The organism is Mycolicibacter hiberniae (assembly GCF_010729485.1).
In the GTDB taxonomy this organism is placed as follows: Bacteria; Actinomycetota; Actinomycetes; order Mycobacteriales; family Mycobacteriaceae; genus Mycobacterium; species Mycobacterium hiberniae.
In genome coordinates, this window is the sequence record NZ_AP022609.1 from 3,769,800 (window position 1) to 3,827,470 (window position 57,671).

The following is a 57,671-nucleotide window of genomic DNA, read 5'->3' on the forward strand; positions in this document are numbered from 1 at the left end:
GGCTCTTGGTAATTCAGCGGAACTTTCAGTCGTCCACACTCGATGGTCGGCGCCAGGGCAAAGACAGCGCGCTCGATGGAGGTATTGGTGTAGGTTTCGCAGGACTCCCAGGTGATCCGTTGCGAGTAGAACCGGTCCAGGCGCGATGACGACTGAACGGTCGGTGCGTCTGGCGTGCAGGCCGCCACGGCGATCGCCGCTGTGAGAATCAGAAGCTCCCAGGTCTTTGATCCCCCGCGCTCCTTCGGACGCAGGGACCCTCTCGCAGAAGTCAGAATTGGCTGCTCCCGCCGTCGACGTAGATCTCTGATCCGGTCATGTAGGTGCTGCCGTCGGAAGCCAAGAACGCGATCACACTGCCGATCTCGTCTGGGCGTGCCCGGCGCCTCATCGGCACCGTGGCAGTCAAGTCCTCCAGCGCACCACCGGCTCCCTCGAAAAGGTCGGCCAACCCCGGAGTCTCGGTAAGTCCTGGGGCGACAACATTGACGCGGATCCTGCGCTCGAGAAGTTCGGCGGCCCAGCTTCGGGCGAGTGATCGGACCGCGGTCTTGGACGCGGCGTAGACACTGGTGCCCGGCGAGGCCTTCGCGTCACCGGCGGAACCACACAGGATGACCGATGCGCCGTCGTTGAGCAACGGAAGGACGGCCTGGATGGTGAAGATGATCCCGCCGACGTTGGTGTTGAATGTCCGCGCGTAATGCTGCCAGGTGATATCCCCCAACGGCGCAACCTCGGCAATACCTGCGTTGGCGAAGACGATGTCGAGCCCGCTCCCCCTGGCCTCGATGGTGGTCGCGACCCGGGCGAGGTCGGCCTGCTCGGTCACGTCGGCGCGAATGGCACCGACGTGAACGGCGCCGATGCCGGCGACGGCTTGTTCGAGTGCGTCTTGGCGGCGCCCGACGAGGAACACGTGAGCGCCCTCCGCGGCGAGCGCCCGCGCCCCGGCGAGACCGATGCCCGATGCCGCCCCGGTGACGAGGGCTGTCCTACCTGCCAGTGATGACATGTGCATCTCCCATTCTTGTGCCGCGCGGCTTCGCCGAGCATCGCCGTAGGGACTAGACCAGCTGCCTGGAGGCGAGGCTTAGCGGCGAGAGGAGCCGCCACCCCGGACGATTCACCCAACGGTACGGTGCGTCTCGTCTCGTGTCAAGACGGTACGTCTCGTGTTGTCTTGGCGTGGGCGGATCGCTAGTGTTCTGGCATGCCGCCTGACCCCAGCCGACGCAACGAGCATTCACGGCGGGCGATTCTTGAGGCTTGCCTGGCCCTGATCGGTGAACTCGGCTACGACAACGTCTCTATCGAGGCAATCGCCAAACGCGCGGGCTGCGGCAAACAGACCATCTATCGCTGGTGGCCGTCGAAGGGGGCGGTGGTGCTCGACGCCGCTACCGAAAGCCTCAACCCCGTCGTCGTATTCCCCGACACCGGTGACATCGTCACCGACCTACGGGCGCAGTTGATGGGAATCCTGGACCTGATCGCGTCCACCAGTTTCGGTGCGGCCTACCGGGGTGTGATCGCCGCAGGCCAGTCCGACCCCAGCCTGTTACGTGCCGTCTTCGACCGGATCATCGAACCCAACATCACCGGGTTCAGCGAGCGAGCAGCCCTGGCCCAACAGCGCGGCGAGATGCGCCCCGACGCCGACGTGGCAACGCTGCGCGATGTGCTCTACGGAGTCATCGAATACCGGCTGTTCCACGCGATGGCGATCGAACCCCAGCACATCGACGCACTGCTGAAGCTCACATTCGACGGAGTGCGCTGATGGCCTCCGGCGCTGACGCCGGCAACATCGGTGGGTCAGGTGCCTGGACATCCTCGGTGTTGAACCCTGTTCGCGCGGTGAAGCACTCCGCCGGCAGCCGTAGCCAGCCGCCGGGAGGTTCTTGACGCAGATGGCATCTGTCGACCGGCCGTCCGGGAACGTCGCGACCCATAACCACGATGAGGTACACCGAGATGACTGAGTCGATGACGGCCATGGTGCTCGCCCGTTTCGGCGGGGCCGAGGCTTTCGAGCTGCACGAGGTCCCGGTGCCGCGCGTCGAGCCCCGCCAGGTACGCGTGCGCGTCCACGCCACCTCCGTCAACCCGCTCGACTATCAGATCCGTCGCGGTGACTACGCGGATCAGGTGCCGCTGCCGGCGATCATCGGGCATGACATCTCCGGCGTGGTCGAGGAAGTCGGATCCCACGTGACCGAGTTCCGCGTCGGCGATGCGGTGTACTACACGCCGCGAATCTTCGGCGGCCCCGGCTCCTACGCCGAACAGCACGTCGCCGACGTGGACCTGGTGGGCCGGAAACCGGAGAACCTCAGTCACCTGGAGGCGGCGAGCCTGACTCTCGTCGGCGGAACGGTCTGGGAGTCCCTGGTGACGCGGGCTCAACTCACCGTGGGTGAGACCGTCCTCATCCACGGCGGCGCGGGCGGTGTCGGCACCATCGCGATCCAGGTCGCGACGGCGATCGGCGCACGGGTGGTCACCACCGCGAAAGCCGGCGACCACGAGTTCGTCCGCTCTCTTGGGGCCGACGCGGCGATCGACTTCACGGCGACGGACTACGTCGATGCCGTCTACGAGATGACGCGAGGTAGGGGTGTGGATGTCGTCTTCGACACGATCGGTGGTGACGCGCTCACACGAAGCCCGTTGGTGCTCACCGACTCCGGCCGCGTCGTCAGCATCGTCGACATCGCGCAGCCGCAGAACCTCATCGAGGCGTGGGGTAAGAACGCCTCCTACCACTTCGTCTTCACGCGCCAGAACCGGGGAAAGCTGGACGCGCTCACCACGTTGGTTGAGCGCGGTCTCGTGAAGCCGGTGATCGGCGCGACTCTTCCGTTGGCTCGAATGGGCGAGGCTCATGAGCTCTTGGAGAACAGGCGCTCCTATGCACTGCACGGCAAGGTGGCTATCGACGTGGCGGGCGACACCGTTGCGCTGCCCCGACGCACGTCGTAACGGGACCGCGCACTCGGGCGGTTCCAACCCTGTTGACCGGCCGACGTCTAGTTGTGTACGCAACTATAATGGGAGCCGTTCACGCGCGCAGTTTTCCCAAACAGGCAGTCGCTGCACATTATGACTGCTAGCCTGGCGGCGATGACCCGTATCGCATTAGTTGCGCCAACAATCGCTTTGCCGGGCGACGGCCACCTGCTGGGCTGCCCCGACTGACCGCTAGGAGTGGCCATGACGACGACATCGAAACCGACTGCCGGCATAAGGCTGGCTTCCCTGGTCGAACTGCCCGACAACGCTCCCTTCCCGGTCACAACAGCAGGTGTGGACCTGGTACTCATCCGCCGTGGCGACGACGTCTCCGCGCTGTACGGGCGTTGCGCGCATCGTGGCGCCCTGCTGGCTGACGGGCATGTCGAAGACGGTGCTGTTGTGTGCGATGTACACGGCTGGCGCTACAACGTCGAGACCGGCATCTCGCCGATCAACCCGTCGGTGGCTTTGGCAACGTTTCCGGCTTGGGTCTCCAACGGGGCCGTGTACATCGATCAGACCGCAGTTGCCGAGTTCGCCCTGAACAATCCGCAGTCCTACGGCGACGACGGCTATCAGGGCAGGTGGGCCCAACCCGCCGACACGAAAGAAGAGCCCTTCAACACCGGAATCCATGAACTGGCCAGACACGGGCTGAGCAAGGTCGGAGAACACGGAACCACAGCTGCAATGGGTGTTCCGCGCACCGAATTGCCGTCCTGGGATTCGATTCAGCTGCTCACCGCGCAGTTGGCACGACTGCCGCTGCTCGACGATGAGCCGGTCAGTACCGAAACCGTCATCGGACCGGACGCCAACCGCCCGCTGGTCCTCGACATCCCGCTGTTCATCAGCGACATGAGCTTCGGCGCGTTGTCCCAGGAGGCTAAGACGGCCCTTGCGGCCGGCGCAGAACGTGCCGGGACCGGGATCTGCTCGGGCGAAGGAGGCATGCTCCCCGAAGAGCAACAGGAGAATTCGAAGTACCTCTACGAGCTGGCCTCGGCCCGCTTCGGATGGAGCTTCGAGCATCTGCAGAAGGTTCAGGCGTTTCATTTCAAGGGCGGGCAGGGCGCCAAAACCGGAACGGGAGGGCACCTTCCCGGGACCAAGGTGGTGGGAAAGATCGCCGAGGTACGTGGCCTACCTGCGGGCACAGCCGCGATCTCTCCGGCACGGTTTCCGGACTGGAACTCGCTGGAGGACTTCAAAGACTTCGCCGCACAAGTCCGCGAGGTCTCCGGCGGAATCCCGGTCGGCTACAAACTCAGCGCCCAACACATCGAACGCGACCTCGACGCCGCACTCGAGATCGGCGTCGACTACATCATTCTCGACGGCCGGGGCGGCGGAACCGGCGCCGCACCAACAATTTTCCGCGACAACATCTCGGTACCCACCATTCCTGCGCTGGCCCGGGCCCGCCGGCACCTGGACCGCAGCCAAAGCCGGGTGACGTTGGCCATCACCGGCGGCATCCGCACCCCCGCCGACATGGTCAAAGCGCTGGCCTTGGGGGCCGACGCGATCGGACTGGCCAACAGCGCGCTTCAGGCCATCGGCTGCGTCGGTATGCGCGCCTGCCACACCAACACATGCCCGGTCGGCATCGCCACCCAGGACCCTCGCCTGCGCGCCCGGCTGCCGGTGCGGCAGGCCGCCGAACGCCTGGACCGCTACCTGCGTGCTTCGGTGGACCTGATGGTGGTGCTCGCCCGGGCCTGCGGGCACCGACGTCTCGCTGATTTCACCCTCGACGACCTGACGACGTTCGACCGTGACTTCGCTTACCTCAGCGGAGTTCCCTACGCAGGAGTGACGGCACTATGACCGTGCAGGACGGCACCGGAGAAATCGGCCAAGAACTGGAATGGCACAAGGCTGCCGAGCCCGGCGAACTCAGCGAGGGCCAGGTATCGGCCTGCCCGGCCGGACTCAAGACCGTCGCGTTGACCAAGCTGAACGGACGCTACGGCGCCATCGACAATCGCTGCCCGCATCAAGGCGGGCCGCTCGGCCAGGGAACCCTGGAGAACGACAAGATCCGTTGTCCCTGGCACGGCTTCGACTTCGACCCGTTCACCGGCCAGGCTGCCGGCGGTCCGGATTTCGATGTCCCTATCTACCCGGTGCAAGTCCGCGACGACGGCATCTACGTCGGCACCCCACCGCCGGCTGCTGCCCGACGAACCGTCAGCGATGTCCTGGTCGAGACGATGACCAACTGGGGTGTCGACACCATCTTCGGGATGGTCGGCCATTCCAATCTCGGTATCGCCGAGGCCCTGCATCGGGCCGAAACCGAAGGGAAGATGCGGTATTTCGGTATCCGTCACGAGGGGGCCGCGGCCTTTGCGGCGTCGGCCTACGGAAAGCTCACCGGCCGGCCGGCAGCCTGTTTCGGTATCGCCGGACCGGGTTCGACCAATCTGCTGACCGGGCTCTACGACGCCAAGGCAGACCGGGCGCCGGTACTGGCCCTGTCCGGCAATGTCGATTCCGCGGTGGCCGGCAAAGGGGCGTTTCAAGATATCGATCTACTGGCGGCGTTCGCCGATGTCGCCGTGTACTCCGAGATGGTGCGTGCCGGCTCCGAGCATGCCGAGTTGATGACCCTGGCGCTCAAACACGCCATCCTCGATCGCGGCGTCGCCCACCTGGTGGTACCGGATGAAGTGCAGATCATCGAAGCCCCGGATCAACGCGCTTCCGGGCCCGAAGGCCGGATGCCTGATCTGCGGGTAGCGCCGCCCTCGGCTCCGCTGGAGCAGGCGATCGACCGCATCGCCGCCGCAACCCGGCCGGTGATCGTCGTCGGCGCCGGCGCGAAATTCGACATGCCGGCTGTTGTCGCGCTCGCCGAGCGCCTGCAGGCCCCGGTACTGACCACCTTCAAAGCCAAAGGTCAGATCCCCGACGAGCACCCGCTCGCCTGTGGCACCTTGGGCCGCTCGGGCACGCCGGTCGCGTCCTGGATGATGAACAAGGCCGACCTGCTGGTGGTGTTCGGCGCGTCGTTTTCCAATCACACCGGCATTTCGCCGTACAAGCCGATCATCCAGGTCGACACCGACCCACTGGCCCTGGGCCGATTCGCCCCGGTGGCCGTCCCGCTGCTCGGCGATGTCGGGGTGACGGCGGCAGCTCTGCTGCAAGGTCTGCGCACCCACCCGGGCCTGGTCGACCAGCGCCCGGAAATCGCCGACCGCTGGTCGGTGTGGCGGACGGAGAAGGCCCGCCGTACCACGGCATGCCCCAGCGGGCGGGTCGCTGCCGCCGCGGTCTTTGCCGAACTCAGCCATCTCACTCCGGCGAACGCCGTCCTCACTGTCGACGTGGGCAACCATGCCTACTCGTTCGGGCGATACTTCGAGACCAAAGGCCAACAGGCGGTGTTGATGTCGGGCTACCTGGGCTCCATCGGCTTCGGATTCCCCGCCGCAATGGGGGCATGGGCCGCCGCGCCGGACCGTCCCATCATCGCCGTCACCGGCGACGGCGGATTCGGCCAGTACCTTGCCGATTTCACCACGGCGGTCAAGTACGGCATGGACATCACCCACATCCTGCTCAACAACGGCGAACTGGGCAAGATCAGCCAGGAGCAACGCAGTTCGGAGTATGAGGTGTGGCAGACGTCGCTGCACAACCCGGATTTCGCCTCGTTTGCGCAGAACTGCGGGGCATACGGCAGACAAGTCAGCAACCCGGCAGACCTGAGATCTGCTATCGCAGAAGCGCTTTCCCACCCCGGTCCGGCGCTGGTGGAGATCGTGACCGATGCGCGGTCGAATTGAGGCCGACCGGATCCCGCCGCGGCGGGAGGCCGGCCTGATCCAGCGTCCGAATGCGGCAGGTCAGGACGAGCCGTCACCTGGTCTTGGCGCCACTCGGGCCACAGGCTGACCCGTCACCGGGTTGACAACCGCGCCGGTGACCCCGGGAAATCCGCTATTCCGCCGGGCGGAAGAACGGTTCGACCGTGCCGCTGAGCTTGACGATCATCGGGTTTCCGCGGCGATCCTTCGCGGTGGGGATTTCGACACGGACCCAGCCCTCGGCCACGTTGTATTCGTAAACATTGGTTCTCTCGACGCCGTTGAAGCGAATACCTACGTCGCGGCGAAGCACCTCTTCGTCATAGAAGGCGCTGCTCGGATCGACGGAGAGGTGATTCGGTGGAACGTCTGCGCTGTGGTCTTCGGGCATGCCGGCTCTCGTTGAATGCTGCGTCAGGTGCTTGGGTTTGATTGCAGAAGAATCTACGTGACTCAGCAGTGGGGAGTGCGCGTAGGTCCGGGTGGCCAGACCAGCGGCCCTACTCCGCCATAGCCCCCCTGTAGCCGGCCAGCTTCGAGTGCGCTTACGCACACCCCGCTCCGTATGACACGAGTCGAGACACATGGCAGCGAGATGACGTCGCTCGACCTGTGGCTATGAGGGTCTTCGGCACGGGTCCGTTCCGCAGGAAACGAGCCCGCCGACCAGATCAGCCCGCAGTCATCACTGTGCGGACACCGTGGCCGGGTATTCGATCCGTCCGTCGCCGAATTTGGCGAAGCGGGGGGGCGTGAGCTCGTAGACAGGAGCGCTGTCCGGCCACGGCCACCCGCCGAACTGATCGCTAATTCATGCGTATTTACGCATATAACCGTAGCCCTCCGCAGCGCATTCCTCGTCGAGCCGCCTAACGCACGAGGAGCACCTGCTCTCGGTGAATCTGGGGAGGCTCTGTTTTCAGCGCACTGATTCAGCGGCCGGGCGACCGCGGCACCGGCGTGGGATGGCCCGGCTTTCAGGTGCAGCAGTTCGGGTCCAATGCGGTGCACAGTGCCTGCAGGGCCTCCGGGCGGACCCGGTGGAACACATTCATCCCGCGTCGCTCCGACACCACCAGGCCCGCCTTGCGCAGCTGGGTCAGGTGGTGACTGACCGTGGACTCGCTCAGACCCAGCACCGCGGCCAGCTCACCGGAAATCTCCTCACCGGCGGTCGAGCTGAACAGATGCGACACGATCTTGACCCGCACCGGATCGGCTAACGCCTTGAGCCGCAGCGCGATCTGGAGCGCATCGGCATCGCTCATCGGCCCCGAGGCCACCGGGGCGCAACACACCGGCGCGGACATGTCGATCACCGGCAACGCTTTGGGCATGCTGCCATTCTGCCAGAATGCATTGACATATGTCGAAAAGGTGGCATGCTGGGCGGCATCCACTAGTTCGACATATGTCTCACAAGCCGGAGGTGTACCCCATGTCCCGGATTCAGCTCGCCCTCAACGTCGATGACCTCGATGCCGCGATTGCGTTCTACTCCACGCTGTTCGGTGCCGAGCCGGCCAAGGTCAAGCCCGGCTACGCCAACTTCGCGATCGCCGACCCGCCGCTCAAGCTGGTGCTGCTGGAAAACCCCGGCCAGGGCGGCACCCTCAACCACCTGGGTGTGGAGGTGGCCTCCAGCGAGATTGTGCACGCCGAAATTGCCCGGTTGAGTGCAGCGGGCCTGTTCACCGCGGAGGAGATCGGCACCACCTGTTGCTTCGCCACCCAGGACAAGGTCTGGGTGACCGGCCCCGGTAACGAGCGCTGGGAGGTCTACACCAAACTCGCCGACACCGAGACCTTCGGCACCAGCCCGCAACACCCCGACAGTGACGGCGATGGTCCGCAGGTGTGCTGCAGCAGCACCGCCACCGCGCCCGACGAATCCGCGGCCGCCCCGGCCACGTGCTGCTGACCGGCGAACAGACCCCGCAGGCGGTGATGGATGACTGACAGCGCAACCGCGATCCACCCGGCGGCGGCACGGCTGTCCACCCTGGACAGGCTGCTGCCGCTCTGGATCGGGCTGGCCATGGCCGCGGGCCTGACATTGGGCCGCATCATCCCCGGCCTGGGCAATGCGCTCAGCGCCGTCCAGCTCGACGGGATCTCCCTGCCGATCGCGGCCGGACTGCTGATCATGATGTATCCGGTGCTGGCCAAGGTCCGCTACGACCGCCTCGACACCGTCACCTCCGATCGACGACTATTGGTCAGTTCCCTGGTGCTCAACTGGGTGCTGGGCCCGGCGGTGATGTTCGCGCTGGCCTGGCTGCTGCTGGCCGATCTGCCCGAATACCGCACCGGCCTGATCGTGGTCGGGTTGGCTCGCTGTATCGCCATGGTCATCATCTGGAACGACCTGGCCTGCGGGGACCGCGAAGCCGCCGCCGTGCTGGTCGCACTGAACTCGATCTTTCAAGTCGTGATGTTCGCCGCGCTCGGCTGGTTCTACCTGGCGGTATTGCCCGGTTGGCTCGGGTTGCCGCAAGCCAGCATCGAGGTGTCCCCGGGGCAGATCGCGAGGTCAGTGGTGATTTTCCTGGGCATCCCACTGGCGGCCGGATACCTGTCTCGGCGGATCGGCGAACGCACGAAAGGCCGTGACTGGTATGAGACCCGATTCCTGCCGCGCATCGGGCCGTGGGCGCTCTATGGGCTGCTGTTCACCATCGTGATCCTCTTTGCGCTGCAAGGTGATCAGATCACCCACCAGCCCCTGGACGTGGTCCGTATCGCCGTCCCCCTGTTGGCCTACTTCGCGATCATGTGGGGCGGCGGCTACCTCCTGGGCGCGGCACTGGGCTTGGGCTACGCCCGCACCACCACCCTGGCGTTCACCGCGGCCGGAAACAACTTCGAACTGGCCATCGCCGTGGCGATCGCCACCTGGGGTGCCACCAGCGGCCAAGCCCTCGCCGGAGTGGTCGGCCCCCTGATCGAAGTGCCCGTCCTGGTCGGCCTGGTCTACGCCTCCTTGGCCCTGCGGTCCAGCTTCACCCGGCCCAGCACCGCGGCCACGTGATGCCCTCGATACCCAGCGTGCTGTTCGTCTGCGTGCACAACGCCGGCCGCTCCCAAATGGCCGCCGCCCTCTTGACCCACCTGGCCGGTGACCGCGTTGAAGTCCGTTCGGCCGGGACCGAACCCGCCGACCAGATCAACCCCACCGCCATCACCGCCATGGCCGAAGTCGGCATCGACATCACCACCAACACGCCCAAAATCCTTACCGCCGACACCGTCCAAACCAGCGATGTCGTGATCACCATGGGCTGCGGCGACACCTGCCCCTACTACCCGGGCGTGAGCTACCGCGACTGGCAACTGCCCGATCCTGCCGGCCAACCGCTGGCCACCGTGCGCACCATCCGCGACGACATCACCCAACGCGTCAAAGACCTCCTCGCCGAACTCCTGCCAGCCTTATAGCACCCCACACACCCAGCCCGCATGCAGAAGCCACCAGAGACCACCCTGCAGGTAAGAGTCCTGACTTACGCCAAGCTCAAAACCGCCGTCGGAAATAATCAGCTTGATGTGGCACGCACGAAGGCATGACGGGTGCGGGTAGTGCGACGAGTGCTGGGCTCACCGCTGGCGCCCGGTCTGGTGTTGCTGTTGGCGACGGCGGCCGCGATGGTCTGGGCCAACTTCACCGCAGACACTTACAGCAGCTTTTGGGGCATGCAGTTCGGGTGGCCACGCGTGGGGCTGCACATGGATGGGCGGCATTGGGTCAATGACGCGCTGATGACGGTGTTCTTTTTCGTCATCGGCCTAGAACTCAAGCAGGAACTGACGCAGGGGTCGCTCTCTCATCCGCGCCGCGCACTGGTCCCGGTCATCGCGGCGGTCGGCGGGGCGGTGGTACCGGCAGGCATGTTCTTGGCGATGACCTGGGGAGCGGCTTCCGCGTCAGGCTGGGGTGTGCCGATGGCCACCGATCCTGCGTTCGCGGTCGGAGTGTTGGCGTTGGTCGCCCCCCACGCACCAGCCGGGTTGCGGGCCATGCTGCTGGCGATCGCCACGGTCGACGACGTGGTGGCCGTGTTGGTGATCGCCTTCGGCTACGCGCAGGGCCTCGCCTGGGGCTGGCTGGCAGCGGCGGTGGCCGGATGCGTGCTCGTGGTGATCATGCGCCGTACCGGCGTGACCGCCATCTGGCCGTATCTGCTCGTCGGAGTGCTGGTGTGGTTCGCCACCTTGCACAGCGGCATCCACGCCACCATCGCCGGCGTGGCGCTCGCCCTGCTGACCCCGGCCGGTCAGGTAGCAGGCCGACCGATCCTCACCGACCTGCTGCGGGTGGCAGGACCGGTGAGCGCGTTCGTGGCGGTGCCCATCTTTGCCCTCGCCAACACGGTCTACCACTTGGTATCTCGGCGCTACGCCACGGCGCCCACGCACCGGTGTTCTGGGCAGTCCTGGTGGCGCTGCTGGCCGGAAAACTTCTCGGCGTAGCCGGTGCCATCGCGGTCACCGTCGGCTGCAAGCTCGGCCACCTGCCCGCCGAGGTCCGCCCGGCACACGTGCTCGGACTAGGATGCATCGCAGGACTCGGATTCACCGTGGCGTTGCTTGTCACCGACCTCGCCTTCACCGACACCGACATGATCCAGCACACCAAGATAGGCATATTCGCAGCATCGCTGCTGGCAGCGCTCGCCGCCGCAACCACCCTCGCCACCATCGACCGGCAGAATCGCTCCACCACATCAACAAGCGTTCAGCGCTAACAAGCCGCGGCCCCCTGCCGCCGAACGGGTCTACCTTTCGGGTCGACGATCAGCGCTGGAGCGCAGCAAGGGGAGCCGGACACCCCTAGGCAGCAGCACACCATGCGGCGCCCGCATGCTTGACACGTTCGTGGGACACATGACAAGGACATGACACCGCCGCTGAGAATATGACACGCGGGCTGAGACCCTACAACACGGAGACCGTCAGTGCGCCATGTTCGTAAACCGCGACAAATGCAGTTGGTGCGCAACGGTAATCGTCTTCGTCGGTCCGTTACGGTGCTTAGCCAGGATCAGGTCCGCCTCACCGCCGCGCGGGTCGTCACGCTCGAACGCATCCGGTCGGTGCAGCAGGATCACCATGTCGGCGTCCTGCTCGATGGCACCGGATTCACGCAGGTCGGCCAGCATCGGCTTCTTGTCGGTGCGCTGCTCCGGGCCACGGTTGAGCTGACTCATCGCGATCACCGGAACCTCGAGCTCTTTAGCCAAAAGCTTGAGGTTACGCGAGAATTCGGAGACTTCCTGCTGACGTGACTCGACCCGCTTACCCGACGTCATCAGCTGTAGGTAGTCGATGACCACCAACCGCAGGTCGGCCTTTTGTTTGAGCCGGCGTGCTTTGGCGCGGATCTCCATCATGGTCAGGTTCGGTGAGTCGTCGATATACAGTGGCGCCTCGCTGATTTCGCTCATCCGGCGCGCCAACCGCGTCCAGTCGTCATCGCTCATCCGACCCGAGCGCATGTCGGCGAGTTTGATCTTGGCCTCCGCCGACAGCAACCGCATCACGATCTCGGTCTTGCTCATTTCCAGCGAGAAGATGACGCTGGCCATCCGATTCTTGATCGAGCAAGACCGCATAAAATCTAGTCCCAGAGTCGATTTCCCCATACCCGGCCTCGCCGCCACCACGATCATCTGGCCCGGGTGCAGCCCGTTCGTCACCTCGTCGAGGTCGGTGAAGCCGGTCGGCACACCCCGGGCGACCCCGCCGTGCGAGGCGATCGCGTCGATCTCGTCCATGGTGGGTTGCAGCAGGTCTTCCAGAGGCACGAAGTCCTCGGAGAGGCGGCGGTCAGCCACCTCATAGATCTCGGCCTGGGCGCGGTCGACGATCTCGGCCACATCGGCGCCCTCGGCGCCCGCGTAGCCGTACTGCACCACCCGGGTCCCGGCCTCAACGAGCCGGCGCAGCAGCGCCTTCTCCGAGACGATCGTGGCGTAGTAGCCGGCGTTGGCCGCCGTGGGCACCGTGGAGATCAGGGTGTGCAGATACGGGGCGCCGCCCACCCGGCGCAGCAGGCCGCGGCGGTCGAGCTCGGCGGCCACGGTCACCGCGTCGGCCGGCTCACCGCGCCCGTAGAGGTCCAGAATGGCGTCGTAGATGTTCTGGTGCACCGGGCGGTAGAAGTCGCTGGGCCGCAGCCGCTCCAGCACGTCGGCGATGGCGTCCTTGCTCAGCAGCATGCCGCCGAGCACCGACTGCTCTGCGGCAAGATCCTGGGGCGGCTGACGGCCGACGTCCTCGCGTGGTGGCTCCTCAAGCTCAGAATGACCACGGTCGTCGACTACCGCCATGCGCCGCACCTCCTCCACTGGCACGATCGAACGCCGATTCGACGTTGACGCCCCGAAAGTATCCGTGGGCACCGACACCCCCGATGTCCCCTGCCGCGTTGACGGTAGGCGTTGCTGGCGGCCCTACCAAACGAGGTTGTTCACAAAGGTGTGGATCAAGTGTGCACACCCGTGCGCCATTTGTTTGGGATGGTGGGGAAGACTTGTGGATGGCGGTTGTAATGTCGGTTATCTCCGCAGGTGGAAACGGTAAGGGCGGGCGTGTTGCTTGTGGAAGACAATCTCTCCGGCGTGTCGCCGTAGGTTGCCGCCTTGGGCGTGTTGCATTGCCGGCAGGTAGACGCGATTCCACAACAATGTAAGCGGCCCTGCTGGGCTGGCGCGGCGAAAAGTTAGCCAGAACTAACGGCGTGGACCGGTTTTGGACACAGCGAAGCCCCGGCTGCGCCGCTGGGTGGCGCTGCCGGGGCTGCTGCGTTGATGCCTCTTAGTCCGCCGCGGAGACGTCCAGGGTGAGGTCGACATCGACCTCGGAGTGCAGGTGCACCGACACCGCGTGGCTGCCGACCGCCTTGATGTGCGCCTTGGGCAACCGGACGATGCGCCGGTCGAGGTTCGGCCCACCGGCCTTCTTGATCGCGGCCACCACGTCGCCGGAGGTCACCGAGCCGAACAGCTTGCCCGAGTCGCCGGCGGTCTTGGCGGGCAGGTTGATCGTGCCCAGCGCCTGCAGCTCTTCCTTGAGCTCCTTGGCGTGGTCCAGGTCGCGCACCTGCTTGGTCTCGCGGGCCCGCCGGATGTCGTCGGCCTGCTTCTGCGCGCCACGCGTGGCGACAATGGCCAGCCCGCGCGGGAGCAGGTAGTTGCGGCCATATCCGTCCTTGACTTCGACGGTGTCTCCGGCCGCCCCGAGGTGATCCACCTCAGCGGTCAAAATCAGCTTCATCGTTTCGTACTTCCTCGGATTTGGCCGGCTACCGCGCCGACGACGTGAAGGGCAGCAACGCGACCTCGCGGGCGTTCTTGACCGCCAGCGCGACGTCGCGCTGGTGCTGAACGCAGTTGCCGGTCACCCGGCGGGCGCGGATCTTGCCCCGCTCACTGATGTAGGTGCGCAGCAGCGAGGTGTCCTTGTAGTCGATCACCTGCTTCTTGTTCGAGCAGAATGCGCACTTGCGGGTCTTGATCGGCTTCTCGGGCGCCGGACGCCGCTTGTTGGTTTTGGCCATCTACCTATCTCTTTCGTGCTGTGGTTCGTTTGTCTAGAAGGGCGGCTCGTCGTCGGCGCCACCGAAGGAGCCGGACGCCGGAGCACTGCCCCACGGGTCTTCCGCGGGCGGGCCGGACGGACCGGCCGCGGCAGCCATGCCGCCGCCCGCGCCGAAGCCGCCCCCGCCGCCGCCGCGGCTGACCTTGTTGATCTTGGCGGTGGCGTACCGCAACGAGGGGCCGACTTCATCGACCTCGACCTCGTAGACGGTGCGCTTCTCGCCCTCGCGGGTCTCGAAGGACCGCTGCCGCAACCGCCCGGTGACGATCACCCGCGAACCGCGGGTGAGGCTCTCAGCCACGTTCTCAGCAGCCTCGCGCCAGATGTTGCACCGCAGGAACAGCGCGTCGCCGTCCTTCCACTCACCGCTCTGCCGGTCAAAGACCCGCGGTGTGGACGCCACCGTGAAGTTGGCGACGGCCGCCCCCGAAGGGGTGAACCGCAGATCCGGGTCCGCGGTCAGGTTTCCGACGACGGTGATCGTGGTGTCACCTACAGCCACGGGGCCCTCCTAGGATCGGTGTCAGCGCTGGATGATGCTGTATTCGCAGCATGAGCCTACGCAACGGCTGCGACAGTCGCCTACGACTTGTCGGTGCGCATCACCTTGGTGCGAAGCACCGACTCGTTCAGGCTGAGCTGACGGTCGAGCTCGGACACCGTGGCCGGCGCGGCCTTGACGTCGATGACCGCGTAGATGCCCTCGGCATGCTTGGCGATTTCGTAGGCCAGGCGGCGCTTGCCCCAGATGTCGACCTTGTCGACCGTTCCGCCGTCCTTGCGGATCACGTTCAAGAACGTTTCCAGGGACGGGGCAACGGTGCGCTCGTCGAGAGTGGGGTCAAGGATGACCATGATTTCGTATGGACGCATGGGAACCTCATCACCTCCTATGGTCGTAGTGCGGCCGTGGATGTGACCACGGCAGGAGGGTCGCCTGCGTCGGCAACCCGGCTAGGTTACCGGACTACCCGCGCTGCGGCGAAATTCCGGTTCCGGGACCGCCCGGCCACCGATACCCGGCACATGTCGCACTGTGACGGTAGCCTCACCGCCATGTCTGATGTGTCGCTATTAACTTTGTTGCGCGAGCGCGCATTCCTCTCCCCCGATGACCCCGCTTACACCTACACCGATTACGAGCAGGACTGGGAAGGGATCGCGGAGACGCTGTCCTGGTCACAGATCTATCGGCGTGCCCTCAATGTGGCCCGCGAACTCAAGCAGCACGGCTCTGCCGGGGACCGGGCCGTCATCCTCGCCCCCCAGGGCCTGGGCTACGTCGCGGCCTTCCTCGGCGCCATCCAGGCGGGATTCATCGCGGTGCCCCTGCCGGTGCCGCATCCCGGCGCACATGATGAGCGGGTCAGCGCCGTGCTCACCGACACCGCGCCGGCCGTCGTCCTGACCACGTCCGGGGCCGAAGATCTGGTCGCCGAGTATGTGCGCGAATCCGGGGCTGAAGCCACGGCAACCGTCGTCGCTGTCGACGCGTTGGACCTGGACGCCGGCGTGGCCATGGGTGATCCACCTGTGGACTCCGGCGGTGTGGCGTATCTGCAGTACACCTCGGGCTCGACGCGGCTTCCTGCCGGCGTGATGGTTACGCACCGCAACCTTCAGGTGAACTTCCGGCAGTTCATGGCGGGCTACTTCCCGGAGTTCAACGGGGTGGCGCCGCCCGACACCACGATCGTGTCGTGGCTGCCCTTCTACCACGATCTGGGCTTGATCCTGGGCATCATCGCACCGGTCCTCGGTGGCTACCGTTGCGAGCTGACCAGCCCCGTGGCATTCCTGCAGCGTCCAGCGCGCTGGATCCAAGCAATGGCCAGTCACCCCCGGGCATTTTCGGCGGCGCCGAACTTCGCCTTCGAACTGGCGGTGCGAAAGACCACTGAAGAGGACCTGGCCGGCCGCGACCTGGGTGACGTGCTGGGCATCGTCAGCGGCAGCGAACGCGTCCACCCCGCGACTTTGGAGCGCTTCCTCAACCGATTCGCCCCCTATAACTTCCGTGCCCGGGCTCTGCACCCCGCGTACGGGCTGGCCGAGGCCACGTTGTACGTCGCCACCCTCGACGTGGAGAGCCCGCCGCAGACGGTCTACTTCGAGTCGGAGAAGTTGACGCGCGGCAGTGCGCAGCGGTCGGACACAGAAGAGGGCACGCCGCTGCTCACCTACGGTGTCCCGAAGTCGCCGGCGGTGCGCATCGTGAACCCCGACACGTGCACCGAATGCGCGGTGGGAACTGTCGGTGAGATCTGGACCGCCGGTGCCAATGTCGCTGCCGGCTACTGGAACAAACCGGAACAGACCCAGGAGGTGTTCGCGGCGACACTGATCCGGGCGTCCGAAGGCACCCCGAACGGCCCGTGGCTCAGAACCGGCGACCTCGGATTCATCTCCGAGGGTGAGCTGTTCATCGTCGGCCGCATGAAAGATCTGCTGATCATCCGCGGGCGCAACCACTACCCCGAGGACATCGAAGCCACCCTTCAAGAGATCAGCGGGGGTCGCGTCGCGGCCATCGCGGTTCCGGTCAACGAGGACGAGGCCCTGGTCACCATCATCGAAGTGCGGGATCGAGGCGAATCCCCCGAGGACACCGCGAAGCGGCTCGCAGTCCTGAAAGACGATGTGCAGGCGGCGATCTCCCAGGCCCACGGGGTGGCCGTCGCTGACGTTGTGCTGGTGGGGCCGGGATCGATTCCCATCACCACCAGCGGCAAAGTTCGCCGGGCGGCCTGCGTCGAGCAGTACCAGAGCCAGGAGTTCACCCGGATTGACCGCTGAGCAGGCCGCGGCCCCGCGCGACGACGTCGCCGCATGTGGATAGCCCTGCTGGTGATGGCGGCTGCCACCAGCGTTGAGCCGGTTCGCATCGGTTTGACGCTGCTGATGCTGAACCGGCCCAGGCCGGTACTGCAGCTGATGGCGTTCCTGTGCGGCGGCTTCGTCATGGGGACAACCGGCGGTCTGGTGGTGTTGTTCGTCCTGTCGCCCTCGGTGACGGAGTCGTCTGGGCTGACCTTGCCGCGGGTTCAGATCGTCATCGGCGCGCTGGCGCTGCTGACAGCCGCGGTTCTGCTCGCCAGAGTGTTGGCCGGCCGACCGCGCGAGATGCGGCCGGTTCGTTCCGATGCTGCCCCGGTCGGATTCTCCGCTCGGGCACAGCGATTGCTCAAAGGTCGGTCGCTGTGGGTGGCGGGAGCAGCCGGTTTGGGTATCGCGCTGCCGTCGGTGGACTATCTGGCCGCGTTGGCGATCATCGTCGCCTCGGGTGCCGCCACCGGCACGAAGATCGCCGCGCTGCTGACGTTCAATGTGTTGGCGTTTGCGCTCGTGGAGATTCCGCTGCTGGCCTACCTGGTGGCTCCGGACGCCACCCGCGGGTTCATGGCGGCGCTGCACAGGTGGGGTCGGCAACGTCGGCCAGGTCAGGTGGCCGCGCTGCTGGCCGCCGTGGGTGGTGTCTTATGCACTGCCGGTGTTCTAGGTCTGTGAGAAGGTGGACGTCGGGTCTGTCAGAGGGCCTGCACGGCTGAAGGGGTTAGCGATGAAACGACTGGTCGCCGGAGCGCTCGCCGTGTGGCTTGCCGGTTCGGCTGGTGGGTTGGGCTGCGGTGTCGCGACCGCGGCACCGGACCTGCCCACCGACACCCCGTGGACAGCGCCGACTCCGACGCCGCCACCGGTGGGCGATGCGTCGAATGTCGACGTCGTCTACGCCGTCGGCGGTGCCCGGCCGCCCGGCATACCGTGGGCGGACTACACCCGGCGCGCCGGTTCCGGCTATTTCCCGAACAAGAAGCGGGAAATCATCGACTACCCCGCGGGTGCCATGTTCCGGTGGGTGCCCACCATGTTCGCTCCCGACGCCAAGCGCGACAACATGACCGTAGCCGCCGCGGTCGACGCCGCCACCGACAGCCTTCACGCCGTGATTCGCCGTGGGTCCGAGCCGGCCAGTGTCATCGGTTTGTCGCAGGGCACCATGGCGCTGGATAAGGAACAGGTCCGACTGGCCAATGACCCCGCAGCGCCGCCGCCCCACATGTTGCAGTTCACGACAATCGGCTCACCCATGGGAAAGCACGCCTTCGGGGCGAGCTTTCTTTCCGGTCTCTTCCCGCCGGGTAGCCGCCTGCCCCTTGACGACTACGTCATGCCCCCCGAGGTCGACAGCCAATACGACACCAATCGCATAGTCGCCGCTTACGACGGCATGGCCGACTTCCCCGACCGGCCGGACAATCTATGGTCGGTCACCAACGCCCTTCTCGGAGCGGCGATCGTGCACACACCGTCCGCATTCACCACTCCCGCGGATGTGCCGCCCCAGAACATCCGGTCCACCATCAATTCCCGCGGCGCCACAACAACGACGTACCTGATCCCCATCAATCACCTGCCGTTGACGCTGCCGCTGCGCTTCCTGGGTATGCCCGACGACGTGGTGGATCAGCTCGACGCCTTCCTGCAGCCACAGATCGACGCGGGGTATTCCCGCAACGACAACCCTGCCACCAGGCCGATTTCCGTCTCCCCGGCCGGCATGGATGTGGTGGAGGTGCTGGGACCGGAGACCAGCAGCGCCATCGATGACACCGTCGGCAAACTTCGCAACTTCTTCGGGTTCGCCGGCTGACCCATCGGGTCAGTCGTCGGTGACCGTCTCGATCGCCCGGCCGCCGGCGGCTGCGCGTTTCGGAGCGTCGGGCCGGGGCTGCAGCCACGGACGCGCGGGCCACCAATTGGCCCGGCCCAGCAGCGCGGCCGCGGCGGGCACGGTGATACTGCGCACCACAAAGGTGTCGACCAGGATGCCGGCGCCGATCACGAAGCCGCCCTGCACCACAGCCCCCACACTGGCGAACAGCAGTCCGAACATGGCGGAGGCGAAGATGAGGCCCGCTGCGGTGATCACCGCACCGGTGGACCCGACCGTGCGGATAACGCTGGTTCGCACGCCCAGCGGCGATTCTTCGCGCAATCGAGATGCCAGCAACATGTTGTAGTCGGCGCCTACCGCCACCAGCACCACAAATGCCAAACCCGGCACGCTCCAATGCAACTGCTGACCCAGCATGACCTGGAAGACCAGGACGCCGAGCCCGATCGCCGACAGGTACGAGATGATCACCGAACCCACCAGGTAGATCGGGGCGACAACCGCTCGCAGCAGGGCGGTCAGGATCAGCAGCACCACCAGGGTCGTCAGGACGACGATGAGCCGAATGTCCCGCTCGTAGTAGTCGCGGATGTCCCGCAGCGTGACCGGGTATCCGGAGATCGATATCGAGGCGTCGGCGAGGATGGTGTTGGGCTGCGCCGCTTGGGCGGTGGCAAGGATGGCGTTGACCTGGTCCATGGCTTTGGTGCTGAATGGATCTTCATCGGTTTGGATGAAGTACCGCACCGAATGGCCGTCGGCCGAGACGAAGGTGTGCGCCAGCTTCTTGAAATCCTCGGTGGCCAGAACCTGTTGTGGCACATTGAACCCCGCCATCGACGGCTGGGACGCGTCGTGGCCCATCGTCATGAGAAACGCCGACGCGGTGTCTAGTCCCAGGCCCAATTCCTTGGTCTGGTCGACGAGGAGTTGCACCCCGTCGGCCACCTGGCGCCCAGCGACAGCGAGGTCGTTGGTGCCGTTCTGCATCTCAATGATCTTCCGTTGCACCCTGCGCGGATTGTCGAATCCCAGCGCATGCAGGGACTGCGCGGCCGACTGCAGGGAGCGGCTCAGCCCGTTGACCGCCGACGACACCGTCTGCGAGGGCTGCGCCGATTGCAACTGCCGAAACAGCGACGAGATTTCATCAAGGGTGCCTGCGGCACGGGCGTTTTGCAACTTGTGGAACTCGGCCCGCGCAGTCCCGCAGATCGGGTTGGCATCGCACGTCGGGCTGGCGTCGAGGGACTCGGTGACGGGATCGACCCAGTCGAAGCTGGACGCGAGTCCGCCGAAGCTCATCTGCAGAGCATCGCCGAGCGCGCGGATGCTGTTGACCAGCCTTGCGGCCTGGTCGATTTCACCGAAGGTCTTGTTTCCACCGAACTGATTCTGCAGGTACGCCAATGCGTCGACCAGACTGCGCACGCTGGCTATGGACTGGCTGACTTGAGCGTGTAGATCTCCGAGGCCGTTTGCCAGCTTCCGGGCACCGGTGGACAGCCGGTTGAGGTCAGCATCGCGGCCGGCGATCAGGCCGGCTGCGTCGCCCAACTGATCGCCGACTTCGCCGGCTTGGTAGGTCGCTCGGGCCTCCTCGAGTGACTCACCTCGGGGCCGGGTGACACCGCGGACCGCGGCGATACCGGGGATCTGGCTGATCCGATATGCCATCTGCTCCATGTCGGCAAGCGCCCACGGAGTGCGTAAGTCGTGGGGAGACTGCACCAGCAGGTATTCGGGGATCGTTTGGTTGACCGGGAAGTGCCGGTCCAAAGCGGCGTACCCCACCGAGCTGTCGACGGAATCCGGCAGTTGTTTGCGGTCGTCGTAGTTGAACCGAATCAGCCCTGCGCCGCCGGCCAGAGCCAGCAACAGGGCCAGACTCCCGGTCAGATACGCCTTGGGCCGCCGAACGATTCGCACCCCGGTCCGGCGCCAGAGTCGCGCGGCGCGTTCGGGGCGCGGCGCCACCCATCCGCGCGGCCCAGCCACCACCAGGATGGCAGGCAGCAGGGTGATGGCCGCAAGGAAAGCCACCGCGATCCCGATCGCCAGGACCGGGCCGGTGGTGGCGAACACCCCCAGTTTGGCGAAGCCCATTCCCAGTAGGGTGACGGCCACAGTCGCTGCGGACGCGGCGATCACCTTGCCGATCGACGTCAGGGCCCGCCGCACCGCCTGCTGATTGTCTTCGGCCGTGCCCACCCCCATCCGGACGTAGTCGTGATAGCGGCTGACCAGGAAGACGACGTAATCGGTTCCCACGCCGGCGATCAACGCACTGAGTAGCACGATGGCCTGGTTTGAGACGGCCATTCCGGTACCCAGTGAGACCGCGGCGACCACCGCCTGCGCGGTCACCAACGACGCACCGATGGTGATCAGCGGCAGCACCATGGTGACCGGATTGCGGTAGATGACCGCCAGAATGATCAGCAGCAAGACCGCGATCGCGGACTCGATCGCCAGGCGATCCCGCGCCCCGGCATCGGTCAGGTCGGCGACGGTGGCCGCCGGGCCGGTGACGTCAGCGGTCAGGGTCGATCCGGCAACGGTCTGCTTGACGATGTCGGCGACTCGTAGGTATGCCGCGTAGGACTCGGGCGTGCCCAAGTCGCCGGCCAGCCCGACCGGCAGGATCCATGCTTGGCCGTCGCTGCTGGCGAGCACCTCCCGCAGCGCCGGAGTGGTGTGCAGGTCCTGCAGCATCACCACGTGTTCGGTGTCCAGACGCAGCCGGTCCACCAGCGTGCGGTAGACCTCTTCATCGGCGGGACTCAGGCCCTGCTCGTCGCTGAGCAGCACCGTCAGCACATTTTCCGAGCCGTCCTCATCGAAGGCGGCGGAGATCTCCGCCGAGGCCGAGACGGACGGGGCGTCGGCGGGCAGCACCGCGACAGGATGACGCTGCGCCATATCGGTCAGCGACGGCGCGAACAGCGGCAGCAGCACGACCAACAGCGCCCAGAAGCCGATCACCGGCCACGGACGCCGCACCACGAAGTCGCCTAGCCGGCTGAAGATGTGTTCACCTCCGGCTGCTGGGCGTGCATGTCACAGCGGATGGGGCTGGGCTCATGCGACCTGTTCCCCGTGGCCCTGATCGGCAACCCGCTCGAACACCGACGTCAACAACGCCAGGTAGCGCGCCACCGATTCGTGGGCCTCCGGGTTGTCGGGGAAAACCGCGGTGACCGCAGTCTCCTCCCCCACCCGGATCACGTAGAGCGACATCTGATATGAGTACCGGCCGTCGCTGTAGACCCCGATGTTCAGGTCGTCCAGTCCCGCGGCGATCAGCGCCGACAACGGGGCGGCCCCGGCGTCGAGGAAATTGATGACGGGAAAATTCGGTGGTGGTTTGCCCAAGCTGGGTACCAACTCGCGCACCCGCTGGTAGGGCACGTCTGCCAGGGTTCTGCCCGAATCGAAGGAGATCTGCGCGGCATTGGCGGCGTCGGCGAATGAGGACTCGCCGATGGGAACCGTGATCGGGATCAGGCCGGTGAACCAGCCCAGCGTGAGGTCATCCTCCGGGGACCTGCGGGTGTCGCGCGGGGTGAGTCCGTAGAAGGTGGCCTCCCCGGTCAATTCGCGATGAGCCAGGGCGCAGCACGCCAGGACCCCACCGATGAAGCGGGTGTTCGCGTCGGTGCAGGCGGACTCGAAATCGATGGTCTGCTGTTCATCGAGCATGGTGACGGTGACCATGGCCGCGTCGCACGGCTGTGCGGGGTCGCCGAGCGGCAACGGGAAACCCGGCAGGCTGTGGTCGTTGTGCTCGGCGAAGGTGCGCCAGGCCCGGATCTCGGGCGACTCCTGGGTGAGCGCAGAGGTGAACTGGTGCTGACGGATGCAGAACTCGCTGTAATTTCCCGCAGGGGGCAGCTCGAGCGGCGCTCCGCCGACCACCAGCGCGTTGTACATGAAGTAGAGCTCCATCAACGTCACCCCGGCGACCGCGGCGTCCACATGCACGTGATCGATGCTGGCGAAGAACGTGAAGTGGCTCTTGCCCTGAATGATCCCGAACCGGAAGCAGTCCCACTGTAAGGGATCCGGCGTCTCCGTCAACAGCGCGCGTACCTGCGGCAACGCCAGTTCGCCGTGATCGACCGGGACGAACTCGATATCGGACGGGTCGTCCATGACGTGACGAATGAGGCGTCCGTCCTCGGCATGCTCGAACCAGCTGCGGTAGGTCTCGTGCCGCCGTACATGTGCATTGATGATGTAGCCGATGGCCCGTCGATCGCAGCGGCCCGCCATGTCACAGCTGAGCACCATCAGGCGCGAGTAGTCGAGTCCGACGGCAGTCTGGTCGATGTAGCCGCGAATGTGTTGTTCCTGCATGTAACTGGCCGGCACGGCGTTCACCGGCGCCCGTCGCGCTGCGGCCAGCGCAGCAGCCGACGGCTGCCACACCACGGTGGGACCGGCCTCGGGTTCCCAGTCCGCCAACGTCCCCAACGCCAATGGCCCTACCCGCAACGTCTGCTCCTCTTCTCGGGCGAACAACACTCCGGCCGGCAGCTCGAGACAGCTGCCGGCCGACTCAAACTACCCACCACCGGGCGAGTCCGCAGGTTCTACCCGAGCGGCCAGTTGGTCGCACACATGCTGGGACACGCCGCGCACCGTGGTGAGCTGGGCAGGACCGACCCGGACCCCGGTCTCCGTTTCGATCCGGGTACGAAACTCCAAGCTGGCCAACGAATCCAGGCCATATTCGGGCAGCGGCCGGTCCGGGTCAACGGTACGGCGCAGCAGCAGACTGATCTGGTCGGAGATCAGGCGCAGGATGGTGCCCAACCACTCCTCGCGCGGGATCTCCTTCAGTTCGGCGAGGAACCTCTGCGCGTCGGGACTGCTTCGGCGCACCGGCCGGAACGCTTCGGCAAACGGGCTGCGGTGCGCCAGCGCCGCCAACCACGGGGCACGGGTGATCGGGGCGTAGCCGGCATAGGCGCGGCCATAGCTCAGTACCGCGTCGAAGGCGCGGGCGGCTTCGGGGCAAGTGATCGCAGCGTGCACGCCGTCGTCGGAGTCGGCGCAGCTGCCGGTGTCGGTGTCGGCCCACGGCCCCCAGCCGATCACGGTGGCCGGCAAGCCCTGGGCCTGGCGCCAGCGTCCGAACGCGTCCAACCAACTGTCGGCTGCCGCGGCGGCGCCCTGGCCCGGCGACCCGATCAGCGCCGAAGTCGAGGAGAACGCGCAGAACCAGTCCAACGGTTGCGCGGCTTCCTGCAACGACTGGTGCAGGTTCCACGCGCCGTGGACCTTCGGCGACCAGCTGTGGTCAACGAGGTGATCGGTGATCTCGGTCAACGGCGCTTCGCCCACTGCGGCGACTGCATGCAGTACGCCGCGCACCGGTAGACCGGACGCCGTCGCCGCCGCCACCAGCCGGTCCGCCGTCTGCGGCTCCGCGATGTCACCGCATTCCACCTGAATATCGGCGCCCAGTGCGCGCAACCGATCGATAGCCTGTTGCGCTTGGCTGTCCGGTGCAGACTCGCCGTTGAGCACGATGCGGCCACAACCCGCTGCGGCCATCTCAGCAGCCAAGTACAACCCGGGTCCGCCGGTGCCACCGGTGACGATGTAGGAGCCATCGGCCCGGTAAAGCCGGGCCTGCGCCGGTGGTATCACCGCCACGGTGCTGCCGGCCGGCGGCGCGTCCAGCAAAACTGTTGCCGCGCAGTCGTCCCCGTCAGCCAGGCGCAGGACTTCGGCCGCATCCAGCAAGGGGTGGTGCGTGGTCTGCGGCTGCGGCAGTCTGCCGTCGGCCGCATTCCGGTAGACGGTGCACAGCAATCGCTGGACCGTTTCGGGATGGCTGTGCGCCAGCAGCGCCATGTCGACCACGTGCAACGACAGGTTGCGGCGGAAGGGGAACAGGCCAAGCCGGGTGTCGCCGTAGACGTCGCGCCTGCCCAGCTCGATGAACCGGCCGCCGAAGCTCAGCAGTTCGATTCCGGCGCGTTGCGCCACGCCGGACAGGGAGTTGAGCACCACGTCGACACCGTAGCCATCCGTGTCGTGGCGTATCCGATCGGCGAACTCCAGATTGCTGGAGTCATATACGTGTTCGATACCCATGTCGCGCAACAGTTCTCGTCGCTGCGGGCTGTCTGCGGTGGCGAAGACCTGGCACCCTGCCGCTCGTGCGATTGCGATTGCGGCCCGACCGACGCCGCTGGTTGCGCGATGGATCAGCACCTTGTCGTCTGATGTGACGCGCGCCAGGTGGTGCAGCCCGTACCAGGCGGTGGCGTATGCGGTCGGCCAGGCGGCGGCTTCAGTCAGCGGCAGTTCCGCCGGCAGGGTGGCCACCAGCCGGGCATCGCAGGTGATGAACGTTGCCCAGCAGCCGTCGGGAGAAATCCCGGCGACATGGTCGCCCACGCGGTGGCCGGTGACATCAGGGCCGACTGCCGTCACCACGCCCGCGAAGTCCGGGCCCAGTTGCTGCAGGCCCGGCTCGACGGGAGACGCCTGCGCCCAATCGACTCCGGCGACCCTCACCGCGACCTCGATCTGACCGCTGCCCGGCGCAATCCGCGGATGGGCCACCGGTTCCCACGTTTCGGGCTCGGTCGAGTCGCTGCGCTGCAGGCGCAGGCAGTCGTGGCCGTGTTCGACCACGGTCGTCCGCCGATCGGCTGGGCCAAGCGGGCCGGGACGCAGCCGCGCGGTGTACCAGTCGCCGTCGCGCCAAGCGGTCTCGTCCTCCTCTGACCCGCTGCGAAGTTGCGCCGCGAGGTGGGCGGCCAATGCCCCGTCCTGCTCGGCGGCGCTGCCGTCTACGTCGATCTGGGTGACCTTCAGGTGCGGATACTCCGAGTCGACAACCCGGATCAGTCCACGCAGGCCGGCCTGTTCCAGGTTGGGCCGATCCCCCGGTCGCACCGCGGCGGCGTCTCTGGTGACCACATACAGCCGCGGTGACTCGCCGGGCAGCGCCACCATCTGCCTCACGACGTCCAGCAGGTAAGCCACGAGGTCCCGGCCGCGCTGCGGGGGGTGGGAACCGTTGAGCGCCGGCGGGGTGACCACAACGACTCCGGTTCGGCCATTGAGCACCTCGTCGATGCCGTCTGCCCCATGCCCGCGACCCATCGGCGTCGACACGGTGACGGATTGCGTCCCTTCGCCGTTGAGCACCCTGCCGAGGCGACCGGTCAGGGCATCTGGGGCATCGGCCGTGCTCAACAACAGCCAGCTTCCCGCGTCGGTCGACGCTGCAACCGGTTGATCGCGGCGCTCCCACTCGATGGTCAGCAGGCGCTCGTCAAGGGTGCGCTGCGCGGACTCGCTCTGCGAGCGGCCGGCCGCGAATTGCAGACCTTCGACGGTGAGCAACACATTGCCCGAACCGTCCATCAATTCCAGATCGGCCTCGCAGGCATCGGCTCGCACAGCCGTCACTGTGCTCAGGCAGTACCGCACCTCGCGGATCAGATGATGGCGACGGAGCCGGTGCACGCCAACCGGCCGCAGCAGTCCCCCATCGCCGGCGCGCGGGATATCGGGCCGCATGGCAGCAGCCATGATGCACGCTTCGAGGAGGGCCGGATGAATTTCATAGAGCCCCTGCTGAGAGCGGGTCGGCCCCGGCAGCGCGACCTCGGCCAACGCCGTGGCACCGATGGTGTGCCGGCTGTCGCCGACATGAACCACGGCCAGACCTGCGAATGCCGGGCCGTATTGAATTCCGTCGCGGTCGGCGGCTTTTCGCAGATCATCGCCGTCGAGGCGGGTCTGGTGTGCGGCCAGCAACGCGGCGATGTCGCGGACCGACGGTTGCGGGACATCCGGTGGAGCCGCCAACACCGCCGTCGCACAGTCAACGCGGTCGCGCCCCTGATGGGTGTGCACCCCGAAGTCGAGGACCCCGGGCGCCACCACCGCGGCCCCCGAGGACACCGATGTCCAGTCGTCGAGGGACAGCATCTGCTCGAATCGCAGGTCACGAACCTCGGCTGATTCGCCCAGGCTGGTTCGGGCGGCGGCCAAAGCCATCTCGCAGTAGGCGGCCCCGGGCAGGACGGCCATGTTGTGAACCCGGTGATCGTCGAGCCACGGGTGCCCCACAAGCCCGACGTCGCCCTGCCAGACGTGGCGTTCGGGTTCCTCCAATAGGTGTACGTGCGCTCCCAACAACGGGTGTACAGCCCTGATCGCGGCACCGCGCGGAGCGGTGTCGGCGTCCTCCCGGCTGAATATCAGCTCGCGGTGGTTCCAGCTCGGCAGCGGCGCTTCCACCAGCTTCCCCGACGGGTAATGCGCAGCGAAGTCCACTGCGGCTCCGGCGCTGTGCAGGTCGGCGACGAACCCACGCAATCCGTTGCAGGACTGGCGCTCTGGTGGGATGGCAACCAGCGCGGCGATCGCGACGTCGAGGCTGCCGGCATTCTGCTCGAGAACCGCGGCCAGCCTCGGGTGCGACGCCAGCTCTCCGAACACCCGGTAGCCGTCCTTGATCGCCGCCTGCGCGGCTGCTGCGAATCGCGCCATGTAACGCAGGTTGTCCGCCCAGTACTGGCCGTCGAATGCCGGCCGGTCCCGTGGCGACCACAGTGTTGCGGAGTAGTAAGGGATCTCGGGCTCTGTCGGCTTCACGTCGGCGAGGGCTTGAGCCAGCTCATCGAGGACCGGTTCGACCTGTGACGTGTGCGCGGCGACCGCGACGGCCACCTCGCGCGCCGGAACTCCCTGTTGCTGCCAGGCGGCCACCAGCTCGCGAACGGTCTGCCCGTCCCCGCCGATGGTTGTCGACACCGGCGACTCCACCACGGCGAGCACCGCGTCGGAGATGTCACGAATGGAGAGCTCCGACAGTACTTGCTGCGCAGGCAGTTCCACGTTGGCCATGGCGCCGCTGCCCACGATCCGCGCCAGCAACCGGGACCGGCGACAGGCGACGCGGAGCCCGTCCTCCAGGGTCAGCCCGCCGGCTACGACGGCCGCCGCCGTCTCCCCGAGCGAATGCCCGATGACGGCGCCCGGCCGAACCCCATGGGCCTTCATGGCTTCGGCCAGGGCGACCTGGATGGCGAAGTTCGTCGGCTGCACTCGTTCGACTTCGGTCGGCGGCACCGCGGCAGCGATGGTCTCGGCCAGTGAGAAGCCGGACTCTTCGGCGACGACCGGCTCCATCTTCGCGATCGCGGCGGCGAACGCCGGTTCTTCGGCGAGCAACGCCGCCATTGGCGTCCACGGGGGAGCTTGTTCGGAAAACACCCATACCGGCCCGCGGCCATCCGGTCCGATGGCAGGCGGGTAGGCCAGGTCATTGTCGGCGATCTCGCGCAGCGCCTCGCCGAGTTCGACGAAGTTGCTCGCCGCCACTGCCGTTCGGACCGGCCGGTGTGACCGCCGCCGCGCCAGTGTGTAGCCGAGATCGGCGGGACTCATCGCGGTGCCGTGTTCGTCTACCCAGTCCGCCAGCCGGGCAGATGTCGCACGCAGCTGGTCTGCGGAGGTCGCCGATATCGGGAAAAGCAGCGGCGCTTGCCCGCCGACTTCTGTCGCCGATTCCGTTGCCGCATCCGGTAACGCCGGCACCGGCGGTTGCTCGACGATGACGTGCACGTTGGTGCCCGACAGGCCATGCGCAGAAACCGCGGCCCGACGCGGATGGCCCGCCTTGGTCGGCCACGTCATATTCTCCCGCGGCACAACCAGATTGGTCGCCATCCCGGCAAGCTGGTCCGGCAACCGGGTGAAATGCAGATGCTGCGGGACCGTGCCGTTCTGCAGTGCCAGTATTGCCTTCATCAGGCCCAGCGGTCCGGATGCCGACTGGCAGTGCCCGAAGTTGGTCTTGACCGACCCCAAGAAACAGCGGTCGTCGGTGCCGTAGACCGCGGCCAGTCCGGCGTATTCGGTCAGATCCGCGGACGGGTTTCCCAGCCCATGCGCTTCAACCAGCTCCACCGTGGCGGCTTCGACGCCGGCAGCGGCCAACGCGGCCTGATAGACCTCGACCAGCGCCGGCTTCGACGGCGCCGCGGCCGTTCCCGCGCTGCCGTCCTGATTGGCGGCACTGCCGCGCAGCACCGCCAGGATGCGGTTGTGATCGCGTATGGCCTCGGGCAATCGTTTGAGCAGCAAGACCACGCAGCCTTCACCGGCGACGAATCCGTCGGCGGCGGCATCGAAGGCCCGGCATCGGCCGGTCGGGGACAACATGCCCTGCTGCGAGCCGGCAACCGATCGGCGGGGTTCGAGCATCACCGACACACCGCCTGCCAGGGCGAGCTCGCTTTCGCCGACCTGCAAACTGCGGCACGCCTGGTGGACCGCCATCAGGCCCGAGGAACACGCCGTGTCCACCGTGACTGCCGGCCCGTGCAGTCCCAGGGCCCGCGACACCCGGGCGGAGGCGAAGCTGCTGCTGGTCGCGGTGAATCCGTAGGGCCCCTCAGCGGCGCCGCACTCGGCGGACAGCAGTTCGTAGTCGCTGTGCGTCAGCCCCACGAACACGCCGGTCTGCGATCGAGCCAAGGCCGCCGGGTCCACTCCGGCGTGCTCGACGGCCTCCCACGAGGTCTCCAGTAACAGGCGGTGTTGCGGGTCGACCGCGATGGCCTCCGGCTCGGTCATGCCGAAGAAGTCGGCGTCAAACGCGCCGATGGTGTCCAGGAAGCCGCCCCAGCGGGATACCGACCGGCCCGGCGCCCCCGGCTCGGAGCCGTAGTAGGCCTCGACGTCCCACCGGTCGCCGGGTACTTCGTCGATGAAGTCGGCGCCACGCAGTAATGCTTCCCAGAACCGTTGCGGTGAATCGATGCCGCCGGGAAGCCGGCAGGCCAGCCCGATGACGGCGATCGGCGAGGCGGATGGACTGTTGGGGGATGTGGGAGGGGTAGTCATCGCCTTCGCGAGGTTACAGCAAGGTCACGACAAATTGGCGCCTATGTAAACCGCGGTACGGTCAGCGACTCCCGCAGCCACTACTCGAGCCCTCACCGACGTTCCAGTAGTTCACTTTGCGGTGCGGAATCCCGGATGGGCAGCATCGCGATCAACCCGGCGGCCAGCACAACCAGCAGTCCCCCGAGCCCGGCCCGGTCGGCGCCGAACAGGTCGACGAAGGTGAAGAACAGCGTCGGCGCCAGGAAGGTTGCCGCCCGCCCGGTGGTGGTGTAGAGCCCGAACGACAGTCCCTCCTTACCCGCGGGGCTCATCCGCAGCAGAAGCGTGCGCGCCGACGACTGGGTCGGGCCGACGAACAGGCTCAGCAAAAGGCCGCACACCCAGAACGTCAGCGGTCCCGACAGCGCCAGCAACACCAGCCCGACCACGATCATCGACGCCAGCGAGCCGAGGATCACCGCCTTGGCACCGATGCGTTCGTCGAGCAGGCCGCCGAGCGCCGCCCCGACGGCGGCCAACGTGCTGGCCGTCACTCCGAACAACAGCACGTTCGCCGCCGAGATGCCGTACACGTTGACGCCCAACACCGCCCCGAAAGCCACCACCCCGGTAAGCCCGTCCCGGAACACCGCACTGGCCAACAGGTAGTAGACGATGTTGCGGTCACGGCGCCATTCGCCGACCAGGTCGGCACGAAGCTGGCGGAATCCTCCCGGCGCGACCTGCGGAACATCGACCGCGGGGCCATCGGTCGATTGCGGCTTCGCCCTCAGCAACGGCAGCGCAAATACCAAGAACCACGCCGCGGTCAGCAGCATCGCCGCCCGCACGTTCACCCCATCTGCAGTCGGCAGACCCAACACACCGACGGTCGGCCCCTGCCCGGCGACGAAACCCACGTAGACCATGAGCAGCAGTGCCACACTGCCGAGATAGCCGGCGGCCAAACCGAAGCCCGAGACTCTGCCCGCGTTCTGCGGGGTGGTGACCAACCGCAATGTCGCGTTGTAGGGGACGGTGGCCAAGTCACTGGAGGCCGCCGTCACGGCCAACAGCACCAGGCCCGGCCAGAGGTAACTGGGGTCGTTGCGGATCAGACTCATCGACGCGGTCAGTCCTGCAACCGTCAGGCTCAGCACGATCAGTGCCCGCCGCCGCCGGCTGGGCTCGGTGATTGCGCTGCCGGTCAGTGGGGCGAGCAGCGCGACCGCGATCCCGGCAACGGCCATCGCGCGCCCCAGCCAACTGGCCGCCGACGTACCGGCGCTCGCCCCGACCGACGCGGTCAGATAGACCGAGAAAACGAACGTGATGGTGATTGCGTTCAGGCCGGTGGCTCCGCAGTCCCAGAGCGCCCACGCCAACCAAGGGGGTTTCCGCACGGGCACAAACCCTATAGCTGACGCGCCGCCGCTACCGCCCCGGTTCCCGGTGGACTGGTTCCGCAGACTTGGGCCGTAACCAGGCCGGAAGCCAGTCTGGGGGCGCATCGGGCGCGCGGTCGAAAAAGCCGCCTGCCGGGTCGTCGGCCCACCCGTGTGCCCGCACCAGATCCTGTTGCGGCCGGTAGATCTGTCGAAACACCAACGCGCACAACACCAGCACCGCCAGGTCGCGCACCAGCACCGTGCTGGTGAACCACTGTTCGGGCAGGCTGCGGTCGGAAGCGCTGTAGAGGTAGTACATCCGCGGCACCCAGACCAGCGCATCGACGGTCATCCAGGCCAGCAGGAGCCGGCGGTGTGGCAGCGCCAACACCGCCAGCGGCACCAGCCATAACGAGAACTGCGGGCTCCACACCTTATTGGTCAGCAGGAACGCCGCAACCACCAGGAACGCCAGCTGCGCTACCCGCGGCCGCCGGGGTGCGGTCAGCGCGACATAGCCGATCCCCAGGCAGCACAGCGCGAACAGTGCGGCCACCACGCCGTTGAGCACTACCGGCGGCTGCCACATGCCCAGGTCGCCGTCGAACCCCTGCCAGCCGGTCAACGACCGCACCACGTTGTACAGCGAATCCATGTCGTCGCCGCGACGCGAATTGAGCCGGAAGAATTCACTCCAGCCGCGCGGCGCGAACACCAGGATCGGCAGGTTGACCGCCAGCCAGCTCAGCGCCGCGGCCGCTGTGGTGCGGCCGGCCTCCCGCAGCCGGCCGGTGCGCACCCCCAGCACCAACAGCGGGAACAACAGCAGCACCGGGTATAGCTTGGCGGCCGCCCCCAGGCCGAGCAGCACCCCGGCGGCCGTGGGCCGCCGCCGCGCCCACGCCAACAGGCCCGCCCCGGCGAACGCGACGGCCAGTGCGTCGAAGTTGGTGAAGATCTGGAAGATCACCAGCGGCGACGCCGCCACCAGCGCGGCGTCCCAGATGCGCCGGCCGGCCAGCCCGGCGGTGGACCACACCGTCGCCAGCCAGGCCAGGGCCAGACCCAGCGCGACGATGTCGAAGAACACCACCACCTCGGCGACCCCGCTGAGCGCCGGGATCTTCACCACTTTGGTGATGGCCGTGTACGTCTTCGCCAGGGCCATTGCCCCGTACTGGTACAGGCCGGTCAGCACCGGATATTCCATGTAGCGCACGGCGGGCAGCCCGTCGTAGCGGGTCTGCTCGTTGCCGGAGGAGTCCTTCTCCACCCAGCTGGACTTGTAGGGAAACTTGCCCTCGTCCAGCAGCTCCGCGGTGTAGAGCGGCACCACATCGGAGTAGCAGAGCTGGAAGTAGGCGCGCTCGTGGTCCCAGTTGGCCACCCGCTGATCCGGGCTACCGCTGCCGGTGCTCTGCAGGCACGGTGACTTGGTGGTCCAGCCCAGGGCCAAGAACAGCACCGCGATCAAAAACATCACCCGAAGCGGCGTCATGAACCTGGTGCGCCCGATCAGCGCATGACGCCCCACCGGTCCCCCGATGGTGTTGGACAGCGCGTGCCCGATGACATCGGTGCGGCTGGGGCAGTCCCGGTCGTCAGCACTGCGCAGGTCGGCCGCCAACGGACGAGGCGAGCAGACCGCGCGTTCGCCGGTTTCTGTCACGGCTGCACCCCCGGTGCCGGTGGGGGCAGCGGCGGCGGAAGCGGCGGCGGCGGCGGAAACAGTTCCGGCATCGGGAATCCCGGCGGCCCCGGCGGCGGCTCGGCGCCGTCCGGCGGGGGCGCCGGCGGCGGCGCTTGCCACACCGGTGCGCGCAGCGGCGCCGACCTCGGCGCACCGGCGAAGCCACCGATCTCGGGGGGCTTGGGGAACGCGACGATCGGATCGCCCGCCAGGGCGCCGTCCATGCTGGCCTTCCAGATGTCCCCCGGCAGGCCCGCGCCGTAGATGGGGCCGCCCCACTTGTTGGTCAGCGGTTCGGTGCCGCTGGCGGTGCCCACCCAGACCGCCGTCGACAACGTGGGCGTGTAGCCCACCATCCAGGCGTCACGGTTGGCGCCGGTGTCACCGAGCTGGGTGGTCCCGGTCTTGGCGGCGGCCGGTCGCCCCCCGGCCAGGCTGTGGCCGCCAGACCAGCTGGGGATCGCCTTCATGGCGTCGGTCACGTTGTCGGCGACGGCTGCGGGAATCCGATGCTCACCGGCGGGGGCGCTGTCGAAGAGCACCCGGTTGTCCGGCCCGACGACCTTCTGGATGAAATGCGGGCGGTGGTACACCCCCGAGGCGGCCAGGGTGGCGTACGCCGAGGCCATGTCGATCACGCGGGTCTGGTACTGGCCGAGCACGATGCCGTTGTTGGGCGGGCCGCCGCGGCCGTCCTCGGACAGGGTGAACGCGACGCCGGGAAAGCTCGTGGCGATCCCGGCCTGGTGCGCGGCTTCGGCGACGTCTTCGGGGCCGTTCCGGAGTTTGAGCATCAGTCGGTAATAGGACGTGTTGAGGGACCGTTTGAGTGCCTCGGCGAGGTTGCACACCCCGCAGCCCGCGCCCCCCACGTTACTGATCTTGATCCCCCCGACCTTCAACGGCGAGCTGTCCACCTGATAGCCCAGCCCGATCCCCTGCTTCAACGCAGCCACCAACGCGAACACCTTGAACGACGAGCCGGTCTGCAAACCCGCCTGGGCGAAGTCGAAGCCGCCCGCCTCCGCACCACCGTAGTAGGCCAGCACCGCACCGTCGCGGGGGTCGATGGAGACCACCGCGGTCCGCAGCGACGGCTTCTGCCCCGCCATGGCCGCCGTCACCGCCTTCTCCACGGCCCGCTGCGCCTTCATGTCGATCGTGGTGGTGATGCGCAGTCCCTCCATGTTCAGGGCCTGCTCGTCGATGTGGAACAGGTCGAGCAGTTCTTCGGTGACCCGGCGCGCAATCAGTCCCTTGGGCCCCCATGCCTGGTCGGCGTTGCGGGCCTGGTCCGGCGGGATGGTGGCCGGGAAGCTCTGCCGGGCCCGCTCGCTGAGTGTCAGGGCGCCGGTCTGGACCATGCCGTCGAGCACCCAGTTCCAGCGCTCGAGGGCCAGGCCGGGGTTGATCGCCGGATCCAGCGTGGACGGCCGCTGGATCACCGCCGCCAGCAGCGCCCCTTCGGAGACGGTGAGGTCCTCGACGCGCTTGTCGAAGTACGCCCGCGCCGCCGCGGAGATCCCGTAGGTGGTGCGTCCGAAGTAGATGATGTTGAGGTAGGCCTCCAGCACCTCGTCTTTGGGCCACTCCTGGCTCATCTTGGCCGCGATGACGAGTTCTTTGCCCTTGCGGACCAATCCCCCGACGCCCACTCGTTCCGAGCCGACCAGTGCGTTCTTGACGTACTGCTGGGTGATGGTCGATCCGCCCTGGGTGTCCCCTCCGAGCAGATTGTTCCTGACTGCCCGCACCAGCCCCGTGATAGAGAACCCGGCGTTGGTGTAGAAGTCGCGGTCCTCGGCGGCCAGCACCGCGTCACGCACGTGGACCGGTACTCGGTCCAGGCTGATGTCGATCCGGTTGCCGTCCGGCGGAACGATTTTCGCCAGCTCGGTGCCGTCAGCGGCGAGGATGGTCGACACCTGACTGGTGGGGATGTCGCCCGGCTCGGGGATGTCCACCGCCCGGTAGGCCATTGCGAAGGTGACCAGGGGCGCCGCCACCAGCATCGCGGCGGTCACGTAGAGGCCCCACCGGATCCACTGCCAGCTGCGGCGCCGCCGGTCCTCGGGTTCGGCCGCGCTGTCGGCGGCCGGGTGAGCCGGCCGGCAGGTGTTTTCGTCGTCGGGGCGCGGCCGCTCCATGGCGGCCTTGACCACTTCGAGGCGCTGCTGCAGATCCGCGTCGTCATCTGTGTCCTGCGCGCAGGGCTCGGGCTGCACGCGCTGCGATGGGGCATCCCGTGCGGCATCAGTGGTCGTCAGAAAATCCTCTTCGTCAGCACTGTGGGTTCCCGGCGCCGGCGGGCGGTGCGTGGTCACCGCCGGCCGCGTTGTCTCCGCGGGTCAGAGTCGGGCGGGCAGGCCTCCACCATTCCTGGCCGGGTGTCACCGGGCGCGCCGAACGACGAAGTGCTCAGCAGCCCGTTTCGCACCCCGCGTCGCTGCAGTCGCATGGCGACCAGCCTACGTGCGTGCAGGCAACGTCGAGTTGAATCCAGATCACGAACGCACTACGGCGCGTGCGGTGGGGGCTCGGCCGGCGGGGGGACCCCCGGCTCGGAAGCCGCCGGCGCAGGCGCGGGCGGGGCGACCTGGATCGTGGTGGGCGGTCCGATCGGGATGGTGATTCCCGGGGCGATCTCGATCGTCGGCTGAATGACGGTTTCGGTCGGCGGCGGCGGACCGTCCTCCACCGGCGGCGGGGGCGGCGGCGCGGCCGGGACGCCCGCGTAACCGCCGATCTCAGTGGGCGTGGGGAATGACTCGTTGGGGGTGCCCTGCAGGGCACCGTCCATGGTGGCCTTCCAGATGTCGGCCGGAATGCTCGCGCCGTAGACCGGGCCGCCCCACTGGTTCACCAGGGGTTCGTCTCCCCCGGTGGTGCCCACCCAGACCGCGGTCGACAGCGACGGCGTGTAGCCGACCATCCAGCCGTCCCGGTTGGCCCCGGTGTCGCCCAGCTGCGTGGTTCCGGTCTTGGCCGCCGACGGCCGTCCGCCGGCCAGGTTGTGCCCACGCGACCAGGCGGCGATGGGCTGCATGGCCGCGGTGACGTTGTCGGCCACCGCCTTGGGGATGCGCTGCTCGCCGGTGTCTTCGGCGTTCTTCGCGTCGAAGAGCACCCGGCCGTCCGCGCTGACCACCTTCTCCACGAAGTGCGGCGGGTGATAGACGCCCGAGGCCGCCAGGGTCGCGTAAGCGGAGGCCATGTCGATCACCCGGGTTTGGTACTGGCCCAGCACCACACCGCCTTCCGGCGGTCCCCCGTCCTGGGACAGGGTGTGCGGCACGCCCGGGAAGCTCTTGGCCACGCCGGCCTGATGCGCCGCGTCGGCGACGTCCTGCGCCCCGTTCTTGAGCTTGAGCATCAGCCGGTAGTAGGCGGTGTTCAGCGAGCGCTTGAGCGCCTCGGCGATGTTGCAGACACCGCAGCTCTCACCCTCGGAGTTGGTGATCTTGGTGCGCCCGTTGTCCAGCGTCAGCGGGGAGCTGTCGATCTGATAGCCCAGCCCGATGCCCTGCTCGAGCGCGGCCACCAGCGCGAACACCTTGAACGACGACCCGGTCTGCAGCCCGGCCTGGGCGAAGTCGAACCCGGTGGCATCCGAGCCCCCGTAGTAGGCGCGCACCCCGCCGTCACGCGGGTCGATGGACACGACCGCGGAGCGCATGTTGGGGATCTGGTCTTTGAGGTAGGTGGCCACCGCGTCCTCGGCGGCTTTTTGCGCCTCGGGATCGATGGTGCTGGTGATCTGCAGGCCCTGGGTGTTGAGGGTCTGTTCGTCGATGTTGAACAGCTCGAGCAACTCCCGGGTGACCTGCCGCTGGATCAGCCCGTTGGGCCCGGTGGTGATGTTCTGCGCGCGGGCCAACTCGGGGGACACCGTGACCGGGAACTCCTGTGCCGCACGTTCGGCGGCCGAGAGGGCGCCGGTCTCCACCATCCCGTCGAGCACCCAGTTCCACCGGTCCAGGGCGCCTTCGGGATCCACCGCGGGATCCAGGGTCGAGGGACGCTGGATCAGAGCGGCCAGCAGCGCGCCCTCTGCGATGTCGAGTTGCTCGACGGGCTTGTCGAAGTAGGCCCGCGTCGCCGCGGCGATCCCGTAGGCGCCGCGCCCGAAGTAGATGATGTTCAGATAGGCCTGCAGCACATCGTCTTTGCGCCACGCGCTGGACATCTTGGTGGCGATCACCAGTTCTTTGGCCTTGCGAACCAATCCGCCCATACCGGCGCGCTCGGATCCGACCAGCGCGTTTTTGACGTACTGCTGGGTGATCGTCGATCCACCCTGGGTGTCGCCGCCGAAGATGTTGTTCTTGATCGCGCGCAGGAATCCCGACACCGAGAACCCGGGGTTGGAGTAGAAGTCGCGATCCTCGGCGGCCAGCACCGCGTTACGCACGTACACCGGCACCTGGGAGATATCGATATCGACGCGATTGCCTTCCGGCGGCACGATCTTGGCGAGCTCGGATCCGTCACTGGCCAGGATCGTCGAGACCTGGTTGGTCCGGATGTCGCCCGGCGAGGGCACATCGGTGATCGAGTAGGCCATCCCGAAGGTGACCATGGGTAGCAGCAGCATCACCGCTACGGCGACATAGCAGCCGCGGCGGATCCACCTCCAGTTCGGCGGGTGCCGCCGCAGCCACTCCAGGGGAGTGGGTCCAGCGGGCCGGGCGGCATGACCGGACGGCTCGGGACGCCGCGGGGGCGGCGCGGCCGGCGTGGCCGGCGGCGGCTCGCGCCGCGGGATCCGTGCGCTCAGCGCAGGCTCGCGTTGCGGCGCCGCTCCGTCCAGGGCCGCCTTGACGGCGTCGATCGGATCCCGCAGGTCGGCAGTCACCGCGTCGTCGACGGCGGGGATGATCGTGGTCTGCCGATCATCGGGCTCCGCCGCTGGGCGTCGGTCGCCAGCGTTCCAGGACTGGGCCGAGCCAGGGTCGGACCCGTCGTCGTAATGCCTACTCACTGGCGGTACGGGCTCCGCCGCGTGCCGTGCGCCGACCGCGCGATCCCTTGGGCGGGCGGGCGATGCCCAGCACGTAGGACTTCACCAGATGATTCCAGCTGCAGGTGCGGCAGACCTCGACCACGTGCACCGAGAACTCCGGGTAACGGGTGGCCAACAACACCAATTCCTCGGCCGAGCGCGCCGAACCGGAGACCGGGCCGAGATGATCGCCGTAGACCCACGACACCAGCGTGAGCTGCTCTTTGCGGCAGATGGGACAGACCACCGCGCTCTGCTTGCCGTGGTACTTCGCGGCCCGCAGCAGATACGGGTTGGCGTCACAGACTTCGGAGACCCCGGTGCGCCCGGAATAGACCTCGGCCAGCAGGGAACGGCGCCGGAGCGCGTAGTCCACTATCTGTCGCTGCAATCGCACGCTGACCAGAGTACGTCGGGTGCTCACGGGCCGTGGCGATCAACGCCCCTAACCGGTCACAACCGGCGGATTCGCGATCACCGCGGGGCACGATTCTTTTACTATCGTCGCCGTGGCAACGCGACAGACCGCAGGCACCCGAGCCAAAGACAGTGACCGCGAAGACGTCTGTCGAATCCTGGACAGCGCCCTCGCCGATGGACAGCTTTCCAGCGCCGAGCATCAGGAACGGATCCGCACGGCAACGCGGGCCGTGACCCTGGGCGACCTTTACGCCCTGGTCAGCGACCTGCAGGCCCAAGCCGCGCCGGTCAAGTTGCCCACCCTGCACGCCCCGTCGAAGTTCGCCGAGCACGGTGCCGCGGTCAAGGCGCTGGGCGCACTGGCCGGCGCGCTGCTGGTCGGGATGGTCCTGGGCTGGGCGCTGTACGGGAATACCAGCTCGCCGCTGAACTTCACCTCCGACCCGGGCGCCAAGCCGGACGGCGTCGCGCCGGTGGTGCTGACTCCACCACGGCAGCTGCAGTCGCTCGGGGGGCTCACCGGCCTGCTGGAGCAGGCCCGCCAGAAGTTCGGCGACACCATGGGCTACCGGCTGGTGATCTATCCGGACTACGCATCTTTCGAGCGGCCCGATCCGACCGAAGAGCGCCGCAAACTGGACTACCTCTACCGGGGCGGCTGGGACGACCCGTCCACCACGTCCAAGGGCACCGACGACGTTCTGGTCGATGTGAGCGCCTTCGACGCCAAGGCCGCGGTCGGGATTCTGCGCGGGGGCGCTGAAACCCTCGGCATCAAGCCGGCCGATGTGAAAAGCACCTATCTGATCGTCGATCCGGCCCGGGACCCGACGACGCCGGGGGCGCTGGCCCTGTCGGTCTACATCTCCAGCGACTACGGCAGCGGCTACATCGCCTTCGCCGGCGACGGCACCATCAAGCGCATCAATTACCCGTCCTGATCTGCCCGTTTCCCAGGGCTGACGAGCAGGCTGCCGGTAGCCACTTGGGTTTGGTTATATCGACGCGATACTATTGCGCGAACCGTCGAACGGTCGTAGCTACGCCATCTCAGGAGGTGATCGGAGTGCTGGAGCTTGCCATCTTGGGCTTGCTGCTCGAGTCTCCGATGCACGGCTACGAACTGCGGAAACGGTTGACCGGTCTGCTGGGTGCGTTCCGGGCGTTCTCCTACGGCTCGCTGTATCCCGCGCTGCGGCGGATGCAGGCCGCCGGGGTGATCGCCGAAGACGCCGCGCCGACGGGAACCCCGGTGCGCCGGGCCCGCCGGGTGTACCGGCTGACCGACGCCGGCCGTCAGCGGTTCAACGAGTTGGTGTCCGACACCGGCCCGCAGAACTACACCGACGACGGCTTCGGAGTCCACCTGGCGTTCTTCAACCGCACCCCCGCCGAGGCTCGGATGCGGATTCTCGAAGGCCGCCGCCGGCAGGTGGAAGAACGCCGGGAAGGCCTGCGCAACGCGGTAGCACGGGCCAGCAACTCGTTGGATCGCTACACCCGTCAGCTGCACCAGCTCGGACTGGAGTCCAGCGAGCGGGAGGTCAAGTGGCTCAACGAGCTGATCGCGGCCGAACGCGTGTCGCAGGGCCGGGCCGAACAACCCTGATCCGCCGGACGCGGACCTCGGGGAACCACAACACAGCACGTCAGCAGATAAAGGAGAGCGTCGAAATGACTGAGCAAACGACGGATGTGCGGGTCGCCATTGTCGGCGTTGGTAACTGCGCGTCCTCGCTGGTCCAGGGCGTCCAGTACTACCAGAACGCCGATGACACCTCCACGGTCCCCGGCCTGATGCACGTGCGCTTCGGCCCGTACCACGTCCGCGATGTGAAGTTCGTCGCCGCGTTCGACGTGGACGCCAAGAAGGTCGGCTTCGACCTGTCCGAGGCCATCTTCGCCTCGGAGAACAACACCATCAAGATCGCCGACGTACCGCCGACCAACGTCATCGTGCAGCGCGGCCCGACCCTCGACGGCATCGGCAAGTACTACGCCGAGACCATTGAGGTCTCCGACGCCGAGGCCGTGGACGTGGTGGCGGCGCTGCGCGAGGCCAAGGTCGACGTGCTGGTCTCCTACCTGCCGGTCGGCTCGGACGAGGCCGACAAGTTCTACGCTCAGTGCGCCATCGACGCCGGCGTGGCGTTCGTCAACGCGCTGCCGGTCTTCATCGCCTCCGACCCGGTCTGGGCCAAGAAGTTCGCCGACGCGGGCGTGCCGATCGTGGGCGACGACATCAAGAGCCAGGTGGGCGCGACCATCACCCACCGCGTGATGGCCAAGCTGTTCGAAGACCGCGGGGTCACCCTGGACCGCACCTACCAGCTCAACGTGGGCGGCAACATGGACTTCAAGAACATGCTCGAGCGCGAGCGTCTGGAATCCAAGAAGGTGTCCAAGACCCAGGCTGTGACGTCGAACCTGACCGGCTCGCTGGCCGGCAAGATCGACGACAAGAACGTCCACATCGGGCCGTCCGACCACGTGGCCTGGCTCGACGACCGCAAGTGGGCCTACGTCCGGCTGGAGGGCCGCGCTTTCGGTGACGCACCGCTGAACCTGGAGTACAAGCTCGAGGTGTGGGACTCGCCGAACTCGGCCGGCATCATCATCGACGCGGTGCGCGCCGCCAAGATCGCCAAGGACCGCGGCATCGGCGGCCCGATCATCCCCGCCTCGGCCTACCTGATGAAGAGCCCGCCCAAGCAGCTGCCCGACGACGTCGCGCGCGCCGAACTGGAAGAATTCATCGTCGGCTAGATCACGCACTCGCCGCGGGGGGGAAATGACTGACGACGAGCTGGCCGGCCTCTCGGAGTTCGCGCTGTTGCGCGGCAATGCCGAGCAGGCCGGTCTCACCGGGCCCTTACCGGTGGTAGAACGCATCGACACCGGGGAGATCAGCGCACTGCGGTGGGGGGCGGCCCGGCCGCGGGTGGTGTTCCTGCATGGCGGCGCGCAGAACGCGCACACCTGGGACACCGTCATCCTGGGCCTCGGGGAGCCCGCGCTGGCGGTGGATCTGCCGGGACACGGCCGCTCAGCGTGGCGCGACGACGGCGACTATTCGCCGCAGCGCAACGCCGCCACGCTGGCCCCGGTACTGCACGAGCTGGCACCGGATGCCGAGCTGGTGGTCGGTATGTCACTGGGCGGGTTGACCGCTATTCGGTTGGCGGCCACCGCGCCGGAGCTGGTGCGGCGGTTGGCGATCGTGGATGTCACGCCCTCGGCGTTGCAACGCCATGCCGACATGAGTGCCGCACAGCGCGGGACGGTCGCATTGGCCCAAGGGGAACGGAGCTTCCCGGATTTCGCCTCGCTGCTGGCCGTCACCAAAGCCGCGGCGCCGCACCGGGATGCCGAGTCGTTGCGGCGCGGGCTGCTGCACAACACCCGCCGGCTGCCGGACGGCAGCTGGACGTGGCGCTACGACACGATGCGCTCCGTCGGCGACTTCACCGAGCTGTGGACCGATGTCTCGGCGATCACCGCCCCCACCACGTTGATCCGCGGCGGGGACTCGGCGTTCGTCACCGCCGCGGACGTCGCCGAGTACGCCCAGCGTTCGCCGGGCCTGACCGCCCACGTGGTCTCCGGCGCCGGGCACTCGGTGCAGAGCGATCGGCCGCGGGTCCTGGTCGAGCTGCTGCGCACCACCCTTGCCTGACACCGGCGGGGGCGGAGCCGGCCGCAACCGCCGAACGACCCATCGATTCCGGGGATAAGGTGACCAGATGGCCCGACCCATCCGCATCGGGGTGCAAATACAGCCGCAACACGCGCCGCATTACGGCGCGATCCGTGACGCTGTCCGGCGATGCGAAGACATCGGCGTCGACATCGCCTTCAACTGGGACCACTTCTTCCCGCTGTACGGCGACCGCGACGGTCCGCACTTCGAGTGCTGGACGATGCTGGCCGCCTGGGCCGAACAGACCTCCCGCATCGAGATCGGTGCCCTGGTGTCCTGCAACTCCTACCGCAACCCGCAACTGCTGGCCGACATGGCCCGCACCGTCGACCACATCGGCGGGGGCCGGCTCATCCTGGGTATCGGCGCGGGGTGGAAGCTTCGGGACTACCGCGAGTACGGCTACGAGTTCGGTACCGCGGGCAGCCGGCTCGATGACCTCGCGGACGCACTGCCGCTCATCAAAACCCGCCTGGCTCAGCTCAATCCGCCACCCACCCGCGCGATCCCGACACTGATCGGGGGCGGCGGCGAACGCAAGACGCTGCGCCTGGTCGCCGAGTACGCCGACATGTGGCACAGCTTCGCCGACGCCGACAGCTATCCGCACAAGGCGCAGGTTCTGGCCCAGCACTGCGCCGCCGTCGGGCGTGACCCCGGCGAGATCGAACACTCCGCGGCGGTCGGCGGCGAGACCGGGCGCTCCCCCATCAGCGACGTGCTCGCCGAGGCCGACGCGTTGACGGCACTGGGAGTGAGCCTGTTGACCATCGGCAGCAGCGGCCCCGACTACGACCTGGGCGCCGCCGAGGCGCTGTGTCGATGGCGCGACCAGCGCTGAGGCTGGCGGCGCTCTTCGCCACCTGGGCGATCGTGGCCGGTATGGCCGCGGCGCCACCGGCCGGTGCCAGGCCGGATCTGTGCACCCCGCCCGGGCAAGAGGCCGCCGTCGCCTTGCCGGGCAACCTCGCCAACGCCAAGCGGCCGCGCGAGGACAAATACACCACCGCCGGCGTCGAGCCGCTGAGCTCGATCGACGTGAGCAAGCTGGGGCTGGGCACCCCCGGTGTGCTGACGGTCGGCACCCTGACCGAAAGCCCGCCGACCAACTGCATCACCGCCACCGGCCGCTACAGCGGGTTCGACAACGAGCTGTTGCGGGCCATCGCCAAAAAGCTGGGCCTGCGAATCCAATTCGTCGGCACCGACTTCTTCGGTCTGCTCGCCCAGGTGGAGTCCGGCCGGTTCGACGTCGGTTCGGCCTCGATCAACGCCACCGAGGAACGCCGCCGCATGGTGGGCTTCACCAACGGCTACGACTTCGGCTACATGGCGCTGGTGGTCCCGGCCGGCTCCGGCATCACCGGCTTTGACGCCGTGGCCCGCGGTCAGCGGATCGCCGTGGTTCAGGGCACCGTGGAAGACGCCTACGTGGTCGACACCCTCGAATTCCAACCGGTGCGCTTCCCTGACTCGATCACGCTGTACGCCAGCCTGAAAAGCCGCCAGGTCGACGCGTGGGTGGCGCCGTCGCTGACCGCGCTGAACCTGCTCAAGCCCGGCGACCCGGCACAGATCATCGGCTACACCTTCACTCCGGCCGGCTTCGAGGCCTACGCGGTGGCCAAGCGAAACCAGGCACTGATCTCGGCCCTGAATGCCGGTCTGGACGCAGTGATCGACGACGGCACCTGGCCGCAGCTCTTCACCGACTGGGTGCCGCGACCCCTGCCGCCGGACTGGCAACCGGGGTCGAAATCGGCCGCAACGCCGCATCTGCCGGACTTCGCCGCGATCGCGGCCCGGCATCACCGGCCCGAGGCCGACCAGAGCTATGCACCCAAATCGACACTGGCGCAGCTTCGTGACTCCTTCTTCGACTGGCACCTGTACCGGCGCGCCCTGCCGGAGCTGATCAAGACGGGTCTGCCCAACACCTTGCTGCTGACCGTGAGCGGCGGCGCCATCGGCTTGGTGGCCGGACTGGGCCTGGCGGTCGCAGGCATCTCGCGCAGCCGGTGGCTGCGCTGGCCGGCCCGGGTGTACACCGACATCTTCCGGGGCCTGCCCGAAGTCTTGATCATCCTGCTGATCGGCTTGGCGGTCGGGCCGCTGGTGAGCGGACTGACGCACAACAATCCCTACCCGCTGGGCATTGCGGCACTGGGGCTGACGGCCGCGGCCTACATCGGGGAGATCCTGCGCTCGGGCATTCAGAGCGTGGAGTCCGGCCAGCTGGAGGCCTCGCGGGCGCTGGGCTTCGGTTACCCGGCCGCGATGCGGCTGGTGGTGATCCCGCAAGGGATCCGGCGGGTGCTCCCAGCGCTGGTCAACCAGTTCATCGCGCTGCTGAAAGCCTCGGCGCTGCTGTACTTCCTGGGCCTGGTCGCCGGTCAGCGGGAACTGTTCCAGGTGGCCCGCGACTACAACGCCCAGACCGGCAGCCTGTCTCCGCTGGTGGCGGCGGGCCTGCTGTACCTGGCCCTGACCATCCCGCTGACGCATCTGGTGAACGTCGTCGATCAGCGGTTGCGGCGCGGACGTCCCGCCGACGTCGACGACTCCGTGGAGCTGCGCCCGGCGATCTCGAGTCAGGAGATGACGTGACGGCTACCCCTCGAGACCCGGTGTCGCTGGCTGCCAAAGGGATTCAGCTGTCCTTCGGCAAGAATCAGGTGTTGCGCGGGGTGGACCTCGATGTACCGGCGGGCACCACCGCGGCGGTGATCGGACCGTCCGGTTCCGGCAAATCGACGATGCTGCGCACCTTGAACCGGCTGCATGAACCCCACGCCGGCGATATCCTGCTGGGCGGCCGTTCGGTGCTCAACGACGACCCCGACCAACTGCGCCAGCGGATCGGGATGGTGTTCCAGCACTTCAACCTGTTCCCGCACCGCAGCGTGCTGGACAACATCACCCTTGCGCCGCGCAAGCTGCGCAGCATGCCCGACGACGCCGCACGCGAGCTCGCGTTGGGACTGCTGGATCGCGTCGGGTTGCGAAACAAGGCCCGCGCCCGGCCGGCGGCGCTCTCCGGCGGCCAGCAGCAGCGGGTGGCGATCGCCCGTGCGCTGGCGATGGAGCCGCAGGTGATGTTGTTCGACGAGGCCACCTCGGCGCTGGACCCGGAATTGGTCAAGGGGATTCTGGCGCTGATCGCCGAACTGGGCGCCGACGGCATGACGATGGTGGTGGTCACCCACGAGATGGGCTTCGCACGCTCGGCCTCGGACACGGTGGTCTTCATGGACCGGGGCACGGTGGTCGAGTCCGGCCCGCCCGATCAGATGTTTGACCAGCCGGCCACCGAGCGGCTGCAGAAATTTTTGTCTCAGGTGTTGTGACAGCAAACTTCGGCGACTGTCTCCCCCAATAGAAGCGGCCCGTTAGACTGGCGAACTATGACGGAGAGCACGGCCGATACGCCGCAGGTGACGGCGGTCGCGGAGAGCTTGCACCGTTCGCTGTCCCGATTGTTCGCGATACTGCGGCGCGGGGACATCAGCGGAGGCACGCCGACCGGCGAGCTGACGCTGGCTCAGCTGTCGATCCTGGTCACGCTGCTCGACCGGGGACCCATCCGGATGACCGAGCTGGCCGCCCACGAACGCGTCCGTACCCCCACCACGACGGTGGCGATCCGCCGGCTGGAGAAGATCGGGCTGGTCAAGCGCAGCCGGGATCCCTCCGACCTTCGTGCGGTCCTTGTCGACATCACCCCGGAGGGGCTGGCGAGTCACCGCGATTCGCTGGCAAACCGGCACGCCGCCCTGGCGGCAATGCTGAACAAGCTCAGCCAAGAGGAGCTGGACACGCTGACCCGGGCGCTGGAGCCGTTGGAGCGGCTGGCCACCTGCGACCTCGCCGACGCGGCCCCCGCCGATGACGCGGACTGCCCGGTGGACTGCGGTTGATGCCGACGGCCCTGATCACCGGCGCCGGCGGTGGTATCGGTTCGGCGATCGCGGCCGCACTGGCGCCCACCCACACCCTGCTGCTGGCCGGCCGGCCGTCTGAGCGGCTGGACGCAGTAGCCCAGCGCCTGGGCGCCACGACCTGGCCCCTGGACCTCGCCGACACCGAGGAGATCGAGGCGGCCACCGAGATCGTCGACGAGCTCGATGTGCTGGTGCACAACGCCGGGGTGATGCTGCCCGGGGCGGCCGGGGAGTCCTGCATCGAGGAGTGGCGGGCCACCTTCGAGGTGAACGTGTTCGGCGCCGTGGCGCTGACCCTGGCCCTGCTCCCCGCCCTGCGCCAGGCCCGCGGACAGGTGGTCTTCATCAACTCTGGCGCCGGACAACGGGTTTCCGCGGGGATGGCGTCGTATTCGGCGAGCAAGTTCGCGCTGCGGGCGTTCGCGGATTCGCTGCGCAATGACGAGCCTGCCCTGCGGGTCACCACCGTCTACCCCGGTCGGGTAGACACCGAGATGCAGCAGGACCTGGTGGCCTATGAGGGCGGCGAGTACGACGCGGGCCGCTTCCTGCGGCCCGAAACCGTCGCCGAAGTGGTGGCCGCCGCGCTGCGCACCCCGGCCGAGGCCCAGCTACAGGAAGTGGTGGTCCGGCCGCGCTGAGGCAGGGCCGCTCACACCACCAGGTTGACCAATCGGCCCGGTACCACGATCAGCTTCTTCACCTCAGCGCCGGACAGGAAGGCCTGCACCTTCTCGTCGGCCAGGGCAGCGGCCTTGATCGTCTCGGCGTCCGCGTCGGCCGCGACCGTGACCAGTCCTCGCTTCTTGCCGTTGACCTGTACCGGGTAGTCCACGGTGTCGGTCACCAGATAGGCCGGGTCGGCCGCCGGGAACGGTCCGTGCGCCAGGGAGGAATCGTGGCCCAGCCGCTGCCACAGCTCCTCGGCCAGGTGCGGCGCCAGCGGCGCGAGCATCAGCACCAGCGGTTCGACGGCTGCCGGCGGAACGGAGTCGCGGTGCTGTTTGGTCAAGTGGTTGGTGTACTCGATCAGCTTGGCTGCCGCAGTGTTGTTGCGCAGTGCCGCATAGTCTTCCGACACCCCGAGGATGGTGCGGTGCAACAGTCGCAGCGTCTCGAGGTCCGGTTCGCCGTCGAGCACCCGGGTGTCACCGGTCTCCTCGTCGACCACCAACCGCCACACCCGCTGCAGGAAGCGGTGCGCGCCGACCACGTCCTTGGTGGCCCACGGACGCGACATCTCCAGCGGCCCCATCGACATCTCGTAGACGCGCAGGGTGTCCGCGCCGTAGCTGTCGCAGATCTCGTCGGGCGACACCGAGTTCTTCAGGCTCTTGCCCATCTTGCCGAACTCGGCGAACACCTCGGTGTCGCCGTCGGCGCCCGGCAGGTAGAACTTGCCGTCGCGCTCCACCACGTCGGCGGCCGCCACATAGGTGCCGCGGGCGTCGGTGTAGGCGGCGGCCTGGATGTAGCCCTGGTTGACCAACCGACGGTAGGGCTCGCGCGAGCTGACGTATCCGAGGTCGTAGAGCACCTTGTGCCAGAACCGGGAATACAGCAGATGCAGCACCGCGTGCTCGACGCCACCGACGTAGAGGTCCACCCCACCCGGGTCGTCGGGGCCGTGCTCGGCCGGCCGCGGCCCCATCCAGTAGACCTCGTTCTCGGGCGCACAGAATCGTTCGGCGTTGTGCGGGTCGGTGTAGCGCAGCTCGTACCAGGAACTCCCGGCCCACTGCGGCATCACATTGGTGTCGCGGGTGTAAGGCCGCAGACCGTCGCCGAGGTCCAGATCGACATGCACCCAGTCGGTTGCCTTGGCCAGCGGCGGCGACGGCTCGCTGTCGGCGTCGTCGGGGTCGAACAGCACCGGCGAGTAGTCCCCCACATCGGGTAGCTCAACCGGCAGCGCCGCCGAGTCCAAGGCGTGCGGACGGCCGTCGTCGTCGTAGACGATGGGGAACGGCTCTCCCCAGTACCGCTGCCGAGCGAAAAGCCAGTCACGCAGCTTGTATTCGATGCGCGCCCACCCGCGGCCGTCGGATTCCAGCCGCTGCGTCATGGCCTTCTTGGCCTCGTCGACGGTCATCCCGTCCAGCGGGCCGGAGTTGACCAGGGTGCCGTCGCCGGCGTAAGCCGACTCCGAAACATCGCCGCCGGCAATGACTTCCAGTATGGGCAGGCCGAACTCGGTGGCGAACTCCCAGTCCCGCTGGTCGTGTCCGGGGACCGCCATGATGGCGCCGGTGCCGTAGCCGGCCAGCACATAGTCGGCGATGAAGATCGGGACCTGTTGGCCGTTGGCCGGGTTGATGGCGTAACTGCCCAGGAACACACCGGTTTTGGTCTTGTTCTCCTGGCGTTCCAGGTCGGACTTCGCCGCGATCGCCTTCCGGTAGTCGGCGACGGCCGCGGCGGGGTCGGCCGCACCGAAGGTCCAGCGCTGGTCCACCCCATCGGGCCACTCGGCGACGGTCAGCCGGTCGACCAGCTCGTGCTCGGGTGCCAGCACCAGATAGGTGGCGCCGAACAGAGTGTCGGGGCGGGTGGTGAAGACCTCGATGTCCACCGCCTGGCCGTCGGTGGCGGTGGCGCCGAACAGTGCCGCCGCGCCGGTGGAGCGTCCGATCCAGTTGCGCTGCATGGTCTTGACCTTCTCCGGCCAGTCCAGCACGTCCAGGTCGTCGAGCAGTCGGTCGGAGTAGGCGGTGATGCGCATCATCCACTGCCGCAAGCGCTTCCGGAAGACCGGGAAGTTGCCGCGATCGCTGCGCCCGTCGGCGGTGACTTCTTCGTTGGCCAGCACGGTGCCCAGCCCGGGACACCAGTTGACCATCGAGTCCGAGCGGTAGACGAGCCGGTGACCGTCGATGACGTCTGCGCGCTCACCGGCCGACAGGCTTGCCCAGTCCCGGCCGTCGGCCAGGGTGCGTGCTCCGGAGTCGAATTCGGCGATCAGCTCACTGATCGGGCGGGCCTTGTTCGTGCTGGTGTCGAACCAGGCGTTGTAGATCTGCAGGAAGATCCACTGCGTCCACTTGTAGAAGTCGACGTCGGTGGTGGAGAAACTGCGCCGGCTGTCGTGGCCGAGTCCCAGGCGCCGCAGTTGCCGGCGGAAGTTCTCAATGTTGGCCTCGGTGCGGATCCGCGGGTGCGTGCCGGTCTGCACGGCGTACTGCTCGGCGGGCAGGCCGAACGCGTCGAAGCCCAGGGCGTGCAGCACGTTGTGCCCGGTCATCCGGAAGTACCGGGCGTAGACGTCGGTGGCGATGTAGCCGAGCGGGTGCCCGACGTGCAAGCCGTCGCCGGACGGGTAGGGAAACATGTCCTGGACGAACATCTTGTCGGCGGGCACCGCCGAGCCGTCCGCGGGTGCCAGTGAGCCGACCGGGTTGGCGACGTTGAAGGTCCCCTCCCGTTCCCACCGCTGCTGCCAGGTGTCTTCGACCCGGCCGGCCAGCGCCGCGGTGTAGCGGTGCGGGGGTGTCTGGTCGCTGGGTTCGCCGGGTCCCTGGGCGGTCGGGGCTTCGTTCACCTCAACAGGGTAAAGGGCACGGTTTCCGGGGTCGTTCGGCACAGCTTGGTATCAGTTGGATTGCGACCCGGTGAGAGCTTCGTTCCAGGTCGGTTGCGGCTCTGGTAGCACCGTTGCCGTCTGGCTACCGTCGTCTCACGGCTTGGAGGCACCGTTGCCCGGCCCGCCCCGGAAGGACCCTGGAGATGACGAACACCGTGCACCGCTGGCGACTTCTTTTCGGCTGCACCGCCGTCATGGCGGCGGGCTTTGCCGGCCTTCCCACCGTCGCGGCCGATCCGTTGGTCCCGACCCCGTCGACCCCCTACGGGCCGCCCGCCCACGCGGCGTCGGCTCCGGTGACCGTGCCGCTGCCGGCGTCGCCGCGGCCGGTGGCCCCCGCACCGTCGGGCATGCCCACCACCGCGGGTGCCGTCGCGGCGCCGGCCCCGCAGAGCGCCCTGCTGCCGGCCCCGCAGAGCGCCCTGCTGCCGGCCACGTCCGGCACGTTGCGGGACTACTTCGCGGCGAGGAAGGTGCAGCTGGAACCGCAACAGGCCGCCGGTTTCAGCGCGCTGAACATCACCCTGCCGATGCCCGCGGGCTGGACCCACGTTCCCGACCCCAATGTGCCCGACGCGTTCGCGGTGATCGCCGACCGGCGCGGCGGATCGCTCTACACCCCCAATGCGCAGGTCGTGGTGTACCGGCTGGACGGCCAGTTCGATCCCAAAGAAGCCATCACCCACGGCTTCGTCGACAGCCAGTCGCTGATGGCCTGGCAGACCACCAACGCCTCCCTGGAGGACTTCAACGGCTTCCCCGCCTCGATCATCGAGGGGACCTACCGCGACGGTGACTTGACGCTGAACACCTCACGACGCCATGTGATCGTGCCCAGCGGCGATGCCGCGTATCTGGTGTCGCTGACCGTGACGACCGGCGCGGGACGCGCCATCGGCATCGCCCCCGCCACCGACGGGATCGTCAACGGCTTCCGCGTCGAGCTGCCCGGCGACACCCCGCCGCCCGTGGCACCCGCGGCGCCTGCCCCGCCGGTGCAGTCAGGCACGGTGCGTCACCAGCTGGGCACCATCCCGCCGCCCGCCGCGCCGCCCGCCCCGGCGCAGTCCGGCACGATCCGCCACCAGGTGGGCACCGCCGGCTGACCAGCGGATCGTATTGTGGACCCATGCTGATCATGGGTGTGTTGTGCCTGGTTGCGGCGGTTGTCTCGCTGGTGTTCGGGGCGCGGACCTTAGCGCGGCCGCTCACCGGTGATCCCGAACAGCTGGTTTTGCGGGCCGTTGCGCCCGCCCAGATCGCCGTCGGGGTGATTCTGGGCGCCGGGGGTCTGCTGGTCCTGGCCGGCCCGGCCTCGATGGCCCTGCTGGCACTGATCATCTCCATCACCGGCGCGCTGGCGACCCTGGCCGCCGGCGCCTGGCAGGGCGCCCGCTACGCGGCGCGGCTCTCGGCGGACGCCGGCGGTTGCTGCGACTCGGGCTGCGGCTGCGCAGACAGCGCACCGGTCGTGGAGACCGGCTGCGGCGCGGGCTGCGGGTGCTCGGCCGGTGCGCCGCCGGAGCCGGCCTCCGGGTGCGGCGGCGGTTGCGGCTGCTGCTGAGCCGGCCGGGAGGTGGGTGTCAGTTGCGGCTGATGTCGATCGGGTGGGTCGCCAATAACGCGGTGGGCCACGGTTGCCGTCGCAGCGCCCGCCCCCACAGGTCCACCCGCGGTGGTACCAACACGTCGGAGGGCAGTGCCGACAGCACAATCCAGTCGTCGCGCTCGATCTCTCCCTCGAGCTGGCCGATGGTCCAGCCGGCGTAGCCGGCGTAGATCCGTACGCCCTCCACGTAGGGCGCGATGGTCTCGGGATCCGCGTCGAGGTCGACCATCACCAGCCGGCCGTCGACATGGCGCAGGCCCGGCGCGTCATGGGGTTCGGCGCCGACCCGCAGCAAGCCCAGGCACAACGCGGCGTCACGTTTGACCGGGCCGCCGATGAACATGGTCTTGGGTTTGGCCGCCAGCTCCGACCACTGCGGCAGCACGTTGTAGACGGCGGTCTCGCTGGGGCGGTTGAGCACCACACCCAACGTGCCGCCGTCGTTGTGCTCCACCACGTAGATCACGGTGCGGCGGAAGGTGGGTTCGAGAAGGTCCGTATTGGCCAACAGCAGCGTGCCTGCCCGCACCCGATGCGCAGCGGGCGCGACGAACTGTTCGGCGTCCTCGGGTTCTTCGGATTGGGCCATTTTCCCATCATGGCACCCGGGGCCGTCCTTCGTGCTGTGCTGTGCCGAACATCGACCCGACCGCAATATTTGTAGTCTGGTTGGGGCCGCTGCCGCGCCGCCGCCCGTGTCTGGAAGAGGTTCTGTGGTAGATACCCGCGTTCCCGCCACACTGTGGCGGTCGACGCGCGGCCTGCCGGAGTTTCGCCGGTTGCTGGCGCTGCGCGCGGCCAGCCAATTCGGCGACGGCCTGTTCCAGGCGGCGCTGGCCGGTGCGCTGCTGTTCAACCCCGACCGGGCGGCCTCGCCGTGGGCGATCGCGGGCGCTTTCGCCGTGCTGTTCCTGCCGTATTCGGTTCTGGGGCCCTTCGCCGGCGCGCTGCTGGACCGCTGGGACCGGCGGCTGGTGCTGGTGGTGGCCAACGTCGCCCGGCTGGTGCTGGTGCTCGGGATCGCGGCCCTGCTGGCCGTCGGGGCCGGTGACCTTCCGGTGTTGTGCGCGGCGCTGATCGCCAACGGTTTCACCCGCTTCATCGCCTCCGGGTTGTCGGCGGCGCTGCCGCACGTGGTGCCGCGCGAACAGGTCGTGACGATGAACGCCCTGGCGATCGCGACCGGTGCGGTAGCGGCCTTCCTGGGCGCCAACTTTATGCTGCTGCCGCGCTGGCTGGTGGGCGCCGACGATCGCGGGGCGGCGTCGATCATCGCGGCGGTGGCCGTCCCGGTGGCGATCGCACTGGTGCTCACGCTGCGGTTCGGTCCGCGCGTGCTCGGCCCCGAGCACACCAAACGCGCCGTCCACGGGTCGGCGCTGTACGCGGTGACGACGGGCTGGATGCACGGCATCCGCACGGTGACGGCCCGCCCGACCGTGGCCGCCACCTTGTCCGGGCTGGCCGCGCACCGGATGGCCTTCGGCATCAACACCCTGCTGGTACTGGTGTTGGTGCGGCACGTCGGCGAGCACACGGTGTCCGGCCTGGGCACCACGGCGCTGTTCGTTGCCGCGGCCGGCGCCGGTTCGTTTCTGGCCACCGTGCTGACCCCACCCGCGGTGCACCGCTGGGGCCGCTACGCCACCGCCAACGGCGCCCTGGCGGCCGCCGCGGTGATCCAGTTCGCCGCCATCGGCCTGTACCTGCCGGTGCTGGTGGCCTGCGGATTCCTGCTCAGCATGGCCGGCCAGGTGGTCAAGCTGTGCGCCGACACCGCCATGCAGATCGACGTCGACGACGCCCTGCGCGGCCATGTCTTCGCCGTCCAGGACTCGCTGTTCTGGGTGTCGTTCATCATCGCCGTGGCGGGCGCCGCGGCGGTGATGCCCCCCGACGGGCAGGCGCCGTCGCTGATCGTGGCCGGCACCCTGCTCTACCTGGCGGGCCTGGCCGGGCATGCGTTCATCGGGCGCCGCCGCCAGCCGGTGGGCCTAAGGTACGAACATGGCCGAAACTGAACCGATCGTCGCCGATCTGCGTGCCGAAAGCGATGAGCTCGACACGCTGGTGGCCCCCCTCACCGACAGCCAGTGGGCTACGCCCACTCCGGCGCCCGGCTGGACGATCGCCCATCAGATCGGTCACCTGCTCTGGACCGACCAGCATTCGCTGGCCGCGATTGTCGACGAGGCCCGCTTCGCCGACGCGCTGACCGAAGGCCTGCGCAACCCGACCGGTTTCGTCGACGACGGTGCCGCCGCGCTGGCGCAGCTCCCGCCGGCCGAGCTGCTGGCGCAGTGGCGCTCGACGCGTGCGCAGCTGCACGAAGCGCTGCTGGGGGTGGCCGACGGCCGCAAGTTGCCGTGGTTCGGCCCACCGATGAGCGCCGCGTCGATGGCCACCGCCCGGTTGATGGAGACCTGGGCGCACGGCCTGGACGTGGCCGATGCGCTGGGGGTGCGGCGGCGCCCGACGGCGCGACTGCGCTCGATTGCGCACCTGGGGGTGCGCACCCGTGACTTCGCCTTCACCGTGCACGGCCTGACTCCGCCGGCGGCACCGTTTCACGTGGAACTACACGCCCCCGAGGGCGGGGTGTGGGCCTGGGGGCCGGTCAACGCCGAGCAGCGGGTCACCGGCCGCGCCGAGGACTTCTGCCTGCTGGTCACCCAGCGGCGCGCGCTGGCCGACCTGGATGTCGCGGCGCACGGCGAGGACGCGCAGCGCTGGCTGGAGATCGCCCAAGCCTTCGCCGGGCCTCCCGGCGCCGGGCGCTGAGCGCGCAGCGCGAAGCGAGCCGGGGCCCATCGGCGCAGCGCCGGGCGCTGAGCGCGCGGCGCCGCCTCACCATTGAGTGAAGTCCACCGCCATGCGGAACGAGTTCCATAGCGCCTCAAGGCCGTTGATGGCCGCGCTGTCCATCATGTGGTAGGTGGTCGAGCCCACGGTGTTAGCGACCGTTGACGATCCCAATCGGCGCTGCGGGATCGGCACGGAAGCCGGCCGCCTCGAGATACTTGCCGGCCAGATCGGCGTAGCGCTGGTTGTCCACCGGAATGATGACCCTGGAGCGATCGGTCCACAGGAAGTCGCGCTGCGGTGTGGCCGGCGCCGCGGCCGCGGGGCTGATGGCCGTCTCCGTTGGCGCGAGCACCAGTACTGCCCGCACCCGCAGGGCGCGTCGGCATTGTCGTCACTGCTGCCTCCCCCGTCGGTCTGCACCGGAGGCTGCCTGTCGCCCTACTCACGTATCCCTGGCTTCGCCGCACGCCTGGTACCCCTAAGGCCTTGCCGAATGGGCCGAATGGTTCGTGCGCGGGGGTCGCTTACAGCACCACGGCGCCGTCGGCGGCACCGTCGCCGTCGGTATCGGTCAGTTTGATGTCCCACCGTCCGTCGCCGTCGGTGTCGACATAGGCGGCGCCGTAGCCGCCCGCGCCGTCGCCGATCAGCACCCGGTCAGCCCGGCCGTCGCCGTCGAAGTCGAGCAAGCGGTCGTTGAGGCGGCCGTCGCCGTCGAAATCCACCAGCGGACCGCCGGTGTGCTCGCCGTCGTCGAGGCCCACCCAGCGCAGCCCACCGGAGCGATCCGCCGAGCTCGCCGTAAGGCCGTGCCCCCAGGTGCCCGACCCGTCGTCGCCGAAAGAGGCCTCGGGGATGCCGTCATCGTCCAGATCCAGCAGCAGGTGATCGGCTACTCCGTCGCCGTCGAGATCGACCAGCGCGTCGTCACGCAGACCGTCCCCGTCGAAGTCGAGGCTGATGGCGTCGGCCAGACCGTCGCCGTCCAGATCGAGGTCCGGCGGACCGGTCCACATGGTGGCCGAACCCATCCCGTCGCCCAGGCAGTAGTCCATACCTGCTCAGACGGGGCGGGGGTGCTAGCGGTTCCCCTGCGTCTGCCACCAGGCCAGCAGTTCGGCCGTGGCCTCCTCGCGGGTCAGCGGTCCGCGCTCGAGGCGCAGCTCCTTGAGATAGCTCCACGCCCGGCCGACCTGCGGCCCGGCGGGGATGTCGAGCAGGGCCATGATCTCGTTGCCGTCCAGATCCGGTCGGACCCGCTGCAGGTCCTCCTGCTCGGCCAGGACGGCGATCCGTTCCTCGAGCTGGTCGTAACTGGCCTGCAGGCGCGCCGCGCGCCGCTTGTTGCGGGTGGTGCAGTCTGCCCGGACCAGCTTGTGCAGGCGGCCCAGCAGCGGTCCCGCGTCGGTGACGTAGCGCCGCACCGCCGAGTCGGTCCACTTGCCGTCGCCGTAGCCGTGGAACCGCAGGTGCAGGTAGACCAGCTGGGAGACGTCGTCGACCATCTGTTTGGAGTAGCGCAGGGCGCGCATCCGCTTGCGCACCATTTTGGCGCCCACCACCTCGTGGTGATGGAAACTGACCCCGCCGTCGGCTTCGTGGCGACGGGTGGCCGGTTTGCCGATGTCGTGCAGCAGCGCAGCCCAGCGCAGCACCAGGTCCGGGCCGTCGTCTTCGAGGTCGATCGCCTGGCGCAGCACGGTCAGCGAATGCTGGTAGACGTCTTTGTGCTGGTGGTGCTCGTCGATTGCCATCCGCATGGCGCCGACTTCGGGCAGTACCACGTCGCCCATCCCGCTGGCCACCATCAGGTCCACACCGGCGGCCGGGTCGGCGCCCACCAGCAGCTTGTCCAGTTCCGCGGCGACCCGTTCCGGGGTGATCCGGCCGAGCTCGGGCGCCATGTCCTCGATCGCCGCGCGTACCCGCGGTGCCACCGTGAAACCGAGCTGGGAGACGAACCGGGCCGCCCGCAGCATGCGTAGCGGGTCGTCGCCGAAGGAGTCCTCTGGGGCGGTCGGAGTGTCGAGCACACCGTCGCGCAGCGCCGCCAGCCCGCCCAGCGGGTCGACGAAGTCCCCCGGTCCGGCCGGGGTGATGTGGACCGCCATCGCATTGACGGTGAAGTCGCGGCGCACCAGGTCGGCGTCGAGCGAGTCGCCGAAGCGCACTTCGGGATTGCGGGACACCCGGTCGTACTGGTCGGCCCGGAACGTGGTGATCTCCACGCGCTGCCCCCGCAGGGCTGCGCCCACGGTGCCGAACTCGATGCCGGTGTCCCACATCGCGTCGGACGGGCCGCGCAGGATGCCCTGGACCTGTTCGGGCCGCGCGTCGGTGGTGAAATCCAGGTCCGGGCTCGGCCGGCCCAGCAGTGCGTCGCGGACCGATCCCCCCACCAGGTAGAGCTGGTGACCGGCTGCAGAGAACATCTCGCCGAGGCTGCGCAGCAATTCGGCGTGCCGGTTCAGCGCGACGGCCGCCTTGGTCAGCAGGTCGGCGTCTTGATGGGCGTCAGGCACGTTCGGTGAGCTTAGCGGGGATCGCGAGCGCGGCGAAGCCGGGCGAAGCGGGTCCCCGCCCGACGCACCCCGCGGGGATCGCGAGCGCGGCGAAGCCGGGCGAAGCGGCGAGGGAGGCAGGTCGGCCTGCGCGTGCCAGCTACTATCACATGGGTGTCGGCCGACGGCGGAGAAGCCAATTCGGGACGGCGCCGTCGGCGGCGCCGTGGTCGGCGCACGTCCGGCCCGAAGCTCAACCACGCCGAATCCCCCGCCACCGACGCCGCGCACAGCACCAGCGTGCCGACCGGGCGGGCCGCGCCGGGTCGGCCCCGCACCGCGCGCCACGGACCGGAGCGCCTGCGCACCGTGCATGAGACGTCGGCCGGCGGCCTCGTCGTGGACGGTATCGACGGTCCCCGCGAGGAACAGGTGGCCGCGCTGATCGGGCGGGTGGACCGGCGGGGCAGGATCTTGTGGTCCTTACCCAAGGGCCATATCGAGGTCGGTGAGACCGCCGAGCAGACCGCGATCCGCGAGGTCGCCGAGGAAACCGGTGTTCAGGGCAGCGTGCTGGCCTCCCTGGGCAGCATCGACTACTGGTTCGTCACCGACGGGCGCCGGGTGCACAAGACGGTGCACCACTATCTGATGCGGTTCGCCAGCGGCGAGCTGTGCGACGACGATGTGGAGGTCGCCGAAGTGGCGTGGGTGCCGATCCGGGAGCTGCCGTCCCGCTTGGCGTACGCCGACGAGCGCCGGCTGGCGCTGGTCGCCGACGAATTGATCGACCGCCTGCAGGCCGACGGCCCGGCCGCCCTGCCCCCGCTGCCGGCTTCGGCTCCCCGGCGCCGTCCGCAGACGCATTCCCGCGCCCGCCCTACTCGTGCAGGCGAGCTCTCGCCGGACCCGAAGAACGGTCGCAGGCTGGACCCGTGACCCACACGCGACCAAGCGGTGGGGGTCCCGTGCCGAGGCGGTTGGCAGCCCTCCCGGCGATGATCGCCGCGCTCCTGATGACTCTCGGCACGGCACTGTGCACCGCCGGACCGCATT

45 protein-coding genes and 2 pseudogenes (2 of these 47 cut by a window edge) are annotated in these 57,671 nt (G+C 67.9%); 25 read left to right on the top strand and 22 right to left on the bottom strand.

Features of this window, described 5'->3' with window-relative positions; all coding sequences use genetic code 11:
• Together G6N14_RS17710 and G6N14_RS17715 are read right to left on the bottom strand one after the other, a co-directional pair.
• Nucleotides 1-188, bottom strand: partial view of an alpha/beta hydrolase gene (locus G6N14_RS17710; RefSeq protein ID WP_234808946.1) — the 5' end (the start) only. 1,297 nt of this gene lie to the left of the window's left edge; only the first 188 of its 1,485 coding nucleotides appear in the window; it begins with the start codon at nt 186-188; its stop codon lies beyond the left edge, outside the window.
• An 83-nt stretch (nt 189-271) separates the two neighbouring features.
• Nucleotides 272-1,015 carry an SDR family NAD(P)-dependent oxidoreductase gene (locus tag G6N14_RS17715; protein WP_085136194.1) on the bottom strand — a complete coding sequence of 248 codons (744 nt, stop codon included), beginning with the start codon at nt 1,013-1,015 and terminating at the stop codon, nt 272-274.
• Between the two features lie 198 nt (nt 1,016-1,213).
• Here G6N14_RS17715 and G6N14_RS17720 point away from each other — a divergent pair, with 198 nt between their 5' ends.
• The 4 genes from G6N14_RS17720 (at nt 1,214) to G6N14_RS17735 (ending at nt 6,815) form a co-directional block, all read left to right on the top strand.
• Nucleotides 1,214-1,783, top strand: a complete 570-nt coding sequence (locus G6N14_RS17720; RefSeq protein ID WP_085136162.1) for a TetR/AcrR family transcriptional regulator — start codon at nt 1,214-1,216, stop codon at nt 1,781-1,783.
• Between the two features lie 194 nt (nt 1,784-1,977).
• Nucleotides 1,978-2,985 (top strand): zinc-dependent alcohol dehydrogenase family protein, encoded by a 1,008-nt coding sequence (locus G6N14_RS17725; protein WP_085136193.1) that lies wholly within the window; start codon nt 1,978-1,980, stop codon nt 2,983-2,985.
• Nucleotides 2,986-3,216: 231 nt separating this feature from the next.
• Complete coding sequence (locus tag G6N14_RS17730; RefSeq protein WP_085136161.1) at nt 3,217-4,848, top strand: glutamate synthase-related protein; 1,632 nt, start codon at nt 3,217-3,219, stop codon at nt 4,846-4,848.
• Nucleotides 4,845-6,815 carry a thiamine pyrophosphate-dependent enzyme gene (locus G6N14_RS17735; protein ID WP_085136160.1) on the top strand — a complete coding sequence of 657 codons (1,971 nt, stop codon included), beginning with the start codon at nt 4,845-4,847 and terminating at the stop codon, nt 6,813-6,815. Before G6N14_RS17730 ends, G6N14_RS17735 begins: the two co-directional genes overlap by 4 nt.
• Nucleotides 6,816-6,969: 154 nt before the next feature.
• Here G6N14_RS17735 and G6N14_RS17740 read toward each other — a convergent pair whose 3' ends face one another.
• Both G6N14_RS17740 and G6N14_RS17745 read right to left on the bottom strand, forming a co-directional pair.
• On the bottom strand, nt 6,970-7,227 hold the full coding sequence (locus G6N14_RS17740) for a DUF3297 family protein (RefSeq protein WP_085128905.1): 258 nt from the start codon (nt 7,225-7,227) through the stop codon (nt 6,970-6,972).
• A gap of 586 nt (nt 7,228-7,813) precedes the next feature.
• Complete coding sequence (locus G6N14_RS17745) at nt 7,814-8,173, bottom strand: Rv2640c family ArsR-like transcriptional regulator (protein ID WP_085136192.1); 360 nt, start codon at nt 8,171-8,173, stop codon at nt 7,814-7,816.
• A 101-nt stretch (nt 8,174-8,274) separates the two neighbouring features.
• On the opposite strand from G6N14_RS17745, the gene G6N14_RS17750 reads away from it, so the two are divergent.
• The 3 genes and pseudogenes from G6N14_RS17750 to nhaA all read left to right on the top strand — a co-directional run bounded on the left by G6N14_RS17750 (nt 8,275) and on the right by nhaA (nt 11,581).
• Nucleotides 8,275-8,757, top strand: coding sequence for an ArsI/CadI family heavy metal resistance metalloenzyme (locus tag G6N14_RS17750; RefSeq protein ID WP_085136191.1), 483 nt, complete (start codon nt 8,275-8,277; stop codon nt 8,755-8,757).
• A 30-nt stretch (nt 8,758-8,787) separates the two neighbouring features.
• Nucleotides 8,788-10,274 (top strand): annotated as a pseudogene (gene arsB / locus G6N14_RS17755) (ACR3 family arsenite efflux transporter).
• A gap of 207 nt (nt 10,275-10,481) precedes the next feature.
• A pseudogene (gene nhaA / locus G6N14_RS17765) lies at nt 10,482-11,581 on the top strand (Na+/H+ antiporter NhaA).
• Between the two features lie 207 nt (nt 11,582-11,788).
• Here the strand turns inward: nhaA and dnaB are convergent.
• The 5 genes from dnaB to rpsF form a co-directional block, all read right to left on the bottom strand.
• The gene (gene dnaB / locus G6N14_RS17775) at nt 11,789-13,165 is read right to left on the bottom strand and encodes a replicative DNA helicase (protein WP_085136190.1); all 1,377 of its coding nucleotides are present in this window, start codon (nt 13,163-13,165) and stop codon (nt 11,789-11,791) included.
• Between the two features lie 487 nt (nt 13,166-13,652).
• Nucleotides 13,653-14,111 (bottom strand): 50S ribosomal protein L9, encoded by a 459-nt coding sequence (gene rplI / locus G6N14_RS17780; RefSeq protein ID WP_085136155.1) that lies wholly within the window; start codon nt 14,109-14,111, stop codon nt 13,653-13,655.
• Between the two features lie 28 nt (nt 14,112-14,139).
• Nucleotides 14,140-14,394 (bottom strand): 30S ribosomal protein S18, encoded by a 255-nt coding sequence (rpsR, locus tag G6N14_RS17785; RefSeq protein WP_085128913.1) that lies wholly within the window; start codon nt 14,392-14,394, stop codon nt 14,140-14,142.
• 33 nt (nt 14,395-14,427) lie between these two features.
• Nucleotides 14,428-14,937, bottom strand: coding sequence for a single-stranded DNA-binding protein (locus tag G6N14_RS17790; RefSeq protein ID WP_085136154.1), 510 nt, complete (start codon nt 14,935-14,937; stop codon nt 14,428-14,430).
• 80 nt (nt 14,938-15,017) lie between these two features.
• Nucleotides 15,018-15,308: a 30S ribosomal protein S6 gene (gene rpsF / locus G6N14_RS17795; RefSeq protein ID WP_047319220.1), complete on the bottom strand. Its 291-nt coding sequence runs from the start codon at nt 15,306-15,308 to the stop codon at nt 15,018-15,020.
• 183 nt (nt 15,309-15,491) lie between these two features.
• On the opposite strand from rpsF, the gene G6N14_RS17800 reads away from it, so the two are divergent.
• Genes G6N14_RS17800 through G6N14_RS17810 form a run of 3 tightly spaced genes read left to right on the top strand, consistent with a single transcriptional unit; the run spans nt 15,492 to nt 19,086 of the window.
• Nucleotides 15,492-17,231 carry an AMP-binding protein gene (locus tag G6N14_RS17800; protein ID WP_085136189.1) on the top strand — a complete coding sequence of 580 codons (1,740 nt, stop codon included), beginning with the start codon at nt 15,492-15,494 and terminating at the stop codon, nt 17,229-17,231.
• A 33-nt stretch (nt 17,232-17,264) separates the two neighbouring features.
• Nucleotides 17,265-17,942 carry a GAP family protein gene (locus G6N14_RS17805; RefSeq protein WP_085136153.1) on the top strand — a complete coding sequence of 226 codons (678 nt, stop codon included), beginning with the start codon at nt 17,265-17,267 and terminating at the stop codon, nt 17,940-17,942.
• Between the two features lie 52 nt (nt 17,943-17,994).
• Nucleotides 17,995-19,086: a PE-PPE domain-containing protein gene (locus G6N14_RS17810; RefSeq protein WP_085136152.1), complete on the top strand. Its 1,092-nt coding sequence runs from the start codon at nt 17,995-17,997 to the stop codon at nt 19,084-19,086.
• A gap of 9 nt (nt 19,087-19,095) precedes the next feature.
• On the opposite strand, the gene G6N14_RS17815 is transcribed toward G6N14_RS17810, so the two are convergent.
• The 8 genes from G6N14_RS17815 to G6N14_RS17850 form a co-directional block, all read right to left on the bottom strand.
• Nucleotides 19,096-22,113, bottom strand: coding sequence for an MMPL/RND family transporter (locus G6N14_RS17815; protein WP_264079994.1), 3,018 nt, complete (start codon nt 22,111-22,113; stop codon nt 19,096-19,098).
• Between the two features lie 78 nt (nt 22,114-22,191).
• On the bottom strand, nt 22,192-23,607 hold the full coding sequence (locus tag G6N14_RS17820) for a condensation domain-containing protein (RefSeq protein ID WP_085136187.1): 1,416 nt from the start codon (nt 23,605-23,607) through the stop codon (nt 22,192-22,194).
• A 69-nt stretch (nt 23,608-23,676) separates the two neighbouring features.
• Entirely contained in the window at nt 23,677-29,997 is a 6,321-nt protein-coding gene (gene pks2, locus G6N14_RS17825) for a sulfolipid-1 biosynthesis phthioceranic/hydroxyphthioceranic acid synthase (RefSeq protein ID WP_085136151.1), read from the bottom strand.
• Between the two features lie 92 nt (nt 29,998-30,089).
• Complete coding sequence (locus tag G6N14_RS17830; RefSeq protein ID WP_234808945.1) at nt 30,090-31,382, bottom strand: MFS transporter; 1,293 nt, start codon at nt 31,380-31,382, stop codon at nt 30,090-30,092.
• Between the two features lie 31 nt (nt 31,383-31,413).
• Nucleotides 31,414-33,036 (bottom strand): glycosyltransferase family 87 protein, encoded by a 1,623-nt coding sequence (locus G6N14_RS17835; RefSeq protein ID WP_085136185.1) that lies wholly within the window; start codon nt 33,034-33,036, stop codon nt 31,414-31,416.
• Nucleotides 33,033-35,381, bottom strand: a complete 2,349-nt coding sequence (locus G6N14_RS17840) for a transglycosylase domain-containing protein (RefSeq protein ID WP_234808944.1) — start codon at nt 35,379-35,381, stop codon at nt 33,033-33,035. Before G6N14_RS17840 ends, G6N14_RS17835 begins: the two co-directional genes overlap by 4 nt.
• A gap of 191 nt (nt 35,382-35,572) precedes the next feature.
• Nucleotides 35,573-38,038 carry a transglycosylase domain-containing protein gene (locus G6N14_RS17845; protein ID WP_085136149.1) on the bottom strand — a complete coding sequence of 822 codons (2,466 nt, stop codon included), beginning with the start codon at nt 38,036-38,038 and terminating at the stop codon, nt 35,573-35,575.
• Nucleotides 38,031-38,456 (bottom strand): DUF5318 family protein, encoded by a 426-nt coding sequence (locus G6N14_RS17850; RefSeq protein WP_046318463.1) that lies wholly within the window; start codon nt 38,454-38,456, stop codon nt 38,031-38,033. Before G6N14_RS17850 ends, G6N14_RS17845 begins: the two co-directional genes overlap by 8 nt.
• A 112-nt stretch (nt 38,457-38,568) precedes the next feature.
• Between G6N14_RS17850 and G6N14_RS17855 the strand changes: the two genes are divergently transcribed.
• The 9 genes from G6N14_RS17855 to G6N14_RS17895 all read left to right on the top strand — a co-directional run bounded on the left by G6N14_RS17855 (nt 38,569) and on the right by G6N14_RS17895 (nt 46,761).
• Nucleotides 38,569-39,420, top strand: a complete 852-nt coding sequence (locus tag G6N14_RS17855; RefSeq protein ID WP_085136148.1) for a DUF1707 SHOCT-like domain-containing protein — start codon at nt 38,569-38,571, stop codon at nt 39,418-39,420.
• Between the two features lie 125 nt (nt 39,421-39,545).
• Nucleotides 39,546-40,088 (top strand): PadR family transcriptional regulator, encoded by a 543-nt coding sequence (locus tag G6N14_RS17860; protein ID WP_046318492.1) that lies wholly within the window; start codon nt 39,546-39,548, stop codon nt 40,086-40,088.
• Nucleotides 40,089-40,153: 65 nt separating this feature from the next.
• The gene (locus G6N14_RS17865) at nt 40,154-41,245 is read left to right on the top strand and encodes an inositol-3-phosphate synthase (RefSeq protein ID WP_085136147.1); all 1,092 of its coding nucleotides are present in this window, start codon (nt 40,154-40,156) and stop codon (nt 41,243-41,245) included.
• A gap of 25 nt (nt 41,246-41,270) precedes the next feature.
• Entirely contained in the window at nt 41,271-42,155 is an 885-nt protein-coding gene (locus G6N14_RS17870) for an Rv0045c family esterase (protein ID WP_085136146.1), read from the top strand.
• Between the two features lie 67 nt (nt 42,156-42,222).
• A complete protein-coding gene (locus G6N14_RS17875; RefSeq protein ID WP_085136145.1) occupies nt 42,223-43,020 on the top strand; it encodes an LLM class F420-dependent oxidoreductase in 798 nt (265 codons plus the stop codon).
• Nucleotides 43,002-44,786: an ABC transporter substrate-binding protein/permease gene (locus G6N14_RS17880; RefSeq protein ID WP_085136144.1), complete on the top strand. Its 1,785-nt coding sequence runs from the start codon at nt 43,002-43,004 to the stop codon at nt 44,784-44,786. Before G6N14_RS17875 ends, G6N14_RS17880 begins: the two co-directional genes overlap by 19 nt.
• Nucleotides 44,783-45,526 carry an amino acid ABC transporter ATP-binding protein gene (locus G6N14_RS17885; protein WP_085136143.1) on the top strand — a complete coding sequence of 248 codons (744 nt, stop codon included), beginning with the start codon at nt 44,783-44,785 and terminating at the stop codon, nt 45,524-45,526. Before G6N14_RS17880 ends, G6N14_RS17885 begins: the two co-directional genes overlap by 4 nt.
• 57 nt (nt 45,527-45,583) lie before the next feature.
• Nucleotides 45,584-46,096, top strand: a complete 513-nt coding sequence (locus G6N14_RS17890; protein ID WP_085136142.1) for a MarR family winged helix-turn-helix transcriptional regulator — start codon at nt 45,584-45,586, stop codon at nt 46,094-46,096.
• Nucleotides 46,096-46,761 (top strand): SDR family oxidoreductase, encoded by a 666-nt coding sequence (locus G6N14_RS17895; protein WP_085136141.1) that lies wholly within the window; start codon nt 46,096-46,098, stop codon nt 46,759-46,761. Before G6N14_RS17890 ends, G6N14_RS17895 begins: the two co-directional genes overlap by 1 nt.
• Nucleotides 46,762-46,772: 11 nt before the next feature.
• Here the strand turns inward: G6N14_RS17895 and leuS are convergent, their stop codons facing one another.
• Entirely contained in the window at nt 46,773-49,658 is a 2,886-nt protein-coding gene (gene leuS / locus G6N14_RS17900) for a leucine--tRNA ligase (protein WP_085136140.1), read from the bottom strand.
• 185 nt (nt 49,659-49,843) lie between these two features.
• Here leuS and G6N14_RS17905 point away from each other — a divergent pair, with 185 nt between their 5' ends.
• Both G6N14_RS17905 and G6N14_RS17910 read left to right on the top strand, forming a co-directional pair.
• Nucleotides 49,844-50,806 (top strand): LpqN/LpqT family lipoprotein, encoded by a 963-nt coding sequence (locus G6N14_RS17905; RefSeq protein WP_085136139.1) that lies wholly within the window; start codon nt 49,844-49,846, stop codon nt 50,804-50,806.
• A 23-nt stretch (nt 50,807-50,829) separates the two neighbouring features.
• Complete coding sequence (locus G6N14_RS17910) at nt 50,830-51,264, top strand: hypothetical protein (protein ID WP_085136138.1); 435 nt, start codon at nt 50,830-50,832, stop codon at nt 51,262-51,264.
• A gap of 19 nt (nt 51,265-51,283) precedes the next feature.
• Here the strand turns inward: G6N14_RS17910 and G6N14_RS17915 are convergent, their stop codons facing one another.
• Entirely contained in the window at nt 51,284-51,898 is a 615-nt protein-coding gene (locus G6N14_RS17915) for a YqgE/AlgH family protein (RefSeq protein ID WP_085136137.1), read from the bottom strand.
• Nucleotides 51,899-52,022: 124 nt separating this feature from the next.
• Here G6N14_RS17915 and G6N14_RS17920 point away from each other — a divergent pair, with 124 nt between their 5' ends.
• Complete coding sequence (locus tag G6N14_RS17920; protein WP_085136136.1) at nt 52,023-53,330, top strand: MFS transporter; 1,308 nt, start codon at nt 52,023-52,025, stop codon at nt 53,328-53,330.
• Complete coding sequence (locus tag G6N14_RS17925; protein WP_085136135.1) at nt 53,317-54,090, top strand: TIGR03084 family metal-binding protein; 774 nt, start codon at nt 53,317-53,319, stop codon at nt 54,088-54,090. Before G6N14_RS17920 ends, G6N14_RS17925 begins: the two co-directional genes overlap by 14 nt.
• Before the next feature lie 172 nt (nt 54,091-54,262).
• On the opposite strand, the gene G6N14_RS17930 is transcribed toward G6N14_RS17925, so the two are convergent.
• From G6N14_RS17930 to G6N14_RS17940, 3 genes are all read right to left on the bottom strand, one after another.
• Nucleotides 54,263-54,466: a hypothetical protein gene (locus G6N14_RS17930; RefSeq protein ID WP_133054921.1), complete on the bottom strand. Its 204-nt coding sequence runs from the start codon at nt 54,464-54,466 to the stop codon at nt 54,263-54,265.
• Between the two features lie 172 nt (nt 54,467-54,638).
• On the bottom strand, nt 54,639-55,169 hold the full coding sequence (locus G6N14_RS17935) for a pullulanase (RefSeq protein ID WP_085136133.1): 531 nt from the start codon (nt 55,167-55,169) through the stop codon (nt 54,639-54,641).
• Nucleotides 55,170-55,193: 24 nt separating this feature from the next.
• The gene (locus G6N14_RS17940; RefSeq protein ID WP_085136132.1) at nt 55,194-56,636 is read right to left on the bottom strand and encodes a CCA tRNA nucleotidyltransferase; all 1,443 of its coding nucleotides are present in this window, start codon (nt 56,634-56,636) and stop codon (nt 55,194-55,196) included.
• A gap of 153 nt (nt 56,637-56,789) precedes the next feature.
• Between G6N14_RS17940 and G6N14_RS17945 the strand changes: the two genes are divergently transcribed.
• Together G6N14_RS17945 and G6N14_RS17950 are read left to right on the top strand one after the other, a co-directional pair.
• Nucleotides 56,790-57,554, top strand: coding sequence for an NUDIX hydrolase (locus G6N14_RS17945; protein ID WP_179960851.1), 765 nt, complete (start codon nt 56,790-56,792; stop codon nt 57,552-57,554).
• Between the two features lie 59 nt (nt 57,555-57,613).
• Nucleotides 57,614-57,671 carry the 5' end (the start) of a hypothetical protein gene (locus G6N14_RS17950; protein ID WP_085136130.1) on the top strand. The gene runs 2,270 nt beyond the window's last position, so only the first 58 of its 2,328 coding nucleotides appear in the window; it begins with the start codon at nt 57,614-57,616; its stop codon lies beyond the right edge, outside the window.

Coding starts and splice junctions, on each gene's coding strand:
- G6N14_RS17715 (WP_085136194.1), bottom strand. CDS start 1,015: ATGTCATCACTGGCAGGTAGGACAGCCCTCGTCACCGGGGCGGCATCG.
- G6N14_RS17720 (WP_085136162.1), top strand. CDS start 1,214: ATGCCGCCTGACCCCAGCCGACGCAACGAGCATTCACGGCGGGCGATT.
- G6N14_RS17725 (WP_085136193.1), top strand. CDS start 1,978: ATGACTGAGTCGATGACGGCCATGGTGCTCGCCCGTTTCGGCGGGGCC.
- G6N14_RS17730 (WP_085136161.1), top strand. CDS start 3,217: ATGACGACGACATCGAAACCGACTGCCGGCATAAGGCTGGCTTCCCTG.
- G6N14_RS17735 (WP_085136160.1), top strand. CDS start 4,845: ATGACCGTGCAGGACGGCACCGGAGAAATCGGCCAAGAACTGGAATGG.
- G6N14_RS17740 (WP_085128905.1), bottom strand. CDS start 7,227: ATGCCCGAAGACCACAGCGCAGACGTTCCACCGAATCACCTCTCCGTC.
- G6N14_RS17745 (WP_085136192.1), bottom strand. CDS start 8,173: ATGCCCAAAGCGTTGCCGGTGATCGACATGTCCGCGCCGGTGTGTTGC.
- G6N14_RS17750 (WP_085136191.1), top strand. CDS start 8,275: ATGTCCCGGATTCAGCTCGCCCTCAACGTCGATGACCTCGATGCCGCG.
- dnaB (WP_085136190.1), bottom strand. CDS start 13,165: ATGGCGGTAGTCGACGACCGTGGTCATTCTGAGCTTGAGGAGCCACCA.
- rplI (WP_085136155.1), bottom strand. CDS start 14,111: ATGAAGCTGATTTTGACCGCTGAGGTGGATCACCTCGGGGCGGCCGGA.
- rpsR (WP_085128913.1), bottom strand. CDS start 14,394: ATGGCCAAAACCAACAAGCGGCGTCCGGCGCCCGAGAAGCCGATCAAG.
- rpsF (WP_047319220.1), bottom strand. CDS start 15,308: ATGCGTCCATACGAAATCATGGTCATCCTTGACCCCACTCTCGACGAG.
- G6N14_RS17800 (WP_085136189.1), top strand. CDS start 15,492: ATGTCTGATGTGTCGCTATTAACTTTGTTGCGCGAGCGCGCATTCCTC.
- G6N14_RS17805 (WP_085136153.1), top strand. CDS start 17,265: ATGTGGATAGCCCTGCTGGTGATGGCGGCTGCCACCAGCGTTGAGCCG.
- G6N14_RS17810 (WP_085136152.1), top strand. CDS start 17,995: ATGAAACGACTGGTCGCCGGAGCGCTCGCCGTGTGGCTTGCCGGTTCG.
- pks2 (WP_085136151.1), bottom strand. CDS start 29,997: ATGACTACCCCTCCCACATCCCCCAACAGTCCATCCGCCTCGCCGATC.
- G6N14_RS17865 (WP_085136147.1), top strand. CDS start 40,154: ATGACTGAGCAAACGACGGATGTGCGGGTCGCCATTGTCGGCGTTGGT.
- G6N14_RS17870 (WP_085136146.1), top strand. CDS start 41,271: ATGACTGACGACGAGCTGGCCGGCCTCTCGGAGTTCGCGCTGTTGCGC.
- G6N14_RS17875 (WP_085136145.1), top strand. CDS start 42,223: ATGGCCCGACCCATCCGCATCGGGGTGCAAATACAGCCGCAACACGCG.
- G6N14_RS17880 (WP_085136144.1), top strand. CDS start 43,002: ATGGCGCGACCAGCGCTGAGGCTGGCGGCGCTCTTCGCCACCTGGGCG.
- G6N14_RS17890 (WP_085136142.1), top strand. CDS start 45,584: ATGACGGAGAGCACGGCCGATACGCCGCAGGTGACGGCGGTCGCGGAG.
- G6N14_RS17895 (WP_085136141.1), top strand. CDS start 46,096: ATGCCGACGGCCCTGATCACCGGCGCCGGCGGTGGTATCGGTTCGGCG.
- G6N14_RS17905 (WP_085136139.1), top strand. CDS start 49,844: ATGACGAACACCGTGCACCGCTGGCGACTTCTTTTCGGCTGCACCGCC.
- G6N14_RS17910 (WP_085136138.1), top strand. CDS start 50,830: ATGCTGATCATGGGTGTGTTGTGCCTGGTTGCGGCGGTTGTCTCGCTG.
- G6N14_RS17915 (WP_085136137.1), bottom strand. CDS start 51,898: ATGGCCCAATCCGAAGAACCCGAGGACGCCGAACAGTTCGTCGCGCCC.
- G6N14_RS17925 (WP_085136135.1), top strand. CDS start 53,317: ATGGCCGAAACTGAACCGATCGTCGCCGATCTGCGTGCCGAAAGCGAT.
- G6N14_RS17935 (WP_085136133.1), bottom strand. CDS start 55,169: ATGGACTACTGCCTGGGCGACGGGATGGGTTCGGCCACCATGTGGACC.